The organism is Nostoc sp. CCY 9925 (genome assembly GCF_963920935.1).
Lineage (GTDB): Bacteria > Cyanobacteriota > Cyanobacteriia > Cyanobacteriales > Nostocaceae > Nostoc.
On the sequence record NZ_CAWUDO010000022.1, the window covers coordinates 1 to 57,671 of the forward strand.

At 40.9% G+C, this 57,671-nt stretch carries 21 protein-coding genes and 4 pseudogenes (1 of these 25 running past the window's edge); 17 read left to right on the top strand and 8 right to left on the bottom strand.

The window, feature by feature from the left end:
* Positions 1 to 694: 694 nt before the first annotated feature.
* Entirely contained in the window at positions 695 to 4,303 is a 3,609-nt protein-coding gene (locus ACM0OY_RS14070; protein WP_414569464.1) for an NB-ARC domain-containing protein, read from the top strand.
* Between the two features lie 44 nt (positions 4,304 to 4,347).
* Here the strand turns inward: ACM0OY_RS14070 and ACM0OY_RS14075 are convergent, their stop codons facing one another.
* From ACM0OY_RS14075 to ACM0OY_RS14085, 3 genes and pseudogenes are all read right to left on the bottom strand, one after another.
* The gene (locus ACM0OY_RS14075) at positions 4,348 to 6,384 is read right to left on the bottom strand and encodes a CHAT domain-containing protein (RefSeq protein WP_414569508.1); all 2,037 of its coding nucleotides are present in this window, start codon (positions 6,382 to 6,384) and stop codon (positions 4,348 to 4,350) included.
* Positions 6,358 to 6,684, bottom strand: a pseudogene (locus ACM0OY_RS14080) (transposase); the annotation flags it as partial. The pseudogene ACM0OY_RS14080 and the gene ACM0OY_RS14075, both read right to left, overlap by 27 nt.
* 94 nt (positions 6,685 to 6,778) lie before the next feature.
* Positions 6,779 to 7,246: pseudogene (locus ACM0OY_RS14085) on the bottom strand (hypothetical protein); the annotation flags it as partial.
* 340 nt (positions 7,247 to 7,586) lie between these two features.
* Between ACM0OY_RS14085 and ACM0OY_RS14090 the strand changes: the two are divergent.
* Positions 7,587 to 7,694, top strand: a pseudogene (locus ACM0OY_RS14090) (DNA cytosine methyltransferase); the annotation flags it as partial.
* A gap of 189 nt (positions 7,695 to 7,883) precedes the next feature.
* A pseudogene (locus ACM0OY_RS14095) lies at positions 7,884 to 8,331 on the top strand (IS66 family transposase); the annotation flags it as partial.
* 141 nt (positions 8,332 to 8,472) lie between these two features.
* Here the strand turns inward: ACM0OY_RS14095 and ACM0OY_RS14100 are convergent.
* Positions 8,473 to 9,237, bottom strand: coding sequence for an SDR family oxidoreductase (locus ACM0OY_RS14100; RefSeq protein ID WP_414569465.1), 765 nt, complete (start codon positions 9,235 to 9,237; stop codon positions 8,473 to 8,475).
* A gap of 252 nt (positions 9,238 to 9,489) precedes the next feature.
* Here ACM0OY_RS14100 and ACM0OY_RS14105 point away from each other — a divergent pair, with 252 nt between their 5' ends.
* The 9 genes from ACM0OY_RS14105 to ACM0OY_RS14145 all read left to right on the top strand — a co-directional run bounded on the left by ACM0OY_RS14105 (position 9,490) and on the right by ACM0OY_RS14145 (position 38,161).
* Entirely contained in the window at positions 9,490 to 10,068 is a 579-nt protein-coding gene (locus ACM0OY_RS14105; RefSeq protein ID WP_414569466.1) for an aspartyl/asparaginyl beta-hydroxylase domain-containing protein, read from the top strand.
* 34 nt (positions 10,069 to 10,102) lie between these two features.
* Entirely contained in the window at positions 10,103 to 19,255 is a 9,153-nt protein-coding gene (locus ACM0OY_RS14110; RefSeq protein ID WP_414569467.1) for an amino acid adenylation domain-containing protein, read from the top strand.
* A 219-nt stretch (positions 19,256 to 19,474) separates the two neighbouring features.
* On the top strand, positions 19,475 to 30,511 hold the full coding sequence (locus ACM0OY_RS14115; RefSeq protein ID WP_414569468.1) for an amino acid adenylation domain-containing protein: 11,037 nt from the start codon (positions 19,475 to 19,477) through the stop codon (positions 30,509 to 30,511).
* Between the two features lie 219 nt (positions 30,512 to 30,730).
* Positions 30,731 to 31,579 (top strand): cupin-like domain-containing protein, encoded by an 849-nt coding sequence (locus ACM0OY_RS14120; protein WP_414569469.1) that lies wholly within the window; start codon positions 30,731 to 30,733, stop codon positions 31,577 to 31,579.
* A gap of 103 nt (positions 31,580 to 31,682) precedes the next feature.
* On the top strand, positions 31,683 to 33,047 hold the full coding sequence (locus tag ACM0OY_RS14125) for an MFS transporter (protein ID WP_414569470.1): 1,365 nt from the start codon (positions 31,683 to 31,685) through the stop codon (positions 33,045 to 33,047).
* A gap of 88 nt (positions 33,048 to 33,135) precedes the next feature.
* On the top strand, positions 33,136 to 33,531 hold the full coding sequence (locus ACM0OY_RS14130) for a hypothetical protein (protein WP_414569471.1): 396 nt from the start codon (positions 33,136 to 33,138) through the stop codon (positions 33,529 to 33,531).
* Positions 33,532 to 33,681: 150 nt separating this feature from the next.
* The gene (locus ACM0OY_RS14135; RefSeq protein ID WP_414569472.1) at positions 33,682 to 35,319 is read left to right on the top strand and encodes a glycosyltransferase family 39 protein; all 1,638 of its coding nucleotides are present in this window, start codon (positions 33,682 to 33,684) and stop codon (positions 35,317 to 35,319) included.
* 65 nt (positions 35,320 to 35,384) lie between these two features.
* A complete protein-coding gene (locus tag ACM0OY_RS14140) occupies positions 35,385 to 35,909 on the top strand; it encodes a GtrA family protein (protein WP_414569473.1) in 525 nt (174 codons plus the stop codon).
* Positions 35,910 to 36,118: 209 nt separating this feature from the next.
* Entirely contained in the window at positions 36,119 to 38,161 is a 2,043-nt protein-coding gene (locus ACM0OY_RS14145) for an alpha-amylase family glycosyl hydrolase (RefSeq protein WP_414569474.1), read from the top strand.
* 27 nt (positions 38,162 to 38,188) lie between these two features.
* On the opposite strand, the gene ACM0OY_RS14150 is transcribed toward ACM0OY_RS14145, so the two are convergent.
* Positions 38,189 to 39,508, bottom strand: a complete 1,320-nt coding sequence (locus tag ACM0OY_RS14150; protein WP_414569475.1) for an MFS transporter — start codon at positions 39,506 to 39,508, stop codon at positions 38,189 to 38,191.
* Between the two features lie 280 nt (positions 39,509 to 39,788).
* On the opposite strand from ACM0OY_RS14150, the gene ACM0OY_RS14155 reads away from it, so the two are divergent.
* Together ACM0OY_RS14155 and ACM0OY_RS14160 are read left to right on the top strand one after the other, a co-directional pair.
* The gene (locus ACM0OY_RS14155) at positions 39,789 to 41,441 is read left to right on the top strand and encodes an ABC transporter ATP-binding protein/permease (RefSeq protein WP_414569476.1); all 1,653 of its coding nucleotides are present in this window, start codon (positions 39,789 to 39,791) and stop codon (positions 41,439 to 41,441) included.
* A gap of 27 nt (positions 41,442 to 41,468) precedes the next feature.
* A complete protein-coding gene (locus ACM0OY_RS14160) occupies positions 41,469 to 42,695 on the top strand; it encodes a macrolide family glycosyltransferase (RefSeq protein WP_414569477.1) in 1,227 nt (408 codons plus the stop codon).
* A gap of 155 nt (positions 42,696 to 42,850) precedes the next feature.
* On the opposite strand, the gene ACM0OY_RS14165 is transcribed toward ACM0OY_RS14160, so the two are convergent.
* The 3 genes from ACM0OY_RS14165 to ACM0OY_RS14175 form a co-directional block, all read right to left on the bottom strand.
* A complete protein-coding gene (locus ACM0OY_RS14165; protein ID WP_414569478.1) occupies positions 42,851 to 43,588 on the bottom strand; it encodes a glycosyltransferase family 32 protein in 738 nt (245 codons plus the stop codon).
* 187 nt (positions 43,589 to 43,775) lie between these two features.
* Entirely contained in the window at positions 43,776 to 43,988 is a 213-nt protein-coding gene (locus ACM0OY_RS14170; protein WP_335033007.1) for an MbtH family protein, read from the bottom strand.
* 36 nt (positions 43,989 to 44,024) lie between these two features.
* Positions 44,025 to 50,525, bottom strand: a complete 6,501-nt coding sequence (locus ACM0OY_RS14175) for an amino acid adenylation domain-containing protein (RefSeq protein WP_414569479.1) — start codon at positions 50,523 to 50,525, stop codon at positions 44,025 to 44,027.
* Between the two features lie 568 nt (positions 50,526 to 51,093).
* Here ACM0OY_RS14175 and ACM0OY_RS14180 point away from each other — a divergent pair.
* The 3 genes in view from ACM0OY_RS14180 to ACM0OY_RS14190 are tightly spaced (at most 15 nt apart) and all read left to right on the top strand, a layout consistent with a single transcriptional unit that may run on beyond the window.
* Positions 51,094 to 51,981 carry a hypothetical protein gene (locus ACM0OY_RS14180; protein WP_414569480.1) on the top strand — a complete coding sequence of 296 codons (888 nt, stop codon included), beginning with the start codon at positions 51,094 to 51,096 and terminating at the stop codon, positions 51,979 to 51,981.
* Between the two features lie 6 nt (positions 51,982 to 51,987).
* Positions 51,988 to 52,917, top strand: coding sequence for a glycosyltransferase family 2 protein (locus ACM0OY_RS14185; protein WP_414569481.1), 930 nt, complete (start codon positions 51,988 to 51,990; stop codon positions 52,915 to 52,917).
* Positions 52,918 to 52,932: 15 nt separating this feature from the next.
* A protein-coding gene (locus ACM0OY_RS14190; RefSeq protein WP_414569482.1) for an amino acid adenylation domain-containing protein crosses the window boundary here: on the top strand, positions 52,933 to 57,671 show its 5' portion. The gene runs 3,790 nt beyond the window's last position; 4,739 of the gene's 8,529 nt are visible here — the first part of the coding sequence; its start codon is at positions 52,933 to 52,935; its stop codon lies beyond the right edge, outside the window.

A 57,671-nucleotide genomic window follows, 5' to 3' on the forward strand; every position in this document is an offset into this window, starting at 1 on the left:
CTGGATAATTTCTTTCCTGAACTACTTGCTTATTCCGGAAAGTGACAAAAGAGGGGTATTATCAACAATAACTGCATCAAATCAAAAAAGTGGTTAAAAATCGGCGGTTCGCCCGTTGTCTATAAGGCTAGAAAAAATGCAAAAATGCAGTACGTAAAAACAAAAGTTTCAGCTTCGCTGTTTGCATAGGATTGTGATAGCGAAACGCTGCGCCCAAGGCGCGATCACGGTGGGAAGATAACCTAATCGGACTGCTCTGGTAGCTATGGAAAATGTAAGATAGGTTTTATCGCAGGCAATATGCCGAAGGTATAAAGCTTCGCTGATCGCTCTTCACGGCAGTGCTAGTGAACGTTTAAAGAGTTTTATAGACTACAGAGTACTACCGGGTTGACGTGGAGCTTTTCCAAACTTAGTTAGCTACACGCGATTTGTGGAGTTAATGCCCTGCTGTTTAATGCTTTTGTGTTGTCTTTTGTACACGCGCATGGGTGAAATAACAATCTTCCTAAAAGCCCCTCGCTTGGTATTTACCCAAAAGACTTGCTTGCTCCACTTCCTGCTGTTTTTTAATTCGTCGAACTCAGGTCAGTTTAGAGCGATCGCTATTAATTCTCGATACAGTAAAGTTCCGGTGAAGTTCCGGTAAAATTACTTTTATGGTAGAGTTTTCATAGAATTTACATAATAGCCAATGAACTTTGAGGAAGCGCTAGAACTTGCTGATGAGGCTGTGTTCGTCAAGGTGGGAAGACGGCTGAGTCAAGTAGAAATTGCTATCCTCAAAGGCTCTTGGGAACATCAGACATACGAACAAATTGCTTCAGCAGCTTGCTACTCAGTGGCATATATAAAGCAACATATTGGCCCCGAACTGTGGAAACTGCTGAGTGAAGCACTAGACGAGAAAGTCACTAAGAAAAACTTCCAATCTGCTCTAGAGCGCCGATGGCGCAAATCTTGGAAGGCAAACACAGCAGAGGAAACTCTGGAGAATTCTGTTCAAAATCTCAAATCCAAAATTCAAAATCGAGCAGACTGGGGAGAAGCGATTGATGTCTCTGTGTTTTATGGACGAACAGCAGAACTCAACACACTCAACCAATGGCTGATCGAAGAGCGTTGTCGATTAGTAGCACTGTTGGGAATGGGGGGAATTGGCAAAACCTCTCTGGCGGCTAAACTAGCTCAACTTGTTGAGGGGCAGTTTGATTTCTTGATTTGGCGATCGCTCTACAATGCCCCACCTCTTTTTGACCTATTAGCTAACTTAATTCAATTTTTGTCCGCAGGTCAGGTTTTAGAAGCCGATTGCCCAAACAGCATAGACGGCAGAATCTCGAAACTAATTGATTATTTACGTCAATATCGTTGTCTTCTCATACTCGATAATGCTGAGACTATTTTACAAAGTGGCACTATTGTAGGAACCTATCGAGAAGGTTATGAAGAATATGCTCAACTAATCAAACAAATTGGAGAAGTTCCCCATATTAGTTGCCTTGTGCTGACTTCACGGGAAAAACCACAAGACTTAGCCCGGCTTGAAGGAAAAGCACTACCAGTTCGCTCATTACAACTTAGTGGTTTAGATGTGGTGGACGGGCAAAAAATCTTTGAAATTAAGGGGTTGTGTGGCTCTGAGACAGAATTAAAAGCAGTAGTTGAGCTATATCAAGGTAACGCCTTGGCTTTAAAGATAGTTGCCACGACAATTTTAGATGTTTTTAATGGTAATATTTCTCATTTTTTAATACACAATACTTCTGTTTTTGGTAGTATACGCGAAATTTTAGATCAACAATTTTCGCGGTTGTCAAATTTAGAAAAAAATATAATGTACTGGTTAGCAGTTAATCGGGAGCCAGTTTCATTAACAGAATTGCAGAGTGATATCTTATCACTGATACTTCCACAACAATTATTAGAAGCCTTGGAGTCTTTGCTAAGACGCTCCTTGGTTGAGAAAATTTCTAATTTATTTACTTTACAATCTGTAGTTATGGAGTACATAACTAATGGCTTTATCCAAAACATTTGGACAGAAATTAAAACTCAAAACCTGGATTTATTCCGAAGTCATACTTTAATAAAAGCGACGGTAAAAGACTATGTTAGAGACATTCAAATTCGTTTGATACTCAAACCTGTTATAAATGGACTTTTAACTATATTTAGAAATCAAAAAGTTTTAGAAAATCAACTAAATAAAATTTTAGTCAAGCTGCGAAAAACATTCTCGGAAGAACAAAATTATGCAGCCGGAAACATTCTAAATATGCTTTGTTATCTGGGAACCAATCTGAGTAACTATGATTTTTCGCATTTGACTGTTAGGCAAGCAGATTTACGAAATGTGAATTTACACAATGTGAATTTTAACCATGCTCATCTTGCTCAGTCATTATTTGCTGAAACTTTTGGTGGGGTTTTGTCATTAGCATTCAGCCCCAATGGAAAATTTTTAGCTATTGGGGATATGAATAGTGAGATTCGCTTGTACGAAGTTGGTGATTGGAAACAGCTAAACATCTTGAGAGGTCATACTGATTGGGTGTCAGCAATTGCCTTTAATCATGACAGTAGTATCCTTGCTAGTGGCAGTGAAGACCAAACAATCAAGCTTTGGAATGTCACAAATGGTCAATGTCTCAATACCTTGCAGGGACATGAACAAGGAATTTGGTCACTGGTTTTTACTTCAGATGGGAAAGTATTGGTCAGTAGCAGTGATGACAAGACTGTAAAGATATGGGATGTCAATACTGGTCAATGCCTGAAAACCTTGCTAGAGCATCAAAATATGGTAAGGGCAGTAGTTTTGAGTCCTGACAACAAAGTATTAATTAGCGGTAGCGTGGATAAAACACTAAAGCTGTGGGATGTTAGCACTGGTAAATGTTTAAGAACTTTGCAAGAACATAATGAAGGGATTTGGTCAGTTGCCATCAGTCCAAATGGAAGGATACTTGCTAGTGGTAGTGGCGATGGAGCAATCAAGTTATGGGATATTAAAACTGGTGAATGTTTGATGACTTTCCAGGGACACTGTGATTGGGTGATGTCACTTGCATTCAGTCAAGATGGGCAAATCTTGGCAAGTGGTAGTTGGGATCAAAAAGTGAAACTATGGAATGTCAGTAGTGGTGAATGCCGGAAAACTTTGCTAGGACACAATAGTATGATCCGAGCAGTTATGTTTAGTCCTGATGGTCAAATCTTGGCAAGTGGCAGTAATGACCAAACTTTGAAACTGTGGGAAGTTGCTACTGGCCAATGTTTAAAAACTATGCAGGGATATGGTAATGGCATCTGGTCAATTGCCCTCAGTCCTGACGGTCAAATGCTGGCTAGTAGTAGTGATAAAACGGTGAAATTGTGGGAAATCAACACTGGCGAATGCTTCGCAACACTTATCGGACATAGCAATGAGGTTAAGTCAGTGGCATGGAGTCCTGACGGTGGTATTGTCGCCAGTGGCAGTGAAGACAAAACAATCAAAATATGGGATATTAATACTGGTAAATGTCAACAAACTTTGCCAGGACACTCGAATTGGATTTGGGCGATCGCTTTTAGTCCTGACGGTCGTACTTTGGCTAGTGGTAGTCATGACCATACAGTGAAATTATGGGATGTCGAAACTGGTCAATGCCTGAAAACTTTACATGAACAAAACCACGGAGTTTTGTCTGTTACCTTCAGCCCTGATGGTCTAACTTTAGCTAGTGGTGGTCATGACCATACAGTAAAGATATGGGAAATCAACACTGGTAAATGCCTACAAACTTTCCCAGGACATAGAGGGTGGGTTTGGTCAATTGCCTTTAGCCCCGACGGACAAATCCTGAGTAGTGGTAGTGGAGATCATTTAGTCAAGTTATGGGAAGTCAAGACTGGTGAATGCTTGAAAACATTGCCAGGACATACAGGGTGGGTGCGATCGCTCGCCTTTCGTCCAGATGGCAAAATTCTCAGCAGTGGCAGTATGGATCAAACTGTGAAGTTATGGGATGTCAAAACTGGTGAATGCCTCAAAACTTTACAGCAACCAACTCAAGCCGTTTTATCAGTTACCTTTAGTCCTGAGGGGCATACTCTCATTAGTAGCGGTGAAGATGAGACACTGAAGATTTGGAATATCTTGACAGGTGAATGTATAAGAAGTTTGAGAAGTAAAAGACTTTACGAGGGTATGAAGATCGCTGGTGTTACTGGGTTAACTGAAGCGACGCTTACCACTCTGAAAACTCTGGGGGCGATTGAAACTGAACTGTACATCAGTAAAAATGGGCGAGTGTAAAAAATTATTGTCCAAGGAGAATTTAGGACGTTGTTGGTCAACGTCTACAAGTCGTGTTTTTGTAATGGTTTGGGATCGCCTTGGCAAATAAAAGCACCCCAGTAAAGTGGATTGGGATATTTTGCCTTCATTTCTAACTGTGTTTCACGCAAAGCATCGGTACGCGATCGCCCTTCTAACAATCGACGGTAAAATTTCTCCATTAACTCCTGAGTTTGCTGATCTGGAACCTTCCATAAACTCATGACTAGTGTCTTGGCTCCAGCTAGCACAAAAGACCGCCGCAGCCCAAAGACTCCCTCTCCCGTATGCACATGACCCAAACCCGTCTCGCAAGCCGAAAGTACTACCAATTCAGTATCCAACAGGTCTAAGCCCGAAACATCTTCTGCTGTCAACATATTATCTTCGGCTTCCGGATGAAGTTCCGAACCTTTGAGCCAAGTATTAGCTCCAGCCAACGCTAAACCGGAACGCAGCAAGGGATTCTCTAGCCCAACGCCTGACAATCGGTTCCACCCCTTGTCGTTCATCCCGCCTATCATTTGCAAACTTAACTGTTCAGAGTTAAAATCGCGTTTTTGGTCGGGAAGGAAGAAGCCGTGGGTAGCAATATGCAGAATGCGTGGTGAACGGCAAGCCTTGAGGCTAGCCTCTAAAACAGCTTGTTCTATCCAAGGCTTTACTTTCAGCATTTTCGCAATCTGCTCCCCTTCTTGGCGCGTACCAGGCAGACGTGTGAAATGCCACCCTCCTCGGTCTAAGTCACGCGATTGTCGTCCCGATAATGGCGTATTTTCTGATGCAGGAATGCGATCGCCATCTGCGAAATCGAAGTCTGGGTCAGCCGCGACGATTGGGTCTGTAGATTGACCAGTGGTAGGAACTTCAAAACGCAGCACGTCACGACCAGTACTGAGGTAACTAATGTAGTATTCGTCAATGAGATACCGCCCGTCATCCGTGGGCAGCACTTCAAAGGGTAGACGGGTCAAATCTCCATCGGGAGCTAAGAACAATCGTTTGCGATCGCCAATAGCTACTTTGAGTGGATCGAACAAAAGTTCTCTTAACGCAGTACCATTACTGACATCAGTCTTGTAGCCGACTGTATAGGGTCGCCCATGACGATTATCGCCAATTACATCTAAGATATCCTCACTAGGGCTGGAGTTGTCAGGCAGAACTTCTCGATGGTAATTATCAAGTTCATTTTCACCAGTAATTGATGCCCTAAAGGTAGCAATCATCAAGTTGATCGGAGCTGCTTGACCCAAGTCAATCAGGAACACATTATCTGGCTCTTGTGCGGGGAGAACAAAAGCTATGTAATGCGGAGGTTGCCAACGCAAACCGCCTTGTGCGGGTACAGCTTTGAAGTCAAAGATATCAAGGTGGACAAACTCAACTAACACAGAGTCTTTCGGTAAGGCATTGGCTACTGCATATCGGTCGACAGACCGCAATTTTTGAGTCAAATTCATCTCTGGGATTTGCCGGGCTAGTTCCGCCTCCTGCTCTTCTTTCTGGTGGTTCAACTCTGCTAGCCTTTGTTGGTGAGCTTGGAAACTTCCAGAACCAGAGCCAGCTAAAGTCTTCTGTCCAATTTGCATCCGCAGATTAGTCAATTTTCTCAATTGAGATGCCAGATGCGGATATTGTCCTCCTAGCACAGCATCACGTTGTGCTGCTAATGCCTCGGCTCCGATAGCTTTGCGCTGTAGTACCAGATCTAATCCTGCCTGCACCTCTGTGGAAGAACCGCAAGACGATTGAACAATCAGGGATAGGAAACTATGAATGTTACCCTGAAGTGTTTTCAGGTATGCCATACGAGTGCTTTCGGAGACACTGGAGAAAATCTGTCCAATTATCTGATTATTGATTAACGCCACTTGTTTCATCAGTATCATCGCCTCAACTTCACGGTTAATTGCGCCATAAAGTATTGCCAAGTTGTTTAGACAGCTGGCGACATCAGGATGCTCTTCCCCCAGTATCTTGCGCTTAAGATCCAAAGCTTGATGATAAAGTGACTCGGCTTTTGCTCCTCTCTCCCCATGAAAAGTTCTTTCCCTCAGTGTCCTCGCTTCTGGTCGTGACCAAAAGCTATGATCTCCTGCTAGAAATGGCTGCTCGTTTGTGACTACCTCCTTCACCAGCAGCTTCATCAGTTTTTTTTTAGGTGGACGACTATCATGCAGCGCTGCATAAATACTCGACCATTGGCGTCGAAATACCGGGTTTTGAGACAAGCTGACAAATGATGGGGTACTTGGACTTGTCAATACTGCATCCATCAATTCAAATACTGCGTCTTTGGCCTTGCCCAGGCAATCATACAGAGCTTGGCGGAATTTTTCTAATTGTGTCAGCATCATAGCTGTCAATGATTTATTAACAATATCCATTGACTTTACGGCAGTCAGTGTCATTACTGGCTGCTTTTCTCTAACTCTTTAGTCCAAACTCCAGTAAGGTTGAACCATCAGCTATCCAAATTCTTTCAAAGTTATGCAAAGCATACTTAACACTATCTGGTAGTGGTCTTTTAACCCTTTGCTGCCAATTGAATTGTAATTGAGGTAATAAATCTTTAAAGACTCGCTCAAATAATTCGGCTGGAAATACTAAAAATCTTTGTGATAGAGATTGTTGAGCAACCTGAGTGGCACGACACCATAGGACATCTTCTCTCGCTAAAAGCTTTGTTAATTCTTGTACTCCGGGAACTTGCCGCCATAATAAAGTTAATACTGCACTGAGCATGAAAGATAGATTGATAATTCTATCTCGTAGTCCTAACTGCTTGTAGTATTTTTCTTGAGCAAAAATAGCTGGAGTTAATAAAGCTTTTAATTGCTGAGAAATCACTTCATTATCTACAGTAGGGATATTATGTTTATGTGTGTGGTCAGAGTTTTGTTTTTGTCGCTTGGGCATAGCGGTAGACTAAACTTTTCATTACTAAGATTAATCCTTGAATTTACATAACAACGTTGCCCACTGCTGACAAAATTATTCTGTTGTAACACTCTTGGTTTTGAAGAAGATTAGCCCTATCAAAAACTTATTTGATAATAATAATCAAATAGCGGGGGAAGGAGGCGAGCGATGCTCGCCTCCTTCCCCCACCCCCTGCTACGATTATCATTTTCATTAACAGTTTTTTGAGTATTTTAGCTGATTGACAAAATGCGCTTTTTCTTAATCTGTCACGGGTGCTTGCAGCGGCACCAGTAACTCCGGCAATCGGCAAGGACTCGCTGACCCCAGATCCGCACTGTGGGCAGAACAATTCCGGATTATTGACCAGTGTAGACCAGCGATCGCTCTCATCGAAAACCCCACAGGCTTACTCTGTAGAGGAATGGAAACAATACTCAAAGACCTTTCCCAAGTCGGGTACTTATGCGAATGGGAAACTATACCCGCATCCTGCCTTGGGGCCAAACCAATTCGCAACTCGCAATTATTTAAGAAGCGAATTGCGAACTTCGACGTATTCCTACGTCCAAGCAAGCTACACGTAGTGTCTCGCAGAGAAGGAGCGTTATTGCGAATTAGTATGGCTCCTGAATTCTTACGTTTAATTGATGAAGCTTTTAGACACTACGCCCAATGGTTCCAGACTCTTGAGTGCGCCAGTTACAACGATTGGGTCAATAAATTCAAAGCTAAATTGCATTCCTCAATTGATCAATGGATTGACTTAGCTGGAGCTACCGCAGGTCAGCTTTTACGTTCCTTGCGCGATAAAGCTCATCAATGGTGGTATTGCCTTGATAACCCTGAAGTGCCTCCTGATAACAATCAGGCTGAACGTTCGCTGCGTTTAGCTCTCACCAAACGTAAAGTTAGTGGTGGTTCCCGTTCGATGGAGCGGTTTCAACATACTGCCGAGAAAGTTGACCGTGGTTCAAACCTGTCGCCGTCAAGGTATGTCTGTTATTGATTTTTTTGCACAAGTACTAATGGCTGACTCTAATAATAGTCTGTCTCGTCCTTCTTTGCTTCCACAATATTAGACCTGAATCCTTACAATAATTCTTTATTATTCACCCCTTATTTACTGGAACGTGGTATACGTGAGGCAAGAGAAGAAGCCCTTGCTATGGGTCAATCTGAAAGCGTAGGAAATAATGGTAATCAAATACAGGGAGAGGAGGTTAAAATCGGGCACCGCCATCCACTTCTATGACGCTACCAGTAAAGTAATCACATTCAATAATAAAACGCATGGCCTGCCAGATTTCGTAAGGTTCAGCTATGCGCCCCATAGGTATTTTGGCAGTCATCTTTGCCAAGGCTTCGGGAGATACCCGACTGAGGATTGGGGTATTCGTCAATCCAGGTGCTATGCCAGCCACCCTAAATCCGAAGGATGCTAATTCTAAAGCCCATGTACGTGTGTCTGCATCTAGTCCCGCCTTGGAAGCACTATAATTTGACTGACCAGGATTGCCTGACCTGGTTACAGAAGAGATATTTACTATTAAAGCTGGGGAAATATTCTTCTCAATCGCTACAGATGCAAATTCCCGCGACATGAAAAAAGCACCGGTCAAATTCACATCAATTACCCGCTTCCATTGTGCCGTCGGCAGCTTACGTAACCAACCCTCTTCGTCACGTGTAACTAGTAACCCATCACGGAGAATACCCGCATTATTAACTAAGGTATTAACATGTCCAATCTTTTCAAAAGCGAGGAGAACAAATTCTTTAACAATTGATTCATTCGCTACATCAAGCTGTAAACCGTAGATATTTCCTGGTAAACCAATACCCTCTGCCTCCAAGGCTTTCAGCCCATCAATATCCAAATCCCCGCCAACCACTTGAGCACCAGCACGAGCCAACTCTAAAGTGATGCAACGTCCGATTCCACTGGCAGCCCCGGTCACTATTGCTTTAACATTTTTTAACTGCATAGTATTTTACAGAACATGATATGATGAGCAACTGAAATGTCATTAGACGTTTTGCAAAAGTCCAAAAATCAAAAATGGTATTTGGAGCCAGATATAAGTTAACAAAGAAAATCGCAAGATTATTTCACATTTTGCACGAATCTGAGTTAAGTTCCACGCTCTAAATAAACATTCCAGCTTTTTGAGCATTTTTCCAAAAAGTCTATAAAAATATATATAAACAAACAAAATCAAGGAACAAGATACTGCAAAATGTTTTTTGAATCAAATCAGTTTGCATTTATCGCATTTTTAGAAGCCAACTGGCTACTAATCCGAAAAGAATTAGAGCAGCTAAAGCCGAAAAACTTTATTGATTGGCCAGAAAAAAATATTTATAACCAAGGATGGGAAGTTTTTGGACTATATGCTTTTAGCAATAGGATTGAGGAAAATTGCCGATTGTGTCCTGAGACAACTAAGTTGGTTGAGATGATACCAGGGATGACAACGGCAGGGTTTTCTTCTTTAGCTCCAGGAACTTATATCGGTCCACATTTTGGCGCAACTAAAGCCGTTTTGCGCTGTCACTTGGGCTTAGTTGTGCCCGATGAATGTGCGATTCGGGTAGACAGTGAAACTAGAAGTTGGCAAGAAGGGAAGTGTTTAGTTTTTGACGATACATTTGAGCATGAAGCTTGGAATAAATCTGACAAAACTAGAATTGTCTTACTTATTGACTTTAATCGTCCAGAGTCAACTTTAACCGAGCCATTGGAACTTAACCAAACTATTGATGAAGAGTATTGGTTAAAAATTTTATCCCAAACTAAAACCTCCGGTAATTATTAATATTAGTTCTGTTATTCAGAAACGAATTTTATTTATGGAAGTTTATGTATTGCCTCTATCTCTCTCTCAAAGGCAACTCTGGTATCAGGAAATAGTTTCTTCTGGTAACATTGCATATAATATTCCGATCGCTTTGCGTTTACTGGGTAATCTTGAGCGAGTAGCGCTGGAAGATTCTTTCCGAGAGATTATCAACCGCCATGAAACTCTCCGAACAACGTTTGCTTTAGAAAATGGGGAACCTGTTCAATTAATTCATCCAGAACAGGAATTTTATCTCGAATATAAAATAATAGAATCATTTTTAGACAAACAAGCAGACAACTTCAAAATAATCTTAAAAACAGAATCTCGTCGCCCCTTCAATCTCGTCAAAGGGCCATTGATGAGAGCGACTTTGTATGAGATATCAGCACAAGAGTATATTCTCTTGATGAATCTACATCATATTATCAGTGATGGCTGGTCTTTAGGAATATTTGTTAAGGAACTGACCGAATTTTATAGTGCAGCTGTTCAAGGTTCACAAGTTTCTTTGCCAGCATTACCAATTCAATACGGCGATTATGCTGAATGGCAACAAAACTGGCTGCAAGCAGAGTCAATTCAACAACAATTAGCTTACTGGGAACAAGTACTAAAATCACCTCTGCCGGTGCTTGATTTACCCCTAGACAAATTACGTCCAGCATCACAAACTTTTAATGGCGCAGTGTTGCGTGAACCTCTGTCAGCATTTCTCACTGCCTCTGTAGAGGCATTAGCAAAATCAGAAGGTGCTACCTTTTTTATGGTGGCATTGGCAGTTTATCAAGTTTTACTATTTCGTTATTCTGGTCAAACCGATATTATAGTCGGTACTGCGATCGCTAATCGCAAACGTAGTGAAATTGATTGCCTCATTGGTTGTTTTGTTAATACTTTACCTCTACGCGGCGATCTTTCTGGACAACCTTCGTTTTGCCAACTTCTGCGCCGAATATCCCAAACCTGCGTTGAAGCTTACGCTCATCAAGATGTCCCCTTAGAACTCCTGGTAGAGAAACTGAAAATTAAGCGTGACCCTAGTCGTTCACCCATTTTTCAAACCCTTTTCGCCTTGCAAAATGCACCCATCGGCGAAATTCAGCTACCAGGGGTCATCGTTCAACCCATCTATATAGATAATGGTGGTGCGAAATTCGACCTCAGTTTGATGTTAGAACCTGCTGCTGAGGGATGGCTAGTAGCACTGGAATATAATACCGACTTGTTTACACTGGAAACAGCCCAGCGGATACTAACTCATTATCAACAAATATTAATCGCTGCTGTTAGTGCCCCTGATCTTAGCATTAATGCTTTACCTCTGTTAACAACCAGCGAACGACAGGAACTTTTAGCCTTAGGTTATACATCAGAATATACAAAATTCGAGCCAACAAATTTAGTTGAACTTTTTATTAAAAGCGCCCGCACTCATGGCGATAGAATTGCTCTGATTACATTAGACAAAAAATTAACTTATCAAGAATTAGACCAACGCTCCAACCAACTAGCTGCTGTTTTACAACAAAAAGGAGTAACTACCGAAACACGGGTAGGCATTTTTCTAGAACGGAGTGCAGAGTTAGTAATTTCCTTACTTGCAGTCCTCAAAGCAGGTGGTACTTATGTACCGCTAGACCCTCAATATCCGAGCGATCGCCTACGTTTTATTGCGGAAGATAGTGGTATTATTTTGTTGTTAACAGCAGAAGTTTTGGTATCTGCAATTCCGGTGGTGGGAACGGAATTATTGGTGATTGACAAGATAGAATTCTCACCAAATGTAAACTTTGCTTCCCAAATTCTCCCTAATCAAGCAGCCTACATTATTTATACCAGCGGTTCCACAGGAGAGCCAAAAGGTTGTGTAGTCACTCACAACAACGTTGTCAGACTCATGCAAAATACAGCAGCATGGTTTGACTTTAATGAAAATGATGTGTGGACACTGTTTCACTCCTTCGCTTTTGACTTTTCAGTTTGGGAAATTTGGGGAGCCTTGGTATATGGTGGCAAACTAGTTGTAGTTCCTTATTTAGAAAGTCGTTCTCCCGAAGCCTTTCGCACCCTTTTACAACAAGAAGGCGTTACTATCCTCAATCAAACTCCTTCCGCCTTTCGCCAACTTATTCGAGCTGATAGAGAATTTGCAGACACACTGGCTTTACGAGCAATTATTTTTGGTGGGGAAGCATTAGAATTACAAAGCCTCAAACCTTGGATAGAACGCTACGGCGATGGCTATCCGCGTTTAATCAATATGTATGGGATTACAGAAACCACCGTTCACGTTACTTATCGTCCCATTCTAGAAGAGGATATTTCACAAAATCGCGGTAGCGTCATTGGTGTACCCATCCCAGACTTATCTCTCTATATACTAGATGATGCCCTAGAACCCTCACCGTTTGGTGTCCCAGGAGAAATCTATGTGGGTGGTATGGGTGTCTCTAGAGGATATCTCAACCGCACAACATTGACAGCAGAAAGGTTTATTCCCGATTTATACAGCCAACAACCGGGAGCTAGACTCTATCGTACAGGGGATTTGGCCCGACGCTTGCCCAATGGCGATATTGAATATCTGGGACGCTGCGATTTGCAAGTGAAAGTACGCGGTTTTCGCATTGAATTAGGGGAAGTTGAAGCTGCTTTAGCCGCACTTCCACAAGTAGCAGAAGCGGTAGTTCTTGTCCGCTCAGAAGCTGAAAAAGATCGGCGTTTGGTAGCTTATGTTGTACCGAATGGTCAAATCGATCAAAATCAGTTGCGGACAGCCCTAAAAGAGCGTTTACCCGATTATATGATTCCGGCAGCCTTTATGTTGTTGGATGCTATGCCTTTGACTGCCCAAGGGAAGATTAACCGCAAAGCTTTACCTGCACCAGATTGGAATCAAGCTACTGCTAGACGCAGTTTAATACCACCACAAACTGATGCTCAAAAGGTAATTTGTCGCGTTTGGGAGCAAGTTTTAGGTTTGGATTCTATAGGGATTGAGGATAATTTCTTCGATTTAGGTGGTGATTCTATCTTGGCGTTGCGAGTCGTCAACGAAATGCGTCGCCAAGGGTGGATATTAACGCCAAAAGAAATATTTCAGGAACAAACAGTCCAACGGTTGGCTATTGTAGCGCAAATGATGCGATGGCTTCTCTCCGAGACGCTAGGCGAACGCCCGCCGCAGGCATCGCCAGCATTACCTACCACTATAGTTGCAGGTGAAGTTCCCCTCAGTCCCATCCAAAAATGGTTTTTTAACCTCAATCTTCCCAATCCTCATCATTGGAATCAAGCCATACTTTTGGAAGTCCATCAATCCCTAGAAGCGCCAACAGTTGCAGCCGCGATTCAAGTTATTTCCTCACATCACGATAGTTTGAGATTAAGATTTCAAGAAAACAAAGGAGTTTGGCGACAGTTTTATACAGAAAACGAAGCCGCCTTTTCTTGGGAAATAGTTGATTTAGCTCTCGAAACAGAGTCTGAACAAAATATTACCATGCGGGAAGTTGGGGAACGAGTACAGGGATCGCTTGATTTGACTAACAGCCCCCTGGCTCGTGCTGTTTGGTTTAATCTAGGAGAAAATCGCCTATCTCGGCTCTTAATAGTTATTCATCACTTGATTGTTGATGGCGTTTCTTGGCGGATTTTGCTTCAGGATTTAGTAGAAGCAATTAGTGGTAGCCAAATTTCATCACCTCCAACATCTTTCCAGCAGTGGAGTCAATTTCTCCACACCTTTGCCAACTCAACAGATATCCAAGCAGAAACACAGTTTTGGCTAGATACTATCAAAGGAGAAACTGCGAAATTACCTCTAGATTTCGCCAACTCTTTGACAGACAACTTAGAGTCATCTGTTAAAACAGTTTCCTTGAAATTAACCAAAGAACAAACTCAGATATTTCTTACTAAAGCCAATAAAGCTTACCGCACCCAACCCCAAGAATTATTAATCGCCGCTTTAGGTAAAACTTTGAGGAATATTACCCAAGGGCAAACATTGCAAATTATCATGGAAGGGCATGGTAGAGAAGAATTATCCTCAGATTTAGATATTACTCGCACCCTTGGCTGGTTTACTACTCTTTATCCTCTGCGTTTAGAATTGCCAGCCAGTAATTTAGAGACAGATATAATTAAAACCGTCAAAGAACAACTGCGTTCCATTCCCCAGCGAGGGTTTGGTTATGGTCTTTTAAGGTATCTCAATAACGAAACAGCTAATAGTTTTGCTGAAGCTTTCCCAGCACCCATTAGCTTTAATTATCTTGGTCAAGTGCGAAGCGAAAGTGGCAAAAATAAGTTATTCCAGTTACTGAATGAAGACATAGAAGTAACACGAAATCCTGAAGGTTTGCGCCCCCACATCATTGATATTAACAGTATTGTCATTGAAGGAGAATTGCGCGTTGATTGGTTGTATAGTTCCAGCTTGCATAACCAAGAAACAATTGTTAAATGGGCTGGCGAGTTTCAACAAAATCTGCTAAATATCCTCAACCATTGTACAAATATAGGTATAAGTAGATATACACCTTCAGATTTCGCTTTAGTTAGGATTCCCCAATCTTATATAGACATTCTACAAGAAAAATATTCCAAGTTAGAAGATATTTATCCCCTATCTCCTTTGCAGGAAGGGATGCTATTTCACACTATATATAACCCAGAAGAGGGAATTTACTTTGAACAAGTAACAGGCAAAATTATCGGTAAACTCGATGTTGACAAGTTTGATTTTGCTTGGCAAACCGTCGTAGATAGACATCCAATTTTACGTAGCGCCTTTGTTTGGGACAATCAAGATTCGTCTCTGCAAATTGTTAGTAAATCTATCCAATTCTCTATTTTACAACAAGACTGGCGCGATTTCTCACCTTCACAGCAAGAGGATAAACTTCAGCAATATCTGATAGAAGATCGTCAAAATGGATTTTTATTGGATAGATGCCCATTGATGCGGTTTAGCGTCGTTCAGTTAGATAATTTTACCTGGCAATGGATTTGGAGTCATCACCATATCATTCTTGATGGTTGGTCATTACCAGTAATATTTAAAGAAGTTCTGGCTATTTATGAATCAACCTGTCAACGAGTTCCCCATTCTCTACCTCCCATTCCACCTTATCGTAATTATATTCAGTGGCTAGCAACTCGAAATCGTGAAGAAGCCAAGCAGTTTTGGCAGGAGACTCTGCATGATATCACCACATCAACTCGCCTATCTTGGCAACTACCAGAAGAGGAATTAGTAACTAATTTAACTGCCTATGCGGAAGTAGAATTACGCCTAAGTCAAGCAGAATTTGCCAAATTACAAAAGATGGTGCAAAAGCATCGACTAACACTGAATACTGTAGCTCAAGGTGCTTGGGGACTTTGTTTACAAAAACATGGTGCGGGAGAAGATGTACTATTCGGTGTTACCGTTTCTGGACGACCGCCGGAACTTGCCGAAATTGAAAATATGGTAGGGTTATTTATCAACACCCTACCGATGCGAGTTCATCTCAATCCAACAGTAACCGTCACCGCTTGGCTAGAAAACATTCAACAGCATCATGTACAGATGCGAGAATACGAATATAGTAAACTGACGGATATTCAAAAGGAAATTCCCTTGGCAGCGGGAGAATCATTATTTGAGAGTATTTTAGTCTTTGAAAATTATCCAGTTGACCAAAGTTTAAAAGAGCAGGGGCAGCATTTTCGAGTTGATAATATCCAGTTTTATGAACGAACTAATTACCCATTGACAGTCGGTGTAATTCCAGATAATGGATTGCTGTTAAAGCTGAATTACCAAACAAAATTCCTGTCTGCAACAGCCGCGGAAGTTCTCCTGTCACGACTGCGAAATATTATGGTCAATCTGGCTGAAAACCCGGATTTTGTGTTGGGAAAAATCCAGGCTTTATCAGCACAAGAGCAGATGAGCAATGAAAGAAATACTAATGCTATTATTTGGGGAGATTTCCGCACGGCTCATCAGTTGTTTGAAGACTCGGCAGATTTACATCCTAATTCTGTGGCGTTAGTTTGTGGCGATGATGCAATTACCTATGGTGAATTAGAAAAACGTGCCAATCAATTAGCCGCTACCTTAATATCAATTGGCATTGGCTATGAATCAATTGTAGGTTTATATTTTCACCCCGATCTAGACTTTATTATTGCCCTGCTGGCCGTATTGAAAGCGGGGGCAGCATTTCTTCCCCTGGATCGCAGCTATCCCGAAACGCGTCTGCAATTCATTGTAGAAGATAGCCAAACTCATCTGATTCTCACAAAAGAAGCCCCGCCACCAGGGTTATTTCCAGGTGATATTAAAGTGATAATTATTGGAGATCAGGGGGGAATTTCAATACCTCATGCTCCTAATCGTCCTAATTTAAAACTTAGAGCAGAGAATCTCGCCTACATTATTTACACCTCTGGTTCTACAGGTAAACCGAAAGGCGTTTTAGTGTCTCATGCAGGTATTCAAAATCTGGTATGCAATCAAACTGCGAGTTTTGGTGTCACAGCCGAGAGTCGCGTTTATCAATTTGCTTCTCTGAATTTTGATGCTGCAATTTCTGAGATTTTTATGGCCTTGGGTGGCGGCGCAACTCTATATCTGCAAGAAAAAGCAAATCGTTCTCCTAATTCTGCTCTTTGGGAAGCATTAACCAATTGGCAAATTACTCATGTCACCCTTCCCCCGTCGCTGCTAGCCGCCATTGAACCTACAAATTTACCGCAATTGCAAACCCTGATTGTGGCTGGGGAAGCAGCTTCTGGTGATTTACTCCGGCGCTGGGGTGGAGAAAAACGTGCCTGTTTTAACGCCTATGGCCCCACAGAAGCAACAGTCTGCGCCAGCTTGATGAATTGTTCCCATTTACTCGGTGAACCCAGCATTGGGAAAGCAATCGCTAATGTCGAAATTTACCTCCTGGACTCCTTTTTAGAACCAGTGGCTTTGGGTGTAACTGGGGAAATCTATATTGGAGGAATCAGTTTAGCACGAGGCTACTTACATCGCCCCAGCTTAACAGCAGAGGCATTTATACCCCATCCCTTAGCTAAAACACCGGGAGCTAGACTTTACAAAACAGGCGATCGCGGCGTTTACGACTTGCAAGGAAACATCCGGTTTATGGGTCGGCAAGATGCTCAGGTAAAATTTAACGGTTATCGAATTGAATTAGGGGAAATTGAAGCTGCTTTAACCAGATACGCCACGGTAGACAGTGCAGTGGCGATCCTGCGCCAAGATATGCCAGGACGCAAGCGGATAGTAGCTTATGCTCTCACACCCAAGGAAAACCCACCTACCACCAACGAATTACGGGATTATTTAGCAGAGGTTTTACCAGCTTATATGATTCCCAGTGCAGTGATGTTAGTCACACAATGGCCCCTCACCCCCAACGGCAAAATCGATCGTCAAGCCCTTCCCGCACCCGAAATACCAATAACCCCAACCATACCAAAAACTCAAACAGAGGAGATATTAGCCCAAATCTGGGCAGAAGTGTTGGGGCTAGAAACCGTCAATCCCGATGATAATTTCTTCGAGTTGGGGGGAGACTCGATCGTGAGCTTGCAAATCGTTTCTCGTACCCGTGCTGCTGGCTGGGAGATTAGCCCCAAAGACATATTTGAAGCTCAAACCCTGTCCCGACTAGCGGCGAGAGCCAAACCATTAGCGCTAGGTGAGTCTCGCCGCCCTGATGAGCCATTAACTGGTACTGTTGCTCTGTCACCCATCCAGCATTGGTTTTTTGCTAAAAATTGGACTCATCCGCATCATTGGAACCAAGCGATCGCTTTGAATATTAAAGAACCATTGAAAATCGATGCATTAGCGATCGCATTAGATGCTTTGGTTGCTCACCATGATGTTTTGCGATTAAAATTCTCTGAACATCAAGGACGATGGGAGCAATCTTACTCTGGGCTGGCTGAAAGTCCCCCGTTGCGGCTCGAAGACTTTAGCAACTATCCGCCCCAAATACAGCAAAATACTTTAAGTGCGATCGTGGAAGCAGAACACGGGAGTTTCCAATTAGACCGCCCGCCGTTGTTACGAGTGTTATATGCCACAAATATCACCGAATATGGAAACGTTCTGTTTCTCTTCGGACATCATTTAATTGTAGACGGGGTATCCTGGCGGATTCTGCTGGAAGATTTAAACCAAGCCTACCAACAAGCTATAGATAACCAGCCTATTTCCTTACTTCCGAAAACATCCTCTTATCGAGAGTGGACTACATCTTTGCAAATTCTGGCTGACTCAAATGAATTCATTAAAGACATTCCATTTTGGCAAAATATTCTCTCTACTTCTGTCACCCCATTACCTGTTGATTATCCAATCATCCCTGGAAGCAACACAGTAGATAGTACAGCCATAATATCTTGTCAATTGTCCCCAAAAGAAACAAATACTCTTCTCAAACAAGCAACCGCCACCTATCATGCTGGCGTACAAGAAATCATGCTAGCTGCATTACTAAAAACCCTAACTTACACTTACAAATCGGATAGTTGGCGGATCGATTTAGAAGGACATGGACGAGAAGAACTAGCCAGTGAATTGGATCTTTCGAGAACAGTTGGCTGGTTTACATCCCTGTATCCAATTATTCTGAAACAACCGATCAAAAGCGCAGATCGGGATGTGTTGCTTAAAGAAATTAAAACCCAATTACGAGGAATTCCCCATCATGGTATCAGCTTCGGGTTGCTGCGTTACATCAGCCAAAATCAAGCTTTACAGGAAATGCTAGACACTGTACAACCAACTGGCATTAGTTTCAATTATTTAGGGCCAACTGACAACCTGTCAAAAAGCAATAACCTATTCAATATCAGCAATGCTCCCACAGGAACAGGATTATTTGCTGAACAAGAACGTCCCCACCTATTAGCAATTAATGCTCGCATCCAAAGTGAATGCTTGCAAGTAGACTGGTCTTACAGCCAGCAGATTCATCATCGACAGACTATCGATAACCTTGCAGAAACTTATCTGAATAACCTCCGCTTATACCTAACAGATTCAATATCCACCAATTCCTCATTTTATAGTGCTACCGACTTTCACTTAGTTGATTTATCGGAAAATGAACTAGATTCAATTTTAGAAGATTTAGAATAACCGTTATCCAATCTTTATTTTTTATTCGTGTACTTTGTTTTCTTTGAAGTAATCTGCGAAAAGTCTCCCTGCATCTAGTTGAGTTAAGCATTCTTTCCTTTTCTTCCTTTGCGGTAGCCTGCGGAAAGCCACTTCGTGTCTAGGTTTTAAAAATTGACTTTGACAGACAAAAAATTAAGCCATAACTGAACTATATCTACATTTAAACAGGATTATTATATGAGCCTAAAAGATAAAATCGAAGATATCTTTCCCCTCACACCCTTACAAAAAGGATTATTATTTCATTCCTTATATGAACCAGAGTCTGGCATTTATTTTGAGCAATTCCATTGCCGTTTAGAAGGAAATGTTTCTGTAATTGCAGTCCGCCAAGCATGGCAAACTTTAGTTGACCGCCATACGATTTTACGGACTGCCATTATCACCAAAGGGCAAACTGAACCCGTACAAGTTGTATTCCGCAATCTCGTATTTAAGATAGCAGAAGAAGATTGGCGTGGTTTAAGTAACTCCGCCCAAAAAACCCGCCTGAGAGAATTTCTGGAAGCAGATAGACGACAGGGATTTATTCTTAATCGTCCGCCTTTGATGCGAGTAACTTTAATTCGTCTAGGCGAAGACTGCTGGGATTTAGTGTGGAGTCACCACCATCTAATTTTGGATGGTTGGTCTTGGCCGATACTACTACGTGAATTCTTGATGTTGCACAAAGCAGCTAAAGAAAATGTAGAAATTTCCCTGCCAAATGTGCGCCCTTACGGTGATTTTATTGCTTGGTTAAAACAGAACAACCCCCAAGAAGGTGAATCCTTTTGGCGTGAATATATGAGTGGCTTTGAAAGTGCTACTCCCTTATTAATCTTGTCCAAAGCAAAGCTAAGTAGTGCTTTTGAAAGTGGAGAAATAAAACATCAATTATCGCCCGAAAATACTGATTTATTGCAGAAATTAGCCCGTAATTGTAGCGTCACCCTCAACACTGTGATTCAGGGGGCTTGGGCGATATTACTTAACCGTTATAGCCGCAACACAGACATAGTTTATGGAATTACAGTAGCGGGACGACCCCCAGAACTACCAGAAGTAGAAGGGATGATTGGCCCTTTTATTAACACTTTGCCGTTTCGCGTCTTAATATCTGGCGAAAAAACCCTTGATTCTTGGTTGCAAAACCTGCAAGCACGCACAGCTTTAATGCGTCAGTTTGAACATTCCAGCCTATCAGATATTCAAGGATGGAGTGATGTTCCACGAGGACAACCACTGTTTGAAAGTTTGCTGGCTTTTGAAAATTTTCCGGTTGATAAATCGTTAAAAACAGCAGATTTTGGGTTGAATGTTCCTGAGTCGTCTTTCTTTGAAACTACCCATTATCCCTTGACTTTAGTGGTTGTTCCGGGGGATGGACTCTCACTCAAATTAAGTTACAATGCGAGTCGCTTTGATGCGGTGGCTATGGAATTATTGCTAGAGCAATTCTGCCATCTACTGTTTAACATGGCAAATAATGCTCAAGCACCTTTGCAGTCTTTATCGCTAATTGGTCATAAAGAATCGGTAATTGAGAACAGGCTAATTACCAATTACCCCTTCGGGGTTCGTCAGTCGCTCATGGGGGAAACCCCCAAGACCGCGCTGACTCACGAATCACCAATTACTATCAGGGAAATATTTGCAGAAACTGTAAACAAATATCCAGACCGCATTGCTCTAACATTTGAGAATGAAAGCTTTACATATAAAGAACTAGACCGCCTTTCTCAGCATCTTGCTCAATATCTCCAAAAGCAAGGTATTGGTGCAGATAAACGAGTGGTAATTTGTCTGGAGCGCTCTCCAGAACTGATTATAGCTATGTTGAGTGTAGTTAAGGCAGGGGGTGTTTATGTTCCTATTGATCCGGCTTATCCTCGCGATCGCATCGAGTTTACCATTTCTGACTGTGAAGCGGAATTAATTCTTACCACAACTACTATCAGTCCCCAACTTCCAGAATCCACACCTAAAATTTGTCTGGATGGGGAAGATGCGCCCTATTTAACTGAAAGCAATGAACCTTTGACAGGAGATACTCTTGACCCTAACTCAGGGGCTTACATTATCTACACATCTGGTTCGACAGGGAAACCCAAAGGTGTATTAGTCACCCAGCACAACGTTACCCGATTATTCCGCAGCACCCAGCAATGGTTTGAATTCAACGAGCAGGATGTTTGGACATTCTTCCATTCCTTCGCCTTCGATTTTTCCGTTTGGGAGATTTGGGGAGCTTTGCTTTATGGCGGGCGACTGGTAATCGTTCCTTATTGTGTCAGCCGTAACCCCCAAAGCTTCCTTCAGCTGCTTCACAATGAGCAAGTTACTGTCTTGAATCAAACTCCCTCTGCTTTTGTTCAATTACTAGCAGCAGAATCAAGTGTGAGAGAGATTGTCCCTCCCTTACGGTACATCATTTTTGGCGGCGAAGCCCTGAATCTACCAAGTTTGCGTCCCTGGTTTGAACGTCATGAAGAAAATCAGACGCGCTTGGTGAATATGTACGGAATTACAGAGACAACAGTCCACGTCACCTATAGAGTTATTAGCAAAAAAGATATAGAGGACTCATCTGGTAGCTTAATTGGTCAACCAATCCCCGATTTACGTCTTTATATCCTGGATTCTGATGGTAATCTCCTACCAACTGGAGTGATTGGTGAAATTTATGTTGGGGGTGCTGGAGTGGCGCGTGGTTATCTTAATCGACCAGAACTCACCGCAGAACGATTTGTAGAAGATGCTTTTTCAGTAGATTTACTATCACGTTTGTATCGCACTGGTGATTTAGGACGTTTTCTCCCTAACGGCGATTTGGAATATTTAGGACGCATAGATTATCAAGTGAAAATTCGCGGCTTCCGCATTGAAATTGGCGAAATTGAAGCCGTTATTTCCCAGTTCCCTGAGGTGCAGGAAACTATTGTTTTAGTTCATTCTGAAACCCAAAGTAATCAACAACGCTTAATTGCTTATGTAGTTTGTACTCCTGGAAAGCAACCAACCATCGAAACACTGCGAAATTATTTGCAGCAGCATTTGCCAGATTATATGATACCGTCGCAGATTGTTTATCTGGAACAATTACCACTGACAGTCAACGGTAAAATAGATCGCAAAGCGCTACCCGCACCAGAAATTAAACGGGAAAATCTTGAAGTTACCTTTGCTCCTCCCGCTACACCCATCGAGGAAATTTTAGCTGACATCTGGCAACAAGTTTTAGGTATAAATCGCATCGGAAGATTTGATAATTATTTTGTTTTGGGTGGCGATTCTATCCGCAGTATTCGCGTTGTTTCGCTCGCACAAACTCAAGGCTTGAACTTAAAATTAGAGCAAATTTTTGCCCATCCTGTGCTGTTAGATTTAGCCACATTGTTGGCAAAATCAGAAGTAGTAGACAGCGATAATATTGATGAAGAACCCTTCGCCTTAATTTCACTTGCAGATAAAGAAAAGTTCCCAAATTGGGCTGAAGATGCCTATCCTTTGGCACAACTGCAAGCAGGAATGCTCTTTCATGGTGAATATTCACAAAGTTCTACAACTTACCATGATGTTTTCAGCTTCCGAATTCGTATACCTTTTGATCTCAAAGTTTGGGAAGCAGCTTATACCCAAATGTTTGCCAGACATCAGATATTACGGACGGCATTTTATTTAGCTGAATTTAGTCAACCGATTCAGGCAGTTGTTAAAGAGGTAACTGCTAAAGTTGTTTTTCAGGATTTAACTAATTTATCGCCCTCAGCACAAGATGATTATGTAAAAACATTTATTGCCAAAGAACGGGAGAATCGCTTCGAGTACAAGAGTGCGCCATTAATGCGTTTTCATATTCACCTACTCGATGATAATGTGATGCAAGCATCTTTTACTTTGCATCATGCCATCATGGATGGATGGAGTTTAGCTAACTTTTTATCAGAATTAACAGGCTTATACCTATATCTACTCGATCGGGGTGTACCTGCGCCACCAACTCCACCAGCTTTGAAATACTCTAGGTTTATTACCTTAGAAAAACAAGCTTTGGTTGATAGTAGTCAGCGAGAGTTTTGGCAAAATAAACTGGCGGAAATTCCCTTCACTAGACTACCAAGGTGGCCGGGTGTGCTTCCCCTAGAAACGAAAATGGGAAAATTTGATCTCACTTTATCAGAAACAATTTCCCACAACTTAAAAGATTTATCTAAGCAATTGGGCGTTCCTCTAAAAACGTTATTACTAGCAGTTCATCTCCAAATTATTGGTTTTTGCTCTGGCGACACAGAAGTAGTTACTGGATTGGTGAGCAATGGTAGACCGGCAGAAACTGATAGCGATCGCGTTTTAGGACTATTCTTAAATACATTGCCATTACGCTTGTCTTTACCGAGAGGTTCTTGGGTTGATTTAATTGCAGAAACTTGGCGGGCTGAACAAGAGTTAATGCCAAATCGTCGGTTTCCTTTGGCAGAATTGCAAAGGTTAAATGGGAATCAACCTTTATATGAAACATCTTTTAATTTTGTTCATTTCCACGTTTATCAAGGACTGCTTAATTGGCGAGAGGTAGAATTAATCCAGGCGGAATCTTTAGATGAAACAAATATTCCTTTTGCTGTCAGTTGGAGTGAGGAAGTAGGTGCAGGACTTCTTTCATTTAATATCACTTACGATCGTCAACAATTTAATGATGAGCAAATCAAGAATATTGTTAACTATTACCAAAGAAGTTTGAAGTCGCTAATTGCAAATCCACAAGCTAATCGTGAATTAGGCATAGATAGTTTAATTCAAAATTTGCAATTACCAATCCCCAATTTCCAATCACTAATACATGAAAATTTCGCCCAACAAGCAGCAAAAAATCCTGATTCTATCGCTGTTATTTGTGAGGGAGAAAGTTGGACTTATGCCCAATTGAATCAAAAAGCCAATCAGTTGGCGCGATTTTTAGGTGAGTTTGGTATTAGTGTAGAACAGCCTGTGGGTATTTATTTGGAACGTTCTTTAGACATGGTTTGCGCTATGTTGGCGGTTCTGAAGGCAGGTGGTTGCTATGTGCCAATTGACCCTGATTATCCAGCTGTGCGTATTCAGTCGATGTTGGAGGATGCTAATGTTAGTTTGCTGCTGTCTCGTTCTGATTTAGAAATTTGGAATGGGAAAAACGAACCGCAGAGGACGCAGAGGGCGCAAAGTAACGAGAGTAAAACAAATTTTTTGGATGATTTTTGTCAAGTTATCTGTGTTGATATTTATAGGGAAGAAATTGCAGTTCAATCTGTTGAAGATTTACAAATTCAGGTTTTAGCTGACAATATCGCCTATATCATATTTACATCTGGTTCTACTGGACGACCGAAAGGTATTGCAATTTCCCATGGGGCTTTAGCCCAGCATCAAGCTTGGTTTTTAGAGACTTTTGGGGTGAATTGTGAGGATGTAGTGTTGCAAAAGACACCATTTAGCTTTGATGCTTCGGTGTGGGAATTCTGGACACCTTTGATGGTGGGAGCTAAACTCGTGATGGCGAAGCCGGGAGGTCATCAAAATCCGGCGTATCTAGTCAAAACTATTCAGCAAGAAAATGTGACTTTGCTGCAATTGGTACCGAGTCTTTTAGAAATACTCCTTGGTGAACCGGGATTTTCTGAATGTTCATGTCTGCGTTTAGTTTTTAGCGGTGGTGAAGCGCTGAAAAGACGGGTGTGGGATGAGTTTAGAGATGTTGCATCTAAATTGGTGAATCTTTATGGCCCGGCGGAAACAACTATTGATGTTGCTTTTCATTGTTGTGGAGAAAAGGAAATTACCGAAGTTATTCCCATCGGCAAACCAGTCAGCAACACTCGTTTATATATCCTAAATTCTCATCTGCAACCTGTGCCTATTGGTACACCGGGTGAATTATTTGTGGCTGGCTCCCAATTAGCTCGTGGTTACTGGAATTCCCCAAGCATGACCGCTGCAAGCTTTTTACCCGATCCTTTTGTTGAAAATGCAGGCAGTCGGATGTACCGCACAGGCGATCGCGCCCGGTATTTACCTGATGGTAGTATTGAGTTTCTAGGACGTGCAGATCAACAAGTCAAAATTCGAGGTTTCCGCATCGAAACTGGCGAGATTGTGGCAGCTTTAGAAAAACAAGCTTGGGTAGTTCGGGCTGTCACCAAAGCTATTGCTACTCCTGGTAAACCCAATCGACTAGTTGCTTATCTGGAACTGAAAATACCACCGACATCCTGGCAAACAGTTTTGCGATCGCAATTATTTGCCCTGCTCCCTGATTATATGATTCCTTCGGTGTTTGTCAGTCTCGATGCTTGGCCGTTACTGCCTAATGGGAAAATTAACCTTAACGCTTTACCTGCTCCTAATGAAGAGAATATCATAGGCCGTGAGGAATATATCGCCCCACAAACCAAAACTGAAGAGATTTTAACTAAACTTTGGCAGCAAGTACTACAAGTATCCCGTGTGGGAATTAAAGATGACTTCTTTGAACTGGGAGGAGATTCGATTCTTGCCCTACAAATTATTGCTAAAGCACGGGATGCTGGACTTTATTTCACGCCACAAGATTTGTTTAAAAATCCCCAAGTTGCAGCACTTACACCTCATATTAAAACAACAGCAAAATTACCCAATGCTTTATCAATTCCTGTAGGTAGTGAAGTAGCGCTAACTCCTATTCAGCAATGGTTTTTCCAGCAATCTTTAGAACACCCTGAATACTGGAATCAGACGGTTTTATTGGATATCAAACCGGGATTTAATGCGTCACATTTTCAAACAGTTTTAAGCCATATTGCCGCAAGTCATCCAGCTTTTCGCCTGCGATTCCACCAAACTGAAGCTGGATGGATACAATGGTTAGATGATGATAGTCATGTTTTAAATTTTGATATTGTAAACCAAACTGCTATTTCTCAAACAGAATTACAAAAAATTGCCAGTCAATTTCAAGCACAACTTAATTTAGCCACTGGCCCTCTATTTCGCGCCGTCTACTTCCATAATGATGAGAATAAATCCGATAAATTACTGCTAATTATCCATCACCTTATAGTTGATGGTATTTCGTGGCGCGTCATTTTGCAAGATTTAGCGATCGCTTGTGATGCTTTACAAAAGGAACAGGAAATTTCCTTATCTGCTCATAGTGTCGGTTTCCCACAGTGGACTCAACATCTACATACCCTAACTGAAAATTCTGATTGGCAAGAAGAAGTAGCTTTCTGGAAAACCCAACAAGTTTCTAATTCAGAATTACCCCTTGATTTTCCTGATGGCATAGCAGAAAATACAGAAATTTCTGCTACTCAAATAGAATGCAATTTCAGCAAATATGAAACTGATAGTCTGCTGTATGAACTACCGCGCACTCACAAAGTTAGGATTCAGGAAGTTTTGCTGGCAGTTCTTTTAGAAGTGGTGACAGAATGGACAAATGATTCAAAAATATTAATTGCCCTAGAAAGTCACGGACGAGAAAGTGATTTTACTGCCATTGATGTCTCTGATGCTGTGGGATGGTTTACATCTCTTTTCCCCTGCAAATTAGAGAAAACTCAAAAGAGCAAATTCAGCAATTTAGAAAGCGTCAAAGAACAGTTGCGTAACTTGCCAAATAATGGCTTTGCTTACGGTATCCTCTCTCAAAACTCAGAATTCGCATCTATCTTACCGCCAATTCCCCAAGGTATCCTGTTTAACTATTTGGGGCAATTTGATGAAAACCTTTCCCAAGCAGCACCCTTTACTCCAGCTAACGAAGATGTCGGACTATCCCGACACCCAAAAAATAGGCGGGCTTTTCAACTAGAAATTACTAGTTTAATTGCTAACGGCAAACTCCAAATACGGTTTGGTTTTAGCAAAGCTTTGCACCGAGAAGAAACGATTCGCCGTTTAGCAGATAGTTTTTCTAAACATTTACAGACTTTGTTAGCAACTAGCCGCCAGCAAGAATACAGTTTAACATCTACTGATTTTCCCCTCGCTAACCTTAATTCAGAACAATTAGTTATTGCTTTGGCGCGAACTACTGATGTAGAAGATATTTATCCTCTATCCCCTGTTCAGGAAGGAATACTTTTCCATGCAAATTATGAATCAGAAAAAGATATTTATCTGCAACAGGTAAGTGGTGAAATTGAAGGGTTTCTAGACGTAGAAACTTTTAAAAAGGCTTGGAAATCTTGTATTAACCGCCATCCTAGTTTACGCGCTTCCTTTATCTGGCAAGATTTACCCCGACCGTTGCAACGCATTCACCGCCGGGTCAATTTGCCCTTTGTCTACGAAGACTGGCGCGGATGCGATATTAATGAAGTAGCAATGAAATGGTCAATTCTGTTAACAGCAGACCGTCACCAAAGTTTTTCAACAGAAAGGGCCCCACTGATGCGGATGACGTTAGTGAGAACTCAAGAACAGAAATGGCAATTTCTCTGGACTCACCATCATTTACTTTTGGATGGTTGGTCATTACCTCTAGTTTTCCGGGATGCGATCGCATTTTACCAAGCTAAAACAGAACGCCCAAATTTACCACAACCACCCATCTACCGAGACTTTATTGCTTGGTTGCACAAACAAGAATCTGGTTTGGCAGAATCTTTCTGGCGCAAACAATTAAACGGTTTCCGGGAAGCAACTACTTTTGGTATTAAAAAACACTATTCTGAAAATTACCAAACTTTACAAACTACTATCCCCAAAGCAATTTACACCCAACTCAAAATATTTGCTCAAAATAATCAAGTAACATTAAATACTTTAGTGCAAGCTGCTTGGGGCATTCTGTTGAGCCGATATAGTGGTTCTGAAGATGTAGTTTTTGGTGTCACCGTATCGGGACGTACTACCGAATTATCAGGTTTTGCAGAGATGGTGGGTCTATTTATTAACACCTTGCCCTTGCGTCTGAAATTAGATGCAGCTACACCATTGAAACCGTGGTTAATAGAATTGCGCGATCGCATCTCGGCAATTAATCAATATTCCTTCACTCGTTTAGTAGATATTCAAGAATGGAGTGACATTAAGAGAGGAGAACCGTTGTTTGAATCCATTGTGGTTTACGAAAATTACCCAGTGGAAGAAAGTCTGCGTCAAAATCCAGGAGAACTGGCGATCCATTCTGTTGAATCTTTGGAGAAAAATCATTACCCCATCAGTCTATATGCCTTGCCAGGAGATGATTTAACGCTGAAAATCGCTTTTGGGCAGCAGATTGGGAGTGCAAAAACACGAGGAGATATCTTACATCATCTAACCCAAATATTGACCAGTTTTGTTACCGAAAAACCGCAATTCATTGGTGAAATTAGTTTGTTATCGAAAGCGGAATTAGGTAAGATAAATTCCCCATTACCCATTACCCATTACTCTAATACTCCAATACATGAATTATTCAGTCAACAAGCCGCTCAAACTCCCGAAGCGATCGCTGTTTTCCCCTCCCTAACCTACGCAGACTTAGAACGCAAATCTAACCAAGTTGCTCACGCACTACTACAACTTGGTGTGACGCGAGAAACCTTAGTGGCGGTTTGTTTAGAACGTCATGCAGGTTTGCCGATTGCACTGTTAGGAATCATGAAAGCAGGTGCGGCCTATGTACCACTAGATCCTACCTTCCCGCGCGATCGCCTGGAGTGGATGCTTGCAGATAGCGCGGTGGCTGTAATCATCACCGAAGATCAACTTGTGTCAGCGCTTCCAGCATCATCAGCAAAAGTTCTGTTACTAGATTCGGTTTCGACCCAACCAGATACCGCACCACCTGCGGTTGCTGGTAACAACCACTTAGCTTACGTTATCTATACATCCGGTTCCACTGGACGACCCAAGGGAGTACAAATTCAGCATGAATCTTTGGTGAATTTCCTCCTCAGTTTCCAAGAAAAACTGCGACTGACTGCTGCTGATACCCTAGTTGCAGTAACTACAATTTCTTTTGATATTGCTGGACTAGAACTTTTCTTACCATTAATTAGCGGTGCAAAATTAGTCCTAGCTGACAAGGAAACTACCAGAGATGGATTTAAGTTAGCTCAACTAATGCAAACATCCCAAGCCAGGGTGATGCAAGCCACTCCAACTACCTGGAGATTGCTCTTGGCTGCTGGTTGGCAACCAAATGATAGTTTTCGCATCCTCTGCGGTGGAGAAGCTTTGCCAGTTGATTTAGCCGCCTCTCTTCTCAACTCTCAGGTGAATCTGTGGAATGTTTACGGGCCGACGGAAACCACAATTTGGTCTACCGTCAAAGAAATTAAGCTGCAACAGGATGCACATTCCATAGGTAGGGGAATTGCCAACACATCAATTTATATTTGGGATAATGCTGGTAATCCTGTTCCAGAAGGGGTTGTAGGTGAGTTGTTGATTGGGGGAGCAGGATTAGCACGAGGTTATCGCCAAAGACCAGATTTGACGGCGGAAAGATTTGTTCCCAATCCCTTAGCCACAAATCCCGGTGAGCGATTATATCGGACTGGTGATTTGGCGCGTTGGCTACCCAATGGTGAAATTGAATTTTTGGGACGCATCGATTACCAGGTTAAAATCCGTGGTTTCCGTATTGAACTAGGGGAAATTGAAACCGTTTTAGAAACTCATCCTGCGATCGCCCAAGCTATTGTCCAAGCTATTGACAACAATGTAGCAGGTAAAAAGCTTGTTGCATATCTAGTTTTCAAATCTGAAGCTGAAAAACCTACTCTTGAAACTTTGCAATCATATACGTTGGCAAAACTACCCGATTATATGCTGCCTGACTCTTGGGTGTTTCTAGATGCGATGCCTCTAACACCTAATAATAAAGTTGATCGCCTTGCTCTACCCTTACCAAATCAGTTTGATCATCAAGTTGATTATACAGCGCCGAGAAATGCGATCGAAGAAGCATTAACCTATATTTGGCAAGAAATTCTGCAAGTCGATAAGGTGGGAATTATGGATGACTTTTTCCGACTGGGCGGACATTCTTTATTAGCCGCTCAAGTTCATGCTCGCATTAGAAAAGTATTTTTGATTGATTTAGAATTACGAGAACTTTTTGATACGCGAAGAATTGAAAAAATGGCACAACTTTTATTAGCGCGAGAACCTCAAGTGGGACGCACTGAAAAAATAGCGAAAGCGTTTTTACGCCTCAAACAAATGACACCAGAAGAAAAGGCTAAACTTCTCCAAGACAAACGTAAAAAGGATTGAAAAAAGGCTGGATTGTCATGTTTTTAAATCAAGGACAACAGTAACTTTCATGTGATTCACCAAGGCGGCGGGAAACACACTTGCTTTTTGGGGTGTTTCGACTGCGCTCAACACAAGTGTTCGGGATAGCCGCCCCGCCGCCGTTAACTGTTAATGTGAAATCCCATCCCCTTTTAGGTGTGGGATGATCTGAAAAAATCTACAAATAGGAATTTTTTGATGAGTAAACATGATTTAACCACAGTGAGGCACATTGAACGGGTTGAACAACCGACAAGAGAAGAATTCCAAAGGAATTTTCTCTCTCCTAGAAGACCCGTCATCATCACTGGTGCTATTAATGATTGGAATGCTCTCTCTTTATGGACTGCAAATTATCTAACTAGCTTATTCAGTGATAAACAGGTTGAGATAAGTGTTTCTCAAAATAGTATTTTTACAGGCAATCTGGAAAATGGATTTGCTAATTTGAGACAGAAAATGCAATTTAGTGACTTTATCAACGTCCTGAGTTCAAAAAATAAATTTGATAAATTCTACTATCTCCAACAACAGTCAATCCCTACAGAATTTCCCGAACTCTTGAAAGATATTAAGTTTCCAGAATATTTTGATAAAAAGTTATTTGTCGATCCAACTATTTGGATTGGTTCTGGCGGTAACACATCTCCATTGCATTATGACGCAATGGATAACTTATTTATTCAAGTTAGCGATCGCAAGCGTTTCCTGTTGTTTGACCCCCAACAAACATCTTCATTATATCCTTTCCCTGCTGGTTCAAAAATTCCCCACATGAGCCAAATAAATATTGAAGAACCAGATTTAGAAAAATTTCCCAATTTCCAAAAAGCCAAATATTTTGAGTGTATTGTCGAACTCGGGGAAATTTTATTTATTCCTGCTTTTTGGTGGCATCAAGTATACTCCCTAGGCAATTCAAATCACGAGCTAAACATTTCTGTAAATTTCTGGTCTAAGCCACCTATGAGTCAATTTTTAACCCCTCCTGGTCGAAGATTGGCAGCGCAGATACCCGCTATTTTAAAGAGAGCTTTGAGTCGATGATTCTATATTAGAATAGTATAATCTGTGATTTTTTTAATCTCTGAACATTTGTTATTTACCTCATATTCTACCAATCACAAAATATACAACTAATTTATGAAATATGTATGTAAGTAAACTAATTGAACTAATTCGTGAATTGCGTAATTTTACTCTCTTCTGGCTGGGGCAATCTCTGTCTGAAATCGGAAATCGCTTGACAGGATTTGGCTTAGGTATCTGGGTTTATCATAACACTCATGCTGTTACACAATTAAGCTTAGTTATATTTTTTACAACTTTGCCAGGTGTATTAATCACTCCCTTTGCTGGTGCATTAGTAGATAGGTGGAATCGAAAATGGACAATTATTTTTAGTGAAATAGCTGCGGCTTCAATTACACTCACACTTGCTATATTGCTACTGACTGGCAATCTACAACTCTGGCATACTTATGTTTCTGCGTTTTTTACTTCAGTCTGCGGTTCTTTTCAAATGACTGCGAAGGGAGCTGCTTTACCATTGATGGTTCCTAGCAATCAGATGGGGAGGGCTAATGGCTTGATTCAGTTCAGTACAGCATTAGGACAACTGGTTGCACCAATCCTAGCGGCTATACTCATCGCCAATCTACAACTTCAGGGCTTGCTACTGATTGATTTGTCTACCTATTTAATTGGATTATTAACCCTAATATTTATTAATATTCCTCAGCCAGAATCGAGTATTGTGCCAACTATGGGAATGTCTACCATCATCAATGATATTGTTTATGGCTGGGAAAACATTTACTCTCGCTTTTTCTTGCTGATTCTACTGTCATTCATGACAATTTATTTTTTTGTGAATGGCATGACTTCTGTCTTAATTAATCCCTTAATATTATCCTTTTCCTCGGCTACGACATTTGGGAGTGTAATGTCAATTGCCGGCGGTGGAATGGTTGCTGGCAGCATCCTTATGAGTATCTGGGGAGGAGGGAAAAAATCGCTCTCTCCTCTGTTTCTATTTTCGGCATTAAATGGAATAGGTTTAATAATCACTGGTATTAAACCCTTTATTCCTACCATAGCCTTAGGCATTTTTATTTCATTTTTTACCTTGCCGATTATTCTAGGTATTAATAGTACAATTTTGCAAACTAGCATCCCGCCAAATATTCAGGGACGTGTTCTTTCATTGTTCTACACTTTGGCAGGCTTGGCTGGGGCTTTTGGTAATCTTAGCGCCAGCCCTCTAACTGATGGTTTTTTGGAACCTATGCTATCTACTGATGGGGTACTTGCTAGTACTGTTGGGCGGTTGATTGAAACTGGTTCAGGGCGTGGAATCGGTTTTTTAATGGTTCTTGAAGGGCTACTTGTTTTAATTATCTCAGTCATTTTGTACAATTACTTTGCATTAAAACAAATGGATGAAGAATTGTTAAATACTAATGAGCTAATAGTAAAGAATAAGATAATAAATACGTTGGATCAAGAACATTAAAAAGTTATTCAACTGCTTCAAAACTGCAATATCTGTCACTAGAACATGGTAAGCAATTTTTTTTTAGCCTCATTGAGGTATCTTTGAAATGGAGAAAATTACTGCTACTGTCTACGATACAATTGACCCATACCAATGTGACCTTTTGCAATCCCTCCTTACTAACCCCTTTAATCCCACATTACAAGAAATATTTGGGGATGAGTTCAAATCTCAATCAGAATTTTACCAACTTCCTGCTACACCGCTCTTTACCATCAAGCAATGGGAAGCTTACCATTCTGAATTTTATACTCATAAAAACATGCAGGTTGGCACATATATCGAATACCCGCAAATTCAAGCCCGCCTCTATAGACCGATCAAACCTATAGAGAGTGTTGCGGAAATATTAGACCTTGAACACCAAGTTCATCAAAATGAAACTTTAAAAAAAATGCATTTGATTGATATGGTCGTGGTCGCGAATAAAAATGGTGATTAGAGCAATTTTATTTGAGTTCTGAGTATTTCATAGGACGCTGTTAGCGCAAAGAATACGACTCCAAAGCATAAATGATGCCTTACAGTCTACTAAAAGACCTTCCAAGCGGCGTTCACAACAACTTTCTCTGTAATGATACATATGCAATAAATGGACAAACCGCAATTATTAGCAGAAGCAAATCCCCCGACTTGGTTAAAAATCTTACTAATAATCCTCATCGGGTTAGGTATTTTCTTTCGCTTTGCCCATCTAGGACATAAAATATACTGCTGTGACGAATCTTGGACATCCGTAGCAATTTCTGGTCACACTGTGGCCGAGCTAAAACAGGAAGTTTATAATCATCAAGGCACAATTCCTATTAGCACCTTCGACAAATATCAGCACATTAATCCAGATCGTGGTGTAGCTGATACAGTTAATTACTTAATCACCTCAGACCCACAGCATCCCCCCTTATATTACGTAATGGTGAGATTCTGGGTGCAAGTATTTGGAGATTCACCTACTGGGATCAGGAGTTTATCAGCACTCATCAGTCTGTTCATATTTCCCAGCGTCTATTGGTTGTGTTTAGAGTTGTTTGAGTCTCCACTTGTGGCATGGGTAGCGATGGCATTAATTGCCGTTTCTCCTTTGCAGTTATTTTTTGCTCAAGAAGCACGTCAATACAGTTTGTGGATGGTAGAGATTTTACTATCGAGTGCTGCTTTATTGCGAGCTATTAGACAAGAAAAAAAAGAAAATTGGGTTTTGTATACCCTCACCTTAGTTTTAGGATTATACACCCATTTATTCACAGTTCTGGTAATTATAGCTCATGGTATTTATGTAGTTATTCAACAACAGTTTCACTTCAGCAAAACCTTACTCAATTATCTGCTTGTTAGTATTGCTGTCTTCTTAATGCTTTTGCCTTGGTTGATTGCGATCATCCCCCACACTAGCACAGCACTAGAGCTAACTTCAGGGTCGGCACTAAAGTGGATAAATAATCCCTTCGAGCTAATTGCTATTTTTTTGATTCGAGTCACTCGAATATTTTTCGATCTTAATTTAACCTCAGATATATTTGGGTTTAATAGTTTTACTCTTGAAGGCTCTTTATTTTATAGTATTCCTGCGTTAATATTCAGTTTAAGCTTGATTATTTACTTGGGATTTTTCCTCAGAAAATTTCCAATAAATAAAACCAGTCTATTGATTTTTATCTTGGGAGGTTTTCCCAGTCTATTGTTAGTGATATATGACCTAATTTATGGAGGTATTCGCTCCATTCAAGTTCGTTACCAACTGCCTTTATATCTTAGTCTAGAAATTATTGTAGCCTATATTTTAGCTTTTAATATTTTGCAACAACATAATTGGCAGGCAAAAATATCTCAATTCCTAATAGTCGGATTGTTCATAGCAGGTTTAGTTTCTGATGCCAGATTTTTTCAAGCGGAGAATTGGTGGCTGCAATCCGATGGTCAATATATTAGAGAAACAGCTCAAGTTCTCAATCAATCAGAAAAGCCTTTACTGATAATTAATGACTATCCTGTTAATTTGGGAGGAATTCTAACCTTAAGTCATTATTTACCAAAAGTTTGTCTACTACCTGTAGCAGATAATTTTCTGCTGCCGATTTCTCCGAAATATAGTCATATTTTATTTATGCAAAATAGTAGTAGTTTATTTCATCAAATGGAGCAAGATATAACCTATTCTTTGAAAGTGATTAAAATACTTAATTTACCACCTGGAGGTTTATGGGAATTTGAGAAAATCGAACGAACTTAAACAGTAGTACTTGAGATTATACAAGTGCTAGAAATGGAGTAAAAATATGATAAGTATGAAACTGAATGAATTACGATCTTCAGATTAACGATCGCACAAATCGACTATACTTAACTTGGCTCTTTATGAGTAGGTTGATTCGTTTCGCCATAGTAGGTTTAAGTGGTGTATTTGTAGACTTGGGAGGATTCTATGTTCTGCATACCCTGTTGGGTTGGTTGTTAACTCCGAGTGCAATACTTTCAACAGAGATAGCAATTATTAATAATTTTCTCTGGAATGATGTATGGACTTTTGGTGATGTGTCTGTTCAGCAACAATTAGTCCAGCGTTTGCAACGTTTTTTCAAGTTCAACCTAATTTGTTTTTTTGGACTTATTTTCAATGCTTTAATTGTGAATTGGCTGTTTTATCGATTTAGAGTGAATGAATATTTGGCAAAATTGGTAGCAATCCTTTGTGTGACTTTTTGGAATTTTTCGCTTAACTGGAAGGTTAACTGGCAAACAAAGGAGACAAAAGTAGATGTTTTGAGAGATGGTGATAAGGCAAATCTCTCAATTTTTATGCTGATGATACAGTGGATTTAGTATTTTACAAATATGGAAAAACTGGAAAGAGAAAAAACGATATTCGCTAATAATTTGAATATAAAGAAACTTTCTGTAATATTTAAGACAAATAATAGTAATATGCAAGGATGATTTCTAGAATAAAATTTTGATTTATGAATCAGGAAGTCCATTACCTGAGATAAATTGTTTGCCAACTCCCCATCTTTAATTCGTAGGAATGCTATATGCGCTATTTTGACGAATACTGTGAAGTACATCTCGACCCTAGCACAGCACCATATACTTGGGTGTTTAGGAGTGATGAAAAAATCTCCCTCAGATTTGGTGTTCACTTATCTAAAAATCCAGATTATGGTCAGATAGCGTATGAATTGAATGATGGACAAGGATATTGCGATTCAGATCGAATTACGGCACAAACTGAAAGCATTATAGACAATGGCTTCCAAATGTTCTCACTCATCCTACCACCTATCAGTAGTGGGGGAGGATATCGCTACAGTTTAGGTTATGTGGATACATTTGGTAATGAACATACAAGCACGCGATCGCATTTTTTGTTAGTCTGTGATGAAGCACCCCGCTCAATGGCTGAAATTCCATCTGTATTCCTGGGCTATGTAGATAATCAGCCTTTATATGGACTAAAACCAAAGGTTGCAATGACATCTAGTCCTAATGATTGGGATGCACGTCTATTTTACTCAATCATGATCGATCGATTTGCTCGCAGTGCAGACAGCAACTACACTGGTCTAAGTGCAGTCAAATACGATCCGACTTCCCCCTATACAAGTCATGGTGGGACTATTCGGGGCGTAATTGAGCAGATAACATACTTGAAGTCATTGGGAATTAGAGCCATTATCCTCAGCCCTGTCTATGTCAACGCTGCTGATGGCTATCATGGCTATCATCCCATCCACTTGTTGATGGTTGATCCACGTCTGGGTACACTTATGTGTCTGCGTGAGTTGGTGAAAACTGCTCATGAAGCTGATATTGCAGTCATTTTAGACGTAGTTAACAACCATATTGCAGATAGCATTAACTGGGAAGAGTATGGGGGACCACCAGGGGGAAAGTTTAAGTATGTGCAAGGTGATGACTTTGCAGTCATGCCTTTTCCTATAGAAGCACGTAACACATTACTCTTCCACGGGCCTGAATACACTGATATGGTAAATCAAAGACTCTTTGGCTTTCTGGAAGATTGGCGAACAGAGACAAGTTATGTTCGAGAATTGCTGATTCAACACCTAAAATACTGGATTGCAGAAACAGACATTGATGGCTTCCGATATGATTCAGCACGTCATGTTGGTCTTGATTTCTGGGAGCCTTGCGTTGAAGAAATATCAAGGTATGCTGCCTATCTTGGGAAAAAGCAGTTTCTACAAATAGCCGAACACGCTGGCAGTACCCATGAAGAAGTAATTGCCTACAATGGGGCTAAATTTTCAAATCTGATCGACTACCCTACTTATTATGCTGTCAAGCATTCTTTGACTGATGGTAATTGGCTAGGGGGTTTGGCAGATTATTTTTGTGGTTTTCTAGAGCCATCACACGCATATCATGCTGGTTGGCGGAATAATATTATGTTCCTCGATAACCAAGATACAAGTAGAATTTTCCATCAATTCTTAAGTTGTCTAGGAAGCCAAAATGAAGCGCGAGTCCGTTTATATTTTGCACTTTCTTGCTTGATTTTAGGGCCACAAATACCTTCTATTTATCAAGGAACAGAGCAAGAATTTTCTGGCGCTTTAGGGATGCATCAACATCAGGATACAGGTGAGTGCATTGGTCATGATTGCTATGTGCGGGAAGATATGTTTGATAACCCTGGGTGTGTGTGGGAGTTTGGGCCGATTAACCGCAAAATTTTTGAACCATATAATAAAAACCACCCAAGTTTTTTACTAATTCGACAGCTTGCCGAAATTAGGTTTCAAAACAGACTAATTCAGAGTGGAAACCGCACTCTCTTATGCTCTAGAAATAATGGTCTCTGGTGTGTACTCATTCATGGTGCAGAGTATGAACAGCCACTTTTCGTTGCGATGAACCTGGGAGCCATACCAGTATTGGAGGAGGCTTTCAAAATTCCTAATTGGTACGGGGAGTTCTGCGGAGTCGATATGCTGATTGCTACATCAGGTGGAGTATTCCATCTTGTGGAAGGTGGTATGCGAATTAAACTTCCACCATTTACATTTGTCTTAGGACGACTATTACAGGCGACAAGTAAAGCTCAAGAATAGGAGCAAGTTTTATTGCCTCTCTAATCTCTACATGGGGGACACCTTGCTTGCTGAAGATTCAAAATCAGGCACATTAACTTCTAAGTCTCGGATGGCAGGGTATTGGGAGCCGATAAATGCTGTTACTAATATAAAACACCCGATAATTACGAACAATAGTCCAATACCACGACCAGGCCCAGAGCCAATTATTTGGCCAACCAGTACTTGAGACCAAAGTCCATCAAAAGCCATCAGTGGCTCGAAAACATAGTCAGCTAGTGGGCCTGCAACGATCGCAGCTAGCGGTACAGCGACCCCCCACATCGCTCCGGTTAATGCAAATACTCTTCCCTGTACCGACTCAGCAACTTTTGTCTGCAAGATAACTTGCACTGAGCCATTGATGAAAGGTGCAGTCAGGAAGAAAAGTAAAGTAGCGATCGCAATTTGGATGATAGAAGGGCGTAAACCAGCAATGGCAATGCACACCCCACTCAATGACATAGTGATTAGAACAGGGCTGATCAAGTTCTGCCAACTATTCTTCCATGTACTCATCACTATAGCCCCTACGAACATACCAAGACCGCTAGCAAATGCAATCTGTCCTAATTTAGCTGGCGTAGTTAAAGAAAGAATTAGGGGAAAGCTTAGTACACTGACAAAGCCAACCAGGAATTGGTAAATCGTGAACAGAATCACAAAGCTGAGTAGTCCAGGACGCTCTGTTAGATAAGTCCAGCCATACAGTGTTTCTTGCAAAAGTGAGGTATGCGGAGTGTCCTCATTGGCATCAGTAGCTTGGCTTAACTCCGGGAATCGCACTAACAGAAGGGGAACAAGGGCAACTAGTAAAGTTGCGAAGTCGATGATGAGAATGCCTCTTTGCTTAACAATACCCAGCAAAATACCTGCTAGTAAAGGCGAGATGATTTGCTGAATGCCCATTCCCAATTGAATCATACCGCTCACCCGTGCTAAATCCTCTTGAGGCACCAAAGAGGTAATGGAAGCTTTATAAGCGGGCGTATGGAAAGCACCGATGATGGAAGTGATGATATTTCTGAGATAGATATGCCAAATCTCTAGTTGACCAATACTGATTAGCAGTATCAGAATTAGGGTACACAGTCCTTTACAGACATGACTAATAATCATTATCCAGCGACGATCCCAACGATCGACTAATGTGCCTGCTATTGGCGAAATGACGATGAGTGGTATTGTACAAGTCAGGGTAAGGAAAGCAAATTGGGTAGCAGAGCCAGTTTGCTGGAATACCGAGATATCCAGAGCAAACCCAGTCATAGAGACGCCAATCAGAGAAATTAATTGTCCTAACCAAATAAATGTGAAAATACGCATTTTTATGTATAAAATTATGATTTGGTTGTCGTTCTGTATTATATGTATACTTGGTCAAATTGAGATGAAAGTACTACTTATTGTAACTAAGAGGAAGTGCGTAAACTCTAGATTGCGGAGTAGATATACAGGAATAAAGTTAGCGATCGCTAGTAGGGGGTAAATTGCGATCGTCAAGGACACTCTCTTTTGAACCTGTGCGTGATTAATCCCTACCGCAGTAACTAGAAGGCATAGTTATGAAAATCCTCAGAACTAGAAAAATTTATATAGTCTACAAATGAATCGATTCAGCTTGAAAGCGGTTAAACGGTTTTGGGCGATCGCTCAACTCTATTGGTTAGGTAATGAAAAACGAGGTGCTATAGGTTTACTTGTGCTTCTCGGAGTTTTATTGTTAGCTACTACCCAAGTCAAGGTATTGTTAAATAGTAAACAAGGAGATTTAATTTCTGCCCTTTCCGCTCATAATAGTACTAAATTCTGGCAAGGTATACTGGTTGCGTTCGGGGGAATAATTGTCTTTGGTTTTCTAAATTCTGCCTATGGTTATCTGCGAGAGACAATCGGCATTTATTGGCGACGATGGTTGACCCATCATTTACTTAATCAATATTTCAAAAATCGCGCTTTTTATGAGGTGAGTAACTCCCACAAAGAGATTGATAACCCAGACCAACGTATTTCTGAAGATGTTGCCAATTTCTGCCAGCAATCTATTCAATTTTTGGTCAACTGTCTGGAATCTGTTTTTGTAGTAATTGCTTTTAGTGTCATTCTCTGGTCTATTTCAAAAAATCTAGTTATTGTTCTGGTAATTTACTCCATTTTAGCCTACGCCATAACAATTGGGTTCTATGGCAAAAAATTAACGCAACTAAATTTTGAACAACTCAAAAAAGAAGCTGATTTTCGCTTTGGTTTAGTTCGTATAAGAGAGAATGCCGAGTCTATTGCTTTTTATAACGGTATCCTTCAAGAAGCCAATAAAATTAAACTTATATTTAATGAGGTTTTTAATAATTTTAAGCGATTGATATTATGGTCAGAGGTGTATTTAAATATATTTAAATATCAGTTTGGTTATCTACCCTGGATCATACCAGCATTGATTTTAGGAAACCAGATTCTGTCAGGTGAAACAGAGGTGGGAAAAGTTACAGAAGCGGGTGGTGCCTTTGGGCAGGTCGCTTTTTCTGTGAATCTGATTATGTATCAGTTTGAAAAATTCACTAAATTTGCTGCTTCAATTAATCGCCTATATATTTTTTCTGAATATCTCAAACAGCCAAGCAAAGCAATAGCTAATGCTAAGACTATTGATATAGTCATAGACAGCCGTTTAGCTTTGGAAAACCTGACTGTCCAAACTCCCAATTATCAAAAAACTTTATTTAGTAACCTTTCTGTAGCATTGCCAACAGGGCAGGGATTACTAATTATGGGAGATAGCGGTTGTGGTAAAAGTTCTTTGTTGCGTGCCTTAGCTGGTTTATGGAATTCGGGAACAGGTGTAATTGTTCGTCCAGAATTAGAAGAAATACTATTTTTACCGCAGCGCCCTTATATGATTTTAGGGACTCTTCGGGAGCAGTTAATCTATCCTAACGCCAAGGTTGATCTCAGTGATGAAGAACTTCATCAAGTTCTCCACAGAGTAAATTTGTCAGACTTAGCAGAACGGTTTGGTGGTTTTGAGGTCGAGCAAGATTGGAGCGATCTTCTTTCTTTAGGGGAACAACAAAGATTAGCTTTTGCTCGGCTTTTAATTACGAAACCCAAATATGCAATTTTAGATGAAGCAACCAGTGCTTTAGATATTAACAACGAAGAACATCTTTATAGTCTTTTAGTAGAAACAGGGATAACCTTTATTAGTGTTGGTCATCGCCCTACTCTCAAGAAATATCATCAGGTTATTGTTAATCTTTGAATTTTTAAAACTAGCAGGGTATTTTCTATGAGCCGTGTAATATTTATGAACGTTTCAGCTGCCGGGCACGTAATTCCCACCTTTGGATTAGTGACGGAGTTGGTGAAGAGATGTGAAGAGGTAATTTACTACGAAATTCCCCGTTTTCAACAAGAAATCGAGTCTTTTGGAGCTGCTTTTCGTTGCTATCCTCAACTCAATCCTGAGACAGCGCCACCATCTGAAAATGAAATGTCTCTAGTGCCCTCTCTAACTTGGTGTACTCGTGAGATGCTACCAGCACTCTTAGAATCAGTGCGTGCAGAAAAGCCAGATTATATTATTCACGACTCTCTCTGTCTCTGGGGAAGACTAGTAGCGCAGTTGCTCAATATTCCCGCTATTAATTCCATTGCTACAGCCGCTTTTACTCCCGAAAGTTTCTATGAATGTCCTTGGCTGAGGAAGAAACTACCACGATTGTTAAAAGAGGCGGCTGTCGGGATGAAGCACTATCGTCAACATCAACGTGAGTTACGAGCAACTTATGGTGTACCTCCAATTAAATTTGTTGACACTTTTACTAATATTGAACCTCTCAACATTTGTTATTTACCCCTAGAACTCCAACCTTATAGCGATAAATTTGATAAACGCTTTCATTTTGTTGGCCCTTGTAATCCAGTGCGGGCAGTAGAATATGATTTCCCAATGGAGAAATTGCATTCATCCAAGCTCATCCTGATTTCATTTGGGAACATTCACGACCCAGGTTTGGGATTTTACCAGAAATGCATTGAGGCTTTTGCTAACACCGATGCTCAGGTAGTAATGGTGTTGAGTCCAGCTTTAGATGTCACACTTCTAGGAGATATTCCAGAAAACTTTATCATTCGAGCTATGGGTACTGTTCCCCAATTACAAATATTAGAACGTGCCAGTCTATTCATTATGCACGGAGCAGGCGGTGGAACACGGGAAGCTGTCTGGTATTCGGTACCAATGATTGCAGTACCACAAACTTATGAGCAAGAAATCATTTCCCGCCGCATTCAGGAGCAGGGTGCAGGAATTATGATGATGTTAGAAGATATAACTCCAGAAGGCTTGCAGCAGACGGCACAACGAATTTTTGATAATAACTCTTTCCGAGTAAATAGTGGTCGTTTGGGCGATGCTTGTCGTGCGGCTGGCGGAGTAAAGCGAGCGGTAGATGAAATTCTGCGATATGTTTATGAACAGAAATCTTCACAGCCATTACAATATATATCTTAATTGCTGCTAGAGAAGTTAGAAAAAATTTGTAAATAAAGTTATACCAATTCTCCATGAAGATGCACTTAAATTCACAGAAATTGGTATTACATAAGTAGTACTGTTTTGATTTTTTTGAAGTGAGCTTCTTTTATAAACAAGCTCACGCGAAAGAATCACACAGTACCTTTGAGAAAAGAGCGAAAGAACCAGTATGGTTCTAAAAGCATACCGAATAAAACTCTGGTTATCTGGTGTTTTGCAGGCAACCAAGAAGTAGTCATGTGGTGTATGGTATAAGTCTCTGAGCTAGGCTGACTCTTGAAGATTTTGCCGTTTAGTTCCATTGGAGCACCTGGTTCAAAAATATATCCTGGGCATATACGAACTGTGGGACTTTCATGGAATTTACTTGCTACTACGGAATCATTTAACATGATAGGCCCGGTGCTGTAGCCCACATAATAAGGCATGGTATTTTGGGCTGAATTATCTTTGCGTTTTTGTAATTCATCGAAGACTTTTAGCCAGAGGGGATGCCCTGGAACACTTCCCATAATGGCATTACTAAAGCAAACTAATTTTGAAAGCACAAGCTCAAAATCTGCTAATAAATCATCAAGTGGTTTGAGGCATTCAATATCCATATCAATATAGAAGCCTCCATAATGGTGAAGGATGAAATAGCGTATGGCATCAAAACGTTGAATTTTATGGGGATAAGCATCAAATATTGGCAGAAACCAGGAATAATTATCTGCCATAAATTTCCTTGCTCTGGCTTCATCCCAAAATTGGTGTTCCCAATCAGGGTGATGATGCAAAACTGTTTGATGATAACGACGATATTTTTCTGGTATGGCTGCTTCTCCCAGAAAAAAAATCTGATGGATTATTTTGGGAATTTTAGTCATGGGGTATGTTGAGGAATGGACCGGGGAAATAGAGAAGAATTAGAGCGTTTTATTGAATAAATAGAATAAATTCCAGCGGCGAATTAACAAAATTATCTTATTTACCCAATAATTACCTTCAATTTTTCTTTACATGCTTCTTTTCTCTCCCCCTGCCTCTTCTAACTCCCCTGCTCCCCCTGCTCTCTTATTCCTGCATCGCCTGACGTAAACTTAAAGGACGCATATCTGTCCATACTTCTTCGATATAGGCTAAACATTCAGCTTTAGGGCCTTCTTTGCCTACTGATTTCCATCCTAATGGCAGTTCCTGTTTCCATTTCGGCCAAATTGAATATTGTTCTTCATGATTGACTACTACAAGATAAATAATTTCGTCGTTGTGTTCGTTGTTACTCATGATTTTTTAGGCTCCTTTATTTTGGTGATTGGTCTATTACCCATTACCTTTAACTAATATGCCGTCATCGCTTAAGTTTACGGAACGGCGTTGACGCGATGCTTTGGGAATATCGGCGGTTGTTTGCACAGATGGAGAAGCTGCTAGTAAAAGAGCGATCGCTTCTGGGGTGCGATGGGTGAATAATTGAGGTAGGGGAAACTCGGTTTGATAGCTTTGGCGCAAACGGATGGCTAATTGGGTAACTAGCAGGGAATCTCCGCCAATTTCAAAGAAATCATCGGTAATTCCTACCCGTTCTATTTGTAATAAACTAGCCATCAGGGAACAGATAGTTGCTTCTTGGTCATTTCTGGGTGCAATGTAAGGTTTATTTGTCCCACTCCAATCGGGTGCGGGTAAGGCTTTGTAGTCTACTTTGCCGTTAACTGTTAAGGGAATTGTTTCTAGTGGCACATAGACCACTGGAATCATATAGTCTGGTAATTTGCTCTTTAAAAACTCTGGTAAGACGGTTTTCAAATCTGAATCGGTATTAGAGATAAAGTAAGCAATTAGCCGATTATCTCCATTTGGAGCTTTCCTTACAGTGACTAAGGCTTCTTTTACTTGGGAGTGAGTGCTGATAACAGCGGCAATTTCACCTAGTTCAATACGAAAACCGCGTATTTTAACCTGCTGGTCGGCGCGTCCGAGATATTCTAGTTCGCCATTCGGTAGACGACGCGCTAAATCTCCACTGCGATATAGACGACTACCAAGAGTTTTGGCGTAGGGGTCGGGAATAAATCTCTCTGCACTTAAACGAGGCTGATGCAGATAACCCCGCGTCACTCCCGCACCGCCAATGTAGATTTCCCCAGGAACCCCTATCGGCATTGGTTCCAGGTTCTCATCTAAGATATAGAGATTTAAATCGGGAATCGATTGACCAATAACACTACCTTGATTGGCGTTTACATCTGCTTGGGTAATCGGTCTATAGGTGACATGAACGGTGGTTTCGGTAATCCCGTACATATTAATTAATCTCGGTTTTTCGTCGCCATATAACTCAAACCACGGTTGTAGGCTTGGTAGTTCTAAGGCTTCTCCCCCGAAAATGACGTAACGTAAAGGTAGCTTTTGTGTCTCTGATGTGGCTAATTGGATTAATTGCTTAAAGGCTGATGGAGTTTGATTTAATACCGTAACTTTGTGGTTTTGGAGCAGTTGGAAAAAGTCTTTTGGTGAGCGATTTGTCCAATAGGGGACTACGACTAGTTGACCGCCATATAGCAAAGCTCCCCACAGTTCCCAAACAGAGAAGTCGAAGGCGTAGGAGTGAAACAACGTCCAAACATCTGCGCTGTTAAATTCAAACCAGGATTGAGTGGCTTTGAGCAGGCGGATAACGTTGGCATGGGTAACGACACAACCTTTAGGTTTCCCTGTGGAACCACTTGTATAAATTATATAGGCTGGATGCTCTGGTAATATCTGGACTGCTAAGGACTTATGGCTTTGATTTTCTAGTTGGGTGGCTATATCTTCTAGAATGATAATTTCGGTATCACCTGCGGGAATTTGGGGAACGACTGAACGCTGGGTGATGAGTAGAGAAACGCCACTATCTTGTAATAGAAATTCTATACGATCGCTTGGATAACTAGTATCAACAGGAACATAAGCACCACCAGCTTTGAGAATTGCTAGGATGGCTATTACTAAATGTTCCGAACGTTCTAAACAAAGCCCTACAAGGGTTTCTGGTTTAACGCCTTTGCTTTTGAGGTAATGTGCAAGGCGATTGGAACAAGTATTTAATTCCGCAAAACTGAGAGCAGTTTCTTGGAAACAGAGGGCGGTTTTGTCTGCATATTGGGACACCGCTTGAGCAAAGGCAAAAACCAGGGTTTTGTCAGATAGATAACTGGCTGAGTCGAGATTGGAAGCTTGCAGTAGGCTTTGGCGTTCTTCAGAAGAGAGGAGCGATCGCTTGTGGTATGGTGTTTGTGGTTGAGTGGCAAGTTCAGTCAGGGCAGTTTGATAATACTTGCTATATTGCTCAACTTGTGCATCGCCAAACTGCTGCACGTCATAGATTAAATTTAATTGCAGGGCTGCACTTCCTGGAACCAGACAAAACTCTACTAAAAAGGGAAAGTCTGTCTCTTCAAAAATATCAACGTTGTTAACTTCAACTTGAGGTAGATTTAGCAGTCCTTCATATACGTGAAAATGGACGTAGTTGAATCCTACTTCAAATAAAGGACGCTGATCAATCAGGCGTTGCATCTCAGCTAATGGGAAATTCCGATAAGGGAGGATATCCCGTTCAGCACGGAAAACGGTTTGGATTAACTCTAACCAACTACCGGATGTTAATTCCATCCTCAACGGTATCGTATTGACGAACAAACCTAACAGATTTTCACTGTCAAGGGTTTCGGGTCGTCCATTGATGACATTACCAGTCACAACTTCATTTTGTCCAGTTAAAAAGGAGAGAACGCGCAGATGCACGGCTAAAAGCGCAGTTTTCAGAGGGACTCCAGCATTTTTGGCAAGTTTGTGGAGGCTATTAGCTAACTGCTCGTCAATAGGGATTGATAAGCGTTGCAGATGGCGTTGTAAAGACATGGAATGCTCTACATTCAGACGTGGGAGGGTGCTAACTTCCAAGTTGCTGAGATGTTTTTGCCAAAATTCTTGCAGTTGCTTGTCAGCGATCGCTTGTTGTTCTTGAGCGATAAAATCTCTGTAAGCAATCTCTGGAACTGTCAAGGCTGGAACATTTCCGGTTTCTAAATACTGAACATAACGTTGTAATAATTGCGTGAGTAATGTTGCGACACTCCAACCATCCAGAATGACGTGGTGAAAACTGAAGCTGAAGCTGAGTTGGTCATCTGAGAGTCGGTAAATCTGGAAGCGGAATAAGGGAGGTTTCGCGATATTAAAGGAGCGGGTTTTTTCAGACTCAATCCATTTGGCAACTTGCTGAGGTGCATTCGCTCCCAAATTACGCAAATCGACAACCGTTAAAGGTAATTCAACTTGAGCGTGAACAATTTGAATCGGCACGCTGTATCCTGTCCAGTGGAAAGAAGTCCGCAATACTGAATGTGCGCGGCAAATATCAGCGATCGCATTTTTCCAAGCTGCTTCTGAATAAGTAAGGCGTAAATCAAAGGTGAAAATTTGGTGGAAAATTGCCGAGTCAGGATGCATCTCACTGTGATAGAGCATTCCCCCCTGTAAACTAGAGAGGGGATAAGCATCTTCTGCATCTTTTGGTAAGCGCTGGCGATCGCTTTCTGATATAAGGTAAATACCCGTAGTTTCACTCAATGCAGTTGTAGTTAATACTGCTTTTTTAACAGCTAACTGCCGCACAGTTGCAAATTCATAGAGGTCTCTGGCGGAAATTGCAAAACCTGCTTTTTTAGCTTTGGCAATAACTTGCAAAGCCAAAATCGAATCACCGCCAATTTCAAAGAAATTATCGTCAATCCCGACTTTTTCCAGACCAAGGACTGCGGATACAATTGCACAGAAGCTTTCTTCATCAGCATTGCGGGGAGCTACATAGTCTTCTTCTACCCTTAAAAGGTTCCAATCGGCCGCAGGTAATGCTTGTGTATCAATTTTACCATTAACAGTCAAAGGAAAGGCTTCTAAACTTACGTAAGCTGCTGGTACCATATAATCAGGCAGCTTGGTTTTGAGGTACTGACGCAGTTCATTGGTATTAGGATGGGATTCCCCTGGAACATAATAAGCAATCAGCCTATTTTCTTCTTCCCATTCATCAGTCAAAATCAAAGCTTCACGAACTTGAAAATGGGACGTTAGCGCTGTTTGGATTTCTCCCAACTCAATCCGAAAACCGCGAATTTTGACTTGTCTATCTATTCTTCCTAAATATTCTAAATCTCCGTTAGGCAATCTCCGCGCTAAATCGCCACTGCGGTAAAGTCGTCCTTCTGCAAAAGGATTCGGTAAAAATCGTTCTGCTGTAAGTGCGGGACGATTTAAGTAACCGCCAGTCACCCCTGCACCGGCTACATAAATTTCTCCTGGTAATCCATCAACAACGGGTTCTAGCTTTTCATTGAGCAGGTATATTTGCAAGTCGGGAATCTCTGTACCGATTACACTAGCACGATTTTTGCTAAGGTCAGACTGGGAAATGGGGCGATAGGTGACGTGAACGGTGGTTTCTGTAATGCCGTACATATTAATTAAACGCGGGGTTTTATCCCCGTACCTTTCCAGCCAGGGACGCAGACTTGGCAAATCCAAAGCTTCACCGCCAAAGATAACATAGCGCAACGCCAGTTTTCCCACACTGGCTTCGTCGGCACGAATCAGTTGGTTGAAGGCGGAAGGAGTTTGATTCAGGACAGTTACTTTTTCTGTGGTGAGAAATTCGCGGAATGATTCTGGGGATCTACTCAACCAGAACGGAATAATAATCACTTTTCCCCCGTAGAGTAAAGCTCCCCACAATTCCCAAACGGAAAAATCAAAGGCGAAGGAGTGAAACAGCGTCCAAATATCTTGTTCGTTAAAGCCAAACCAAGCTTCTGTGGAACGCATTAACCGGATGGCGTTAGCATGGGTTACAACACAACCTTTGGGCGTACCAGTGGAACCACTCGTGTAAATTATATAAGCTGGAAATTCTGGTTTTAAGTAGATTGCTGGCGATGTATCTGGTTGATTGCTAAGTTCCTTTTCTATAGATTTGAGGGTAAATGCTACTACTTTTTTGTGAGTCAATTCTGATAAAATTGAGTCTTCAGAAATGAGTGCGAAAATCCCGCTATCTTGCAGAATTAGTTGCAGACGTGCAGAGGGAGAATTAGGATCTAGAGGAACATAGGCTGCACCAGCTTTCAGGATTCCTAGTATGGCAATAATTGTGTTTTCAGAACGTTCTAAACATAATCCTACTCGTGTTCCTGGCTGCACTCCTTGGCTTTGTAAATAATGAGCTAGGCGATTCGCCTTTGCATTGAGTTCGGCGTAGGTGAGCGTGATTTTGTTAAATTGAACTGCTGGATTTTCAGAATATTTGTTGGCCGTGCTATCAAAAGCGGAAATGAGTGTTTCTATGGTTGACGCGAAACCTAACCCCCTAATTTCCTTACCTTGTAGGAAAGGGGGAAGATTCAAAGCCTCTCCCCTTTTAGCGGAGAGGTTTTCCAAATCCCGTGAAATGTTTACTTCCGGTAATACAATAGAAAGGCTAGAAATGGTTTGTTCTAAATTTTCTCCAGCTTTATTAAACAGGTTTTGGAAGTTGGTAACTATCTGTTCTACTATCTCAGAATCTAGATAAGAAAGGTTGTAGTCAAAATCAATTTTGATGTCACTATGTTCCTCATATTCTCGCACATAGATAATCAGTGGAACTTTTTGTTGACGACTGTAGAGAGGAACACAGCTTGTTTTAGTATCAGCAAAACATTCGTTGTAATCGTGCCTTTCGTAGGAAAGATAAACTTCAAATAAATGGTCTTTGCTGCTTGGTTGTAAGCCAGAGATTCGCTTTATTTCTCCTAAGGGAAAGCTTTGATGGCGATAGTCTTGCCGCAATAGAGAGCGGATTTGATCTAGAAGTTCATGGATTGTTTTATTGCCATCGATCTCCACCCAGAACGGAATAGTGCTGACAAATAAACCAATGGCATCCTTGAAGCTTTTTTTATTGCGATTTAAAAGAGACAAACCAATAACTAAATTACTTTTATTATAGCGTTTAGTTAAATAAATTGTAACTAAACTTAAAATAAGATGAAAGACATTCGATTGAATATTTTGGCAAAGAGTATTAACCCGGTTATATTGCTCACGAGAAATATAAATAGATTGACGGTTTCCCATCAATTCTTGGGGCTTAATTTGAGGAAAAATCTTAGATGAAACCTGTTTGAGGCGTTGCTGCCAATATTCGCGATCGCGCTGAAAATTCTTGGATTCTAAATACTCTGATTCTTCCTGAAGATATTCAATTAAAGACCAATTTCTTTCTATTTGATTATCCGCACCTTTGTTGATAATTTGATTGTAAGTCTTGATAACTTCCCTGAAGAAAATAGAGGTTCCCCAACCATCAGTAATAGCATGATGATATTTAGCAAAAATAATATGTTTTTGGTTGTTGGTACGAATTAGTTGAAAAGCCACAAGTGGGGAATTTTTCCCAAAGCTAAAAGGCATGAAAAATTGCCTGTTTATATACTCTTCGGCATCTCGTTCACTATTTTCATGACTTGAAAAATCAACTAAAGTAACCTTTGCATCTTGGTGCGGTGCAATTGTCTGCAAAGGCTTACCTTCAGATTCATAAATTCGCGTTCGTAAACCTGGATGGCAACGAATTACTTTGTTAATAGCATAATTGAAAACTTCAATATCAAAAGCACCCTGAACCGTGACAACTGCACCGATATTCAGATGGGAACCTTCCGACCACATCATTTGGTCGATATAAATTTCTCTTTGATTGATTGATAATGGAAATATTTTATTCACAGTGTCTGTCATAATTCCTGAAATAAATTAACCTTTCTCAGGGACAAAAGCTATAGCATAATTGGCTTTGATCCCAAGTTAATATTTACTAAGCACACACGGAGTGAAAAATCTACTGTTTCTACAGAATATATACAACTGAGTTAATTATTTAACGCTTACCCTCAACTTGACACAAAACAGTAAAGTATCAAAATTAACTATGTAAGCCCTGTCATTGATAAATATGGATTAGCTCATTTTAATTAGAATGTTTTCATTTTGATAATTTTCTCACAAAAGCTATAACTACAACTTATTATTAGTCAAAGTGTGATTGACAAGAAGATAATTATATGAAATATATGATGATGTCAACACCATAATGTAAAAAATTTATCTTGCTCTGCAATTGAGGCAGGCTGTTTTATGCTGACGCCCAAGTCTTGAGAGGTAAAATTTTCCCAAAAATATTGTGAGTCTACAAGTGCAAAGGGCTGGAACTTCTACTAATACAGACTATAAACACTGTATGTCTGCTTTGAGCGCAACGAGTAAATCGGTTTCAAGATTTTTAACCCAGAAATTTTAAGTAAAGACTATGCCTAAAAGAGTCATTTCTAAAGAACCCCTGTTTAACTTTCTTGACATTCATGTATCGGAAATAGAGAAACATCCCAGCGCTCTCCAAGATATGTTGTACAACCGCAGTTTCGAGGGTATGATTATCCGCGAGGTGTTGCCTCAAAATGTCGTCGAGCAGGTCGTCAATCGCCTAGAGAACAATGAAGGCGGCATGAGTTCGATCCTAGACTCTAAGTTTGCCGATATGGCTAAAGGGCCTTATAGTTTCGGTGAAAACATTATCTTTTGCGATCCTAACTTGCAGCACTACTTTGATTATGCAGCAATCTTCCGGCAGAAGTGTCGCATATTATTCCAAGGGACGGTTGACTTTGAGAACCGAGTGGAGTCGGTGTTTAAATTTCTTTCCAGCGTCAAGAAAGTGCAAGTTCCCACCGGACCTGAAGGGCAGACTTACATTCCAGCTACTATCAGGAAGTTGCCCAAGGGACACGAGTTTACGATCCACGTTGGCAACGATTTCTTGAACAAGCCTCAAAGTGACCATTTAAGAACCCTGGTCGATATCACTGACCAGTTGAGCTTCTACATCCCCCTTACTCTCCCCGAAGGTGGCGGCGATCTGATCGTCTACGGACTGGAATGGGACGGCGAACCCTTACCCTTTCAAGACGCAAGCTCAGAAAGCGGGTATAGTTCTTGGACATATCAACAATCACATCAGCCATTTGTTGAGCAGTATGGAAGCATGACCTTTGCACCCGGTCTTGGAGATATGATGCTATTCGATGGTGGTCGATTTTACCACTGTATCGCTCCGACAGTTGGCGATCGCGCCAGGATAACCATTGGTGGATTTCTCACCTTTTCTAAGGAGCATGATGCTATTTACTACTGGAGCTAATCCCGTATGACTAAAGTGAGTATTATTACTCCTTGTTACAACGCAGAAAAATACGTCGGAAAGGCAATAGAAAGTGTGCGTGCCCAAACCTTCAACAACTGGGAGCATATTGTAATAGATGATGGCAGTACTGATAATTCTGCCCAAGTCATTGCATCCTATACCAAAATAGAGCCACGCCTGCGGTTAATCAGACAACCCAATGGTGGTGTTTGTAATGCCCGTAACAATGGCTTTAAAGAGTGTTTTCCCCAGACGCAATACTTACTATTTTTTGATGCCGATGACTACTTAGAACCGCAGATGCTAGAGGTAATAGTTAAATACCTTGACCAACATCCTCATGTTGGTGTTGCCTACAGCGATTATTGGCATATTGACGAAGATGATAGGATTTTGCCCAGAAATTCTTATTCTCGGTATATTCCTTCTAGTTTTGGAATAAAAGAGCTGCCTTATGAAACACCTGAGACACCTTTGGTAGCTGTTGGTTCAGGAGCGGCAATTGTCATGGAAAGCGGTTCTGTGCTGCGGCGATATATTTATGAAAAAACATCGGGATGGGATGAGTCGTTGGGACAGGGTGGAGAAGGAATTGATCTATTTCTTCAATTTGCGCTGTTTAGCGAGATCCATTTTGTACCGAAAAACCTGTATAAATATCGTCAATATCCGGCTCAATCCCATCGATTAGTAGACGATCGAGCTCAAGCTCGAAAGCTCATTGCTAAGTGGAAAGAAGGAAAATGGTTGACTCAAGAGCAAAAAGCCAAAGTAGCTCAAGTCCTGTGGTTTTATGAAAAAAGATTAATGGCTTTATTCGAGATGCAATCTGGAACAGACTTGATGCGGCGTGGACAATTTATTACAGCATTAAGGTTATACCTGGAAGCTGGGAAAAAGTATTTTATGTCATTTTTTCCAGCGTCACTTTAAAATAGACTTAATATTATGATGAATTATTCAGAAATCAACGATATCGAAATTTTACAATTCCTTCTAGAAGAGGAAGGAATTGAACTAGAAAAAGACCAGCTTTTAATTCCGCGCCGCAGCCTTACCCAAGCACCTCCTTCTTTTCAACAAAGGCGCTTGTGGTTTCTTTATGAATTAGAACCTACATCTTCTGCTTATAATATTTGTTCTGTATTCAGTCTAAATGGAGATTTGCGGGTAGAGGCTTTGCAGCAAGCCTTTAAACAATTGCAGCAGCGACATGAAAGCCTGCGAACCACATTTATAGCAATTGATGGAGAACCCTGGCAACGGATTCATCCACATCCTTTAGCTGAAATTGTATTAGAAGATTGGAGTAAAAATACAAAAGAAACTGATAAACTAATCTTAACAATAGCACATTCTGAAGCTGAATATACCTTTGATTTAGAAACAGGGCCATTGGTGCGATCGCGCCTTTTTCAGCTAGCATCAAAACAATACATACTCACCCTCACTCTTCATCATACCATTGCTGATGCTTGGTCAATTGGCGTTTTTTTACAAGAAATTGCTGTTCTTTACCAATTGGCTATTCAAAAAGATGAAACAGCACTCCCAGATTTAAAAATTCAATACGCCGATTATGCCTTATGGCAACAAGAAACATTTAATTATTTAGCTTTGCAAGATAGTCTTGCTTATTGGGAAAAACAACTAGCAGAATTACCAATTTTGCAATTTCCCATTGATTTTACTAGACCCCGCCTCCAATCATTTCGGGGAGATTTGGTGAAATTTTCTTTACCAATTTCTCTCACAAATGCTATTCGTACCTTCAGCCAAAAAGAAGGTATCACTTTATTTATGACCCTGATGGGTGCTTTCCAGATTCTTTTAGCGCGTTACACCGGACAAGAGGATATACCAGTCGGTACTTCCATCGCCAATCGTCCGGGAATCGATGCTGAAAAACTCATTGGTTTTTTCGTCAATATGTTGGTGATTCGCACCGATTTATCAGACGAACCTAGTTTTCGCAAGCTGCTAAATAGAGTCAGAGAAACGGTACTAGAGGCTTTTGAACATACAGAAGTACCATTTGAAACCTTAGTAGACCGCTTGCATCTTGAACGGGATACTAGCCGCAACCCTTTATTTCAAATTGCGTTTACTTTATTAAATGCACCTAAGCCGCAATTTAGTACAGGTGATTTAGAAGTTTCCATATTAGCAACTCAAGAAGCGGCTCGTTTTGATTTAGAGTTGTTTATCACCGAAAGCGAAGAACAGCTAAATGGGGTTTTATCCTACAACGTAGATTTATTTAAAAGAGAAACTGTAGAAAGATTTGCACGTCATTTTTGCCAACTTCTAGAAAATTTAATAGCGCAACCGGATATACCCGTAAGCCGCTTACCTTTTCTGCTGACTGAAGAATTATCTCAATTAATTCCAGCTACACCTCGCCAAACTTTTCCCGTGCAATCTTGTTTGCATGAAATATTTAGTCAACAAGCAAAGTTGCGTCCCCAACAAACAGCGTTAATATTTGAAAATCAAACTCTTACTTATGCACAATTAAATCATCGCGCTAACCAATTAGCACATCATTTAATTAATCTTGGTGTCAAACCAGAATCACGAGTGGGACTGTGGCTATCTCGTTCCTTGGATTTGGTCGCTTCTATTTTGGCGATTTTGAAAGTCGGTGGGGTTTATGTTCCCTTCGATCCCGATTATCCGAGCGATCGCATCGCTTATATGATTGAAGATAGTCAAGTTGCAGTTTTGCTTACCCACACCCAATTTAAAGAGCAAATTCCAACTCACCAAGCTACTGTTATATTTATTGATAATTGCGAAGCTGAACTAGCAAAATTACAAACAACAGAACCAAAAGTTTTAGTTCAGCCAGATAACGCAGCTTATATTATTTACACCTCCGGTTCCACAGGAAAACCCAAAGGAGTCGTTGTTACCCATCGTCATGTTGTGCGTTTAATGTTGGCTACTGAAAAATGGTTCAATTTTAACGCCAAAGATGTGTGGACGCTCTTTCATTCCTGCGCCTTTGATTTCTCTGTTTGGGAAATTTGGGGCGCTCTTTTCTTTGGTGGTCGTTTAATAATTGTACCTTATTTAGTAAGTCGTTCTCCCGAAGAATTTTATAACTTGCTGTGCGATGCCAAAGTCACAGTTTTAAACCAAACACCTTCAGCATTTAGACAATTAATGCAAGCAGAAGAAATACTTTGTCGGGAAGGGGAACTAGAATTACGCTATGTAATTTTTGGTGGAGAAGCGCTTGATTTAGCAAGTTTAGAACCTTGGTTTGAACGCCATGATGATCAGCTTCCGTTACTAGTAAATATGTATGGAATTACGGAAACCACCGTTCACGTTACCTACCGTCCGATTCGCTTAAGGGATGTAAAACAACGTCTTGGTAGTTTAATTGGCGAACCGATTCCCGACCTTTCTCTATATATTTTAGATCGTCACTGCCAACCCGTTCCTATTGGGGTAGTTGGTGAAATGTATGTTGGTGGTGCGGGTGTAACTCGCGGTTATTTTAACCGTCCGCAATTAACCGCAGAACGGATGATTCCCAATCCATTTAACAATTTAAAACCAGAACGCCTCTACAAAACTGGTGATTTAGCTCGTTTTCTTGAGAACGGCGAAATTGAATATATAGGACGTAACGACCATCAAGTTAAAATTCGTGGCTTTCGCATCGAATTGGGAGAAATTGAAGGAGTTATCAAACGTCATCCAAGGGTGCGCGATGCTTTAGTAATTGTCTGGGAAGAAAGCAAAGAAGATGTGAGAATAGCCGCTTACATAGTTCCCAAAGATCAAATTTCAGACTATGAAACTTTGAAGCAGGAACAAACCCAAGAATGGCAATATACCTTTAACGAAACCTATCGTCATAATGAAACTGAAGCCAACGAAGCCTTTAACATCACTGGTTGGAATAGTAGTTATGATAATCAACCCATTCCCGCCGCCGATATGCGTCAATGGCTAAATAATACCCTGGCGCGAATCCAAGCACTCAAACCCCAACGGGTTCTAGAAATTGGCTGCGGTACGGGGATGATTTTATTGAATATTGCTACTCAGGTAAAATCGTATTGGGGAACTGATTTTTCCCAGGAAGCAATTAGACGATTGACAAATATTATTCAAAATCGCTCGTGGAATCATGTAAATTTACTGACGCGAGAAGCCAGTGATTTTTCCCAAATTACTGATTTTGAATTCGATACTATTATTATTAATTCTGTAGCTCAATATTTCCCATCTATTGAGTATTTACAGCAGGTAATTGCAGGCGCTTTGGAAATATTAGCACCGGGAGGGAGTCTGTTTATTGGCGATAATCGTAATTTCTCACTTTTAAATTATTTTCATACCAGCGTTGCTTTTTATCAAGCTGATGACAAGACAAATAGGGAAAGTTTTAAAACCCAAGTTCGGCGGCTAGTAGAAACAGAAAATGAATTAGTAGTCGATCCAACTTTCTTCGTCAATCTGACCAAATTTTTCCCCAATTTAGAAGCGGTAGAAGTTCACTTAAAAGAGGAAAATAGCCACAACGAACTGACTAAATATCGTTATGATGTCGTCTTACACAAGTTAGGTGCGTCACCCAATGATGTTATAGAACCTGTTTGGAAAAATTGGGAAGCAGTTTTGCAATTAGACGATTTACGTCAGGAAATTATTGGATCAGGTGCAATTGGCTGGCGTGGAATTCCCAATGCACGTTTAATTAAAGATGAAGCAGTTTTACAGTGGATGGAGGGAAATGATAGAAAAAATACAATTGAGAATTTACGCGAATCCATCGATAAAATTAACTTAGACCAAACAATCGATCCAGCAGATTTATCTGCTCTAGCTAAAGAGATAGGTTGTCAGTTAACTATTAGCTACTCTCCAGATTTGAGTCCGAGTTATTTTGACGTTTGCTTCTATCCAACAACAGATGGAAAACACCGCTCTCCAGTAATGCCAATTACTAGTATAGTCCCTACTCAAGCTACTAATTCTTACTGGATTGATCCGCTCAAAGGACGTTTTGCAAAAACGCTAATTTCCCAGTTAAAAGAACAGGTACGGGAAGAATTACCAGAATATATGCGTCCGTCTTCCTTTGTGCTTCTAGAAAGCTTCCCGATGACTCCGAGCGGTAAACTGGATTGGCGTGCTTTACCTGCACCAGAGCGAGATTTAGCACTTAGTAAACAAGCTTTTGTTCAAGCCACAACTCCCACCCAAACAAGACTATGCACCCTCTGGCTTGATGTGCTAGGTATTGATAACATCGGCGTGACAGACGATTTCTTCCATTTAGGAGGACATTCTCTTTTAGCAACTAAGTTAGTTTCTCGGATTCGTGAAGAATTTAATTTAGCCTTACCGTTAAGAAAAGTTTTTGAACATTCAACGATCGCAGGTTTAGCTGAGGAAATTGAGCGCTTGGCTGTGGTGAGCGATTCTACAAGTACGCTTCAAGATATTATTCCACAAATTACCCACCGAGAAAACTTACCGCTTTCTTTTTCTCAAGCACGACTCTGGTTTTTAGATTGGTTGGAACCGAATAATCCTGCTTACAATATTGCGATCGCATTTCGTTTGCATGGAGATTTGAATCAAAAGGCATTACACCGCAGTTTACAAGAAATAATTCAACGTCATGAAGTATTACGCACAACTTTTGAGACTAAGGACGGAGT

Coding starts and splice junctions, on each gene's coding strand:
- ACM0OY_RS14070 (WP_414569464.1), top strand. CDS start 695: ATGAACTTTGAGGAAGCGCTAGAACTTGCTGATGAGGCTGTGTTCGTC.
- ACM0OY_RS14100 (WP_414569465.1), bottom strand. CDS start 9,237: ATGCAGTTAAAAAATGTTAAAGCAATAGTGACCGGGGCTGCCAGTGGA.
- ACM0OY_RS14105 (WP_414569466.1), top strand. CDS start 9,490: ATGTTTTTTGAATCAAATCAGTTTGCATTTATCGCATTTTTAGAAGCC.
- ACM0OY_RS14110 (WP_414569467.1), top strand. CDS start 10,103: ATGGAAGTTTATGTATTGCCTCTATCTCTCTCTCAAAGGCAACTCTGG.
- ACM0OY_RS14115 (WP_414569468.1), top strand. CDS start 19,475: ATGAGCCTAAAAGATAAAATCGAAGATATCTTTCCCCTCACACCCTTA.
- ACM0OY_RS14120 (WP_414569469.1), top strand. CDS start 30,731: ATGAGTAAACATGATTTAACCACAGTGAGGCACATTGAACGGGTTGAA.
- ACM0OY_RS14125 (WP_414569470.1), top strand. CDS start 31,683: ATGTATGTAAGTAAACTAATTGAACTAATTCGTGAATTGCGTAATTTT.
- ACM0OY_RS14130 (WP_414569471.1), top strand. CDS start 33,136: ATGGAGAAAATTACTGCTACTGTCTACGATACAATTGACCCATACCAA.
- ACM0OY_RS14135 (WP_414569472.1), top strand. CDS start 33,682: ATGGACAAACCGCAATTATTAGCAGAAGCAAATCCCCCGACTTGGTTA.
- ACM0OY_RS14140 (WP_414569473.1), top strand. CDS start 35,385: ATGAATTACGATCTTCAGATTAACGATCGCACAAATCGACTATACTTA.
- ACM0OY_RS14145 (WP_414569474.1), top strand. CDS start 36,119: ATGCGCTATTTTGACGAATACTGTGAAGTACATCTCGACCCTAGCACA.
- ACM0OY_RS14150 (WP_414569475.1), bottom strand. CDS start 39,508: ATGCGTATTTTCACATTTATTTGGTTAGGACAATTAATTTCTCTGATT.
- ACM0OY_RS14155 (WP_414569476.1), top strand. CDS start 39,789: ATGAATCGATTCAGCTTGAAAGCGGTTAAACGGTTTTGGGCGATCGCT.
- ACM0OY_RS14160 (WP_414569477.1), top strand. CDS start 41,469: ATGAGCCGTGTAATATTTATGAACGTTTCAGCTGCCGGGCACGTAATT.
- ACM0OY_RS14165 (WP_414569478.1), bottom strand. CDS start 43,588: ATGACTAAAATTCCCAAAATAATCCATCAGATTTTTTTTCTGGGAGAA.
- ACM0OY_RS14170 (WP_335033007.1), bottom strand. CDS start 43,988: ATGAGTAACAACGAACACAACGACGAAATTATTTATCTTGTAGTAGTC.
- ACM0OY_RS14175 (WP_414569479.1), bottom strand. CDS start 50,525: ATGACAGACACTGTGAATAAAATATTTCCATTATCAATCAATCAAAGA.
- ACM0OY_RS14180 (WP_414569480.1), top strand. CDS start 51,094: ATGCCTAAAAGAGTCATTTCTAAAGAACCCCTGTTTAACTTTCTTGAC.
- ACM0OY_RS14185 (WP_414569481.1), top strand. CDS start 51,988: ATGACTAAAGTGAGTATTATTACTCCTTGTTACAACGCAGAAAAATAC.